At 56.2% G+C, this 57671-nt stretch carries 54 protein-coding genes (2 of these 54 cut by a window edge); 44 read left to right on the top strand and 10 right to left on the bottom strand.

Features of this window, described 5'->3' with window-relative positions; genetic code table 11:
- From dnaE to FHK95_RS00740, 11 genes are all read left to right on the top strand, one after another.
- Positions 1-920, top strand: partial view of a DNA polymerase III subunit alpha gene (gene dnaE / locus FHK95_RS00790; RefSeq protein ID WP_150302682.1) — the end only. The gene continues 2605 nt to the left of window position 1, outside the view; 920 of the gene's 3525 nt are visible here — the last part of the coding sequence; its start codon lies beyond the left edge, outside the window; the stop codon is at positions 918-920.
- A 103-nt stretch (positions 921-1023) separates the two neighbouring features.
- Complete coding sequence (accA, locus tag FHK95_RS00785) at positions 1024-1980, top strand: acetyl-CoA carboxylase carboxyl transferase subunit alpha (RefSeq protein WP_150302681.1); 957 nt, start codon at positions 1024-1026, stop codon at positions 1978-1980.
- 2 nt (positions 1981-1982) lie between these two features.
- Complete coding sequence (gene tilS / locus FHK95_RS00780; RefSeq protein WP_150302680.1) at positions 1983-3323, top strand: tRNA lysidine(34) synthetase TilS; 1341 nt, start codon at positions 1983-1985, stop codon at positions 3321-3323.
- A gap of 161 nt (positions 3324-3484) precedes the next feature.
- Complete coding sequence (locus FHK95_RS00775; RefSeq protein WP_150302679.1) at positions 3485-5122, top strand: CTP synthase; 1638 nt, start codon at positions 3485-3487, stop codon at positions 5120-5122.
- Between the two features lie 9 nt (positions 5123-5131).
- Positions 5132-5977, top strand: coding sequence for a 3-deoxy-8-phosphooctulonate synthase (gene kdsA, locus FHK95_RS00770; RefSeq protein WP_150302678.1), 846 nt, complete (start codon positions 5132-5134; stop codon positions 5975-5977).
- A gap of 57 nt (positions 5978-6034) precedes the next feature.
- Positions 6035-7324 carry a phosphopyruvate hydratase gene (gene eno / locus FHK95_RS00765; RefSeq protein ID WP_150302677.1) on the top strand — a complete coding sequence of 430 codons (1290 nt, stop codon included), beginning with the start codon at positions 6035-6037 and terminating at the stop codon, positions 7322-7324.
- 136 nt (positions 7325-7460) lie between these two features.
- Entirely contained in the window at positions 7461-7733 is a 273-nt protein-coding gene (gene ftsB, locus FHK95_RS00760) for a cell division protein FtsB (protein WP_223825022.1), read from the top strand.
- A gap of 3 nt (positions 7734-7736) precedes the next feature.
- Positions 7737-8441 (top strand): 2-C-methyl-D-erythritol 4-phosphate cytidylyltransferase, encoded by a 705-nt coding sequence (gene ispD / locus FHK95_RS00755; RefSeq protein ID WP_150302676.1) that lies wholly within the window; start codon positions 7737-7739, stop codon positions 8439-8441.
- A gap of 305 nt (positions 8442-8746) precedes the next feature.
- Positions 8747-9364: a translesion DNA synthesis-associated protein ImuA gene (imuA, locus tag FHK95_RS00750; protein WP_150302675.1), complete on the top strand. Its 618-nt coding sequence runs from the start codon at positions 8747-8749 to the stop codon at positions 9362-9364.
- A gap of 9 nt (positions 9365-9373) precedes the next feature.
- Entirely contained in the window at positions 9374-10789 is a 1416-nt protein-coding gene (locus tag FHK95_RS00745; RefSeq protein ID WP_150302674.1) for a Y-family DNA polymerase, read from the top strand.
- On the top strand, positions 10786-13860 hold the full coding sequence (locus FHK95_RS00740; protein ID WP_150302673.1) for an error-prone DNA polymerase: 3075 nt from the start codon (positions 10786-10788) through the stop codon (positions 13858-13860). The genes FHK95_RS00745 and FHK95_RS00740 overlap by 4 nt, the downstream gene beginning before the upstream one ends.
- A gap of 363 nt (positions 13861-14223) precedes the next feature.
- Here FHK95_RS00740 and FHK95_RS00735 read toward each other — a convergent pair whose 3' ends face one another.
- The 5 genes from FHK95_RS00735 to FHK95_RS00715 are packed head-to-tail and all read right to left on the bottom strand — an operon-like array spanning position 14224 to position 19760.
- On the bottom strand, positions 14224-15375 hold the full coding sequence (locus tag FHK95_RS00735; protein ID WP_150302672.1) for an acyl-CoA dehydrogenase family protein: 1152 nt from the start codon (positions 15373-15375) through the stop codon (positions 14224-14226).
- Positions 15376-15399: 24 nt separating this feature from the next.
- Positions 15400-16488: an enoyl-CoA hydratase/isomerase family protein gene (locus tag FHK95_RS00730; RefSeq protein WP_150302671.1), complete on the bottom strand. Its 1089-nt coding sequence runs from the start codon at positions 16486-16488 to the stop codon at positions 15400-15402.
- Positions 16481-17377, bottom strand: a complete 897-nt coding sequence (gene mmsB / locus FHK95_RS00725; protein WP_150302670.1) for a 3-hydroxyisobutyrate dehydrogenase — start codon at positions 17375-17377, stop codon at positions 16481-16483. The genes FHK95_RS00730 and mmsB overlap by 8 nt, the downstream gene beginning before the upstream one ends.
- Positions 17378-17428: 51 nt before the next feature.
- A complete protein-coding gene (locus FHK95_RS00720) occupies positions 17429-18202 on the bottom strand; it encodes an enoyl-CoA hydratase (protein WP_150302669.1) in 774 nt (257 codons plus the stop codon).
- Between the two features lie 49 nt (positions 18203-18251).
- A complete protein-coding gene (locus FHK95_RS00715) occupies positions 18252-19760 on the bottom strand; it encodes a CoA-acylating methylmalonate-semialdehyde dehydrogenase (RefSeq protein WP_150302668.1) in 1509 nt (502 codons plus the stop codon).
- Positions 19761-19889: 129 nt separating this feature from the next.
- Between FHK95_RS00715 and FHK95_RS00710 the strand changes: the two genes are divergently transcribed.
- From FHK95_RS00710 to FHK95_RS00630, 17 genes are all read left to right on the top strand, one after another.
- Positions 19890-20789 (top strand): LysR family transcriptional regulator, encoded by a 900-nt coding sequence (locus FHK95_RS00710; RefSeq protein WP_150302667.1) that lies wholly within the window; start codon positions 19890-19892, stop codon positions 20787-20789.
- Positions 20790-21286: 497 nt separating this feature from the next.
- Positions 21287-22093: an SDR family oxidoreductase gene (locus FHK95_RS00705; protein ID WP_150302666.1), complete on the top strand. Its 807-nt coding sequence runs from the start codon at positions 21287-21289 to the stop codon at positions 22091-22093.
- Positions 22094-22259: 166 nt separating this feature from the next.
- The gene (locus FHK95_RS00700; RefSeq protein WP_178114671.1) at positions 22260-23933 is read left to right on the top strand and encodes a DUF1302 domain-containing protein; all 1674 of its coding nucleotides are present in this window, start codon (positions 22260-22262) and stop codon (positions 23931-23933) included.
- 110 nt (positions 23934-24043) lie between these two features.
- The gene (locus tag FHK95_RS00695) at positions 24044-24496 is read left to right on the top strand and encodes a nuclear transport factor 2 family protein (RefSeq protein ID WP_150302665.1); all 453 of its coding nucleotides are present in this window, start codon (positions 24044-24046) and stop codon (positions 24494-24496) included.
- A gap of 66 nt (positions 24497-24562) precedes the next feature.
- On the top strand, positions 24563-25948 hold the full coding sequence (locus FHK95_RS00690; protein WP_150302664.1) for a DUF1329 domain-containing protein: 1386 nt from the start codon (positions 24563-24565) through the stop codon (positions 25946-25948).
- 55 nt (positions 25949-26003) lie between these two features.
- Complete coding sequence (locus tag FHK95_RS00685; protein WP_150302663.1) at positions 26004-26492, top strand: nuclear transport factor 2 family protein; 489 nt, start codon at positions 26004-26006, stop codon at positions 26490-26492.
- Between the two features lie 55 nt (positions 26493-26547).
- Positions 26548-27330, top strand: coding sequence for a glucose 1-dehydrogenase (locus FHK95_RS00680; RefSeq protein WP_150302662.1), 783 nt, complete (start codon positions 26548-26550; stop codon positions 27328-27330).
- Positions 27331-27332: 2 nt separating this feature from the next.
- On the top strand, positions 27333-27881 hold the full coding sequence (locus FHK95_RS00675) for a nuclear transport factor 2 family protein (protein ID WP_150302661.1): 549 nt from the start codon (positions 27333-27335) through the stop codon (positions 27879-27881).
- 4 nt (positions 27882-27885) lie between these two features.
- Positions 27886-28221: a Rieske (2Fe-2S) protein gene (locus FHK95_RS00670; RefSeq protein ID WP_206668517.1), complete on the top strand. Its 336-nt coding sequence runs from the start codon at positions 27886-27888 to the stop codon at positions 28219-28221.
- Between the two features lie 246 nt (positions 28222-28467).
- A complete protein-coding gene (locus FHK95_RS00665) occupies positions 28468-29808 on the top strand; it encodes an aromatic ring-hydroxylating oxygenase subunit alpha (protein WP_150302660.1) in 1341 nt (446 codons plus the stop codon).
- Positions 29809-29821: 13 nt separating this feature from the next.
- Positions 29822-30298 carry a nuclear transport factor 2 family protein gene (locus FHK95_RS00660; protein WP_178114670.1) on the top strand — a complete coding sequence of 159 codons (477 nt, stop codon included), beginning with the start codon at positions 29822-29824 and terminating at the stop codon, positions 30296-30298.
- A gap of 5 nt (positions 30299-30303) precedes the next feature.
- On the top strand, positions 30304-30870 hold the full coding sequence (locus tag FHK95_RS00655; protein WP_206668516.1) for a VOC family protein: 567 nt from the start codon (positions 30304-30306) through the stop codon (positions 30868-30870).
- A 14-nt stretch (positions 30871-30884) separates the two neighbouring features.
- Positions 30885-31592, top strand: coding sequence for an SDR family oxidoreductase (locus tag FHK95_RS00650; protein WP_150302658.1), 708 nt, complete (start codon positions 30885-30887; stop codon positions 31590-31592).
- Positions 31593-31663: 71 nt separating this feature from the next.
- Positions 31664-32410, top strand: a complete 747-nt coding sequence (locus tag FHK95_RS00645) for an SDR family oxidoreductase (protein WP_150302657.1) — start codon at positions 31664-31666, stop codon at positions 32408-32410.
- A 64-nt stretch (positions 32411-32474) separates the two neighbouring features.
- Entirely contained in the window at positions 32475-33893 is a 1419-nt protein-coding gene (locus FHK95_RS00640) for an aromatic ring-hydroxylating oxygenase subunit alpha (protein WP_150302656.1), read from the top strand.
- A 39-nt stretch (positions 33894-33932) separates the two neighbouring features.
- Complete coding sequence (locus tag FHK95_RS00635) at positions 33933-34271, top strand: EthD domain-containing protein (protein ID WP_150302655.1); 339 nt, start codon at positions 33933-33935, stop codon at positions 34269-34271.
- A gap of 327 nt (positions 34272-34598) precedes the next feature.
- The gene (locus FHK95_RS00630) at positions 34599-36260 is read left to right on the top strand and encodes a GMC family oxidoreductase (RefSeq protein ID WP_206668515.1); all 1662 of its coding nucleotides are present in this window, start codon (positions 34599-34601) and stop codon (positions 36258-36260) included.
- A gap of 93 nt (positions 36261-36353) precedes the next feature.
- Here the strand turns inward: FHK95_RS00630 and FHK95_RS00625 are convergent, their stop codons facing one another.
- The 3 genes from FHK95_RS00625 to FHK95_RS19995 form a co-directional block, all read right to left on the bottom strand.
- Positions 36354-37238, bottom strand: coding sequence for a phytanoyl-CoA dioxygenase family protein (locus tag FHK95_RS00625; protein ID WP_150302654.1), 885 nt, complete (start codon positions 37236-37238; stop codon positions 36354-36356).
- 20 nt (positions 37239-37258) lie between these two features.
- On the bottom strand, positions 37259-37711 hold the full coding sequence (locus FHK95_RS00620; protein WP_150302653.1) for a nuclear transport factor 2 family protein: 453 nt from the start codon (positions 37709-37711) through the stop codon (positions 37259-37261).
- Positions 37712-37919: 208 nt separating this feature from the next.
- The gene (locus FHK95_RS19995; RefSeq protein WP_178114669.1) at positions 37920-38063 is read right to left on the bottom strand and encodes a hypothetical protein; all 144 of its coding nucleotides are present in this window, start codon (positions 38061-38063) and stop codon (positions 37920-37922) included.
- 188 nt (positions 38064-38251) lie between these two features.
- On the opposite strand from FHK95_RS19995, the gene FHK95_RS00615 reads away from it, so the two are divergent.
- The 10 genes from FHK95_RS00615 to FHK95_RS00565 all read left to right on the top strand — a co-directional run bounded on the left by FHK95_RS00615 (position 38252) and on the right by FHK95_RS00565 (position 51323).
- Positions 38252-39625 carry a DUF1329 domain-containing protein gene (locus FHK95_RS00615; RefSeq protein ID WP_206668514.1) on the top strand — a complete coding sequence of 458 codons (1374 nt, stop codon included), beginning with the start codon at positions 38252-38254 and terminating at the stop codon, positions 39623-39625.
- Positions 39626-39870: 245 nt separating this feature from the next.
- On the top strand, positions 39871-40953 hold the full coding sequence (locus tag FHK95_RS00610; protein WP_150302652.1) for an NADP-dependent oxidoreductase: 1083 nt from the start codon (positions 39871-39873) through the stop codon (positions 40951-40953).
- 149 nt (positions 40954-41102) lie between these two features.
- The gene (locus tag FHK95_RS00605) at positions 41103-42122 is read left to right on the top strand and encodes an NADP-dependent oxidoreductase (RefSeq protein ID WP_150302651.1); all 1020 of its coding nucleotides are present in this window, start codon (positions 41103-41105) and stop codon (positions 42120-42122) included.
- Positions 42123-42719: 597 nt separating this feature from the next.
- On the top strand, positions 42720-43838 hold the full coding sequence (locus FHK95_RS00595) for a WD40/YVTN/BNR-like repeat-containing protein (protein ID WP_178114668.1): 1119 nt from the start codon (positions 42720-42722) through the stop codon (positions 43836-43838).
- Entirely contained in the window at positions 43825-46263 is a 2439-nt protein-coding gene (locus FHK95_RS00590; RefSeq protein WP_150302648.1) for an efflux RND transporter permease subunit, read from the top strand. Before FHK95_RS00595 ends, FHK95_RS00590 begins: the two co-directional genes overlap by 14 nt.
- 76 nt (positions 46264-46339) lie before the next feature.
- The gene (locus tag FHK95_RS00585) at positions 46340-47110 is read left to right on the top strand and encodes a ThuA domain-containing protein (RefSeq protein WP_150302647.1); all 771 of its coding nucleotides are present in this window, start codon (positions 46340-46342) and stop codon (positions 47108-47110) included.
- 33 nt (positions 47111-47143) lie between these two features.
- Complete coding sequence (locus FHK95_RS00580; RefSeq protein ID WP_150302646.1) at positions 47144-47902, top strand: SDR family NAD(P)-dependent oxidoreductase; 759 nt, start codon at positions 47144-47146, stop codon at positions 47900-47902.
- A gap of 29 nt (positions 47903-47931) precedes the next feature.
- Positions 47932-48543 (top strand): glutathione S-transferase family protein, encoded by a 612-nt coding sequence (locus FHK95_RS00575; protein WP_150302645.1) that lies wholly within the window; start codon positions 47932-47934, stop codon positions 48541-48543.
- A gap of 65 nt (positions 48544-48608) precedes the next feature.
- Positions 48609-49790, top strand: coding sequence for an aromatic ring-hydroxylating oxygenase subunit alpha (locus FHK95_RS00570; protein WP_206668513.1), 1182 nt, complete (start codon positions 48609-48611; stop codon positions 49788-49790).
- Between the two features lie 96 nt (positions 49791-49886).
- Positions 49887-51323, top strand: a complete 1437-nt coding sequence (locus tag FHK95_RS00565) for an FAD-binding protein (protein ID WP_150302644.1) — start codon at positions 49887-49889, stop codon at positions 51321-51323.
- 116 nt (positions 51324-51439) lie between these two features.
- Here FHK95_RS00565 and FHK95_RS00560 read toward each other — a convergent pair whose 3' ends face one another.
- Positions 51440-52033 (bottom strand): carboxymuconolactone decarboxylase family protein, encoded by a 594-nt coding sequence (locus FHK95_RS00560; RefSeq protein ID WP_150302643.1) that lies wholly within the window; start codon positions 52031-52033, stop codon positions 51440-51442.
- An 11-nt stretch (positions 52034-52044) separates the two neighbouring features.
- Positions 52045-52764: a TetR/AcrR family transcriptional regulator gene (locus FHK95_RS00555; RefSeq protein ID WP_150302642.1), complete on the bottom strand. Its 720-nt coding sequence runs from the start codon at positions 52762-52764 to the stop codon at positions 52045-52047.
- A 279-nt stretch (positions 52765-53043) separates the two neighbouring features.
- Between FHK95_RS00555 and FHK95_RS00550 the strand changes: the two genes are divergently transcribed.
- From FHK95_RS00550 to FHK95_RS00525, 6 genes are all read left to right on the top strand, one after another.
- The gene (locus FHK95_RS00550) at positions 53044-53499 is read left to right on the top strand and encodes a nuclear transport factor 2 family protein (RefSeq protein ID WP_150302641.1); all 456 of its coding nucleotides are present in this window, start codon (positions 53044-53046) and stop codon (positions 53497-53499) included.
- Positions 53500-53531: 32 nt separating this feature from the next.
- Positions 53532-54875 (top strand): aromatic ring-hydroxylating oxygenase subunit alpha, encoded by a 1344-nt coding sequence (locus tag FHK95_RS00545; protein ID WP_150302640.1) that lies wholly within the window; start codon positions 53532-53534, stop codon positions 54873-54875.
- Between the two features lie 167 nt (positions 54876-55042).
- Positions 55043-55567 carry a nuclear transport factor 2 family protein gene (locus FHK95_RS00540; protein ID WP_150302639.1) on the top strand — a complete coding sequence of 175 codons (525 nt, stop codon included), beginning with the start codon at positions 55043-55045 and terminating at the stop codon, positions 55565-55567.
- 2 nt (positions 55568-55569) lie between these two features.
- A complete protein-coding gene (locus tag FHK95_RS00535) occupies positions 55570-56100 on the top strand; it encodes a nuclear transport factor 2 family protein (protein ID WP_150302638.1) in 531 nt (176 codons plus the stop codon).
- A gap of 63 nt (positions 56101-56163) precedes the next feature.
- Positions 56164-57486, top strand: a complete 1323-nt coding sequence (locus FHK95_RS00530; RefSeq protein WP_178114667.1) for an aromatic ring-hydroxylating oxygenase subunit alpha — start codon at positions 56164-56166, stop codon at positions 57484-57486.
- A 129-nt stretch (positions 57487-57615) separates the two neighbouring features.
- Positions 57616-57671 carry the start of a VOC family protein gene (locus FHK95_RS00525; protein ID WP_150302636.1) on the top strand. The gene runs 418 nt beyond the window's last position, so only the first 56 of its 474 coding nucleotides appear in the window; its start codon is at positions 57616-57618; its stop codon lies beyond the right edge, outside the window.

The following is a 57671-nucleotide window of genomic DNA, read 5'->3' as shown; positions in this document are numbered from 1 at the left end:
GGGTGGATCTCAAGCGGATCAACAAGCGGGTGATGGACGCACTGGTCCGTAGCGGCGCACTGGATTCGATGGGTCCATTCTTTGATACCGAACAGGCGGTCTATCTCAAGCAGGTGGATCGTAACCGTGCGGCGTTGGCCGAAGCCATGGAAGAGGCGATGGCGGCAGCCGAACAGACTGCAAAGAGCGCAAGCAGTGGACACGACGACCTGTTTGGCGAGTTACTCGGACCTTCCGCCGATCGTGATGTGTTCGAGCATTATCGCAAAGTGCGCGAGTGGAGCTTCAAGGAGCGTCTGCGCGGGGAAAAGGAAACCCTCGGCCTGTATCTGACGGGTCACCCGATCGACGAGTACGAGAAAGAAGTGCGGCGGTTTGCCCGCCAGCGAATTATTGACCTTAAACCCTCTCGCGAGAGTCAGACTATTGCAGGCCTGGTATTTGATCTGCGGGTGATGAAGAGCAAGCGCGGTGACAAGGTCGGTTTTGTGACGCTGGATGACCGTTCCGCCCGCATTGAGGTTTCGCTATTTGCGGAGGCGTTCCAGGCCGCCCAGTCACTGTTGCAGAAGGATGCCTTGCTGGTGGTGGAAGGCGAGGTCGCCCAGGATGATTTCTCCGGTGGACTGCGCATGCGTGCCAAGCGCGTCATGAGTCTGGAGGATGCGCGCACCAACCTGCTAGACAGCGTCCGTATCAGGATGGATACGCAGCGGCACGGCCCCGATTGCCTGTCACATCTGGCCGGACTGCTACAGAAACACAAAGGGGGTTGTGCGGTCACCATCGATTTTCAGCGTTGCGACGCTACTGCGCTGCTCAAATTGGGAGATAACTGGAAAGTTGAACCCGCAGACGAGCTGGTCCAGAGTCTGCGTGACCAGTTGGGAAAAGACAGCGTCTCTTTGCACTACAGATAACCGCGACCTCGGCCGCCGGCCTGCTCGACGCAGGTCAGGCATTCCCGTAAGGTAACGCAAAAAATTGAATGCCCAGCATGGGCCACGCGGATGATGTACGCCTATGAGCAAAAGTCAGAATTACCTTGAATTTGAACACCCCATTGCCGATCTGCAGGCCAAGATTGAAGAGCTGAGATTGGTCGGTACTGATAATTCGCTGAATATCACCGATGAGATCACCCGGCTTCAGGACAAGAGCAAGTCGCTCACCGAGAGCATCTTCTCCAATCTGTCCAGCTGGCAGGTCGCGCAAATGGCGCGGCATCCGCAGCGTCCCTACACGCTGGATTATATTCAGCACATCTTTACCGATTTCGAAGAAATGCACGGCGACCGGCATTTCGCGGATGACGCGGCGATTGTCGGCGGTATGGCACGTCTGGATGACCGCCCGGTTATGGTTATCGGTCACCAGAAAGGCCGCGCGGTAAAAGAGAAGGTCCGCCGCAACTTCGGTATGCCCAAGCCAGAGGGCTATCGCAAGGCCTGCCGCCTGATGCAGTTGGCAGAACGCTTCAAGATGCCCATTCTGACGTTCATCGACACCCCCGGCGCCTATCCGGGCATCGATGCTGAAGAGCGCGGCCAAAGTGAGGCGATCGCCTGGAACCTGCAGATCATGTCGCGCCTGAAGACGCCTATCATATCGACGGTGATTGGCGAAGGCGGATCGGGTGGGGCGCTGGCAATTGGCGTCTGTGACCGGTTGATGATGCTGCAGTATTCGACGTATTCGGTGATTTCGCCCGAGGGTTGTGCGTCGATTCTGTGGAAGAAGTCCGAGAAGGCTGCTGAAGCCGCCGAAGCCATGGGCATCACCGCTGCGCGCCTGAAGGAGCTGGGTCTGGTGGATAATCTGATCCCTGAGCCGTTGGGTGGGGCACATCGCCAGCCGGAGGAAATGGCAGCGCGGATCAAGGCGCAGTTGCTCGCTGAGCTGGCGGCGCTGGATAATTATTCGCCCGAGGCGTTACTCGACAGCCGTTATGATCGCCTGATGGCTTTCGGCATCAAGTAATCATGTTCACCCCGCAGGCGCTGCATGAGCAATTGGCGCACTGCGCGCAAGCTCCGGTCTGGTGGCTGGGGCTGTCTGGCGGTCTGGACTCGATGGTGTTGCTCGAGGCGCTGACGCAGCTGGGCAAGATTCACTCTCTACCCCCCGTGGTCGCCATTCATGTGCACCACGGCCTACATCCGCTTGCCGATAAATGGGTTGAGCATTGCGAGCAGCAATGCGCCCTGCGCAATATTTCACTGCACATCAAACACGTCCAGCTCGAGCCGGGTGCCAGCATCGAAGCCGCTGCGCGCAACGCGCGCTATGAGGCTTTCGCCTCGCTCATCGGGCCGGAGGATGTGTTGTTGCTGGCGCATCATCTGGATGATCAGCTGGAGACACTCTTGTTTCGTCTCGTGCGAGGCACTGGCTTGCGCGGGTTGACCGGCATGCCGCCCCGCCGCCAGCTGGGAAGCGGTCAGTTATTCCGGCCGCTGCTTGGCTGGCCCCGCAGCGAGCTCGAGGTCTGGGCTCAGCAGCAGGCACTGCGCTGGATTGACGATCCGGCAAATACCGACGCACGGTTCGCTCGTACTACTCTGCGACATCAAATATTGCCGGTATTGCGTCAGCATTGGCCGATGGTGGATGCCAGTCTGATGCGCCTGGTTGAGCATGTGGCCGAGGCCAACAGTCTGCTCGATGAGCGGGCGGCCGAGGACCTTGAGCGCGCGCAGCTATGCGCTGCAGATCCCTGGTTACAGCCCTGGTCGGCGTTACAGCTTGATGTACTGCTATCGCTGTCTCCAGCCCGGCAGAACAACCTGCTGCGCTACTGGTTGCAGCTGCATGGCAAGCGCACGCCCGACCATCGGCAGTCTGCCGCGGTGCTCGATCAGCTCGGCGCGGCAGACGACAGCCAGCCCGTGGTGCAGATTGACGATTATCAGCTGCGTCGCTCCGCCGGACACCTGTGGCAGCAACCGATCACCGGTGTTGCTGCCGGCGTGTCGCAGCCGTTGGCGGCGTTCGGCGATACGCTGCTGGCCGGTGGTAACGGTGTGTTGTGCATGCGGCAGGCCCAGGGCGGCATCAGCTATCGTCCGGGTAACTGGCATATTGGTTACCGCCAGGGTGGTGAACGTCTCAAGCTGACCGGGCGACCCCATCGGTCGCTCAAGCAACTGTTTCAGGAAGCGGGTATCCCTGCGTGGTTGCGTCCTGCGGTGCCGTTATTGTTTTGTGACGGTGAGCTGGTGTCGGTGGCCGGGCGCTGGAATGCCGAGGCGTTCAGCGTCAACGACGATCAATCTGGCTGGCGACTCGAATGGCAGCCAGCCGCGCAGGTGTCGCTACCCTGAGGTCCCGCGTGGCGAAGCTGTGGGGCCTGCCAGAGTCGGTGCTTTCGGATTGAGCAAACCGGGGGCGTCTGGTATCCTGACTTCCCATCTTGACGAGACTTTGGTCTCCCTTCGATTCCCTGCGGTCGCGACCGCCTAACAGTTCAATCTACGGGTTTTTCATGACGCGCTACATCTTCGTCACGGGTGGTGTTGTATCTTCATTGGGTAAGGGCATCGCCTCGGCATCATTGGCGGCGATCCTTGAAGCGCGGGGACTGAAGGTCACCATGCTCAAGCTCGATCCCTATATCAATGTGGATCCGGGCACCATGAGTCCCTTCCAGCACGGTGAAGTCTTTGTCACCCATGACGGCGCCGAGACCGATCTCGATCTGGGCCATTATGAGCGCTTCATTAACGCGACCATGACCCGCGCCAATAACTTCACCGCTGGCCGCGTGTATGAACACGTTCTGCGCAAGGAGCGGCGCGGTGACTATCTCGGCGCGACCATCCAGGTGATTCCGCACATCACCGACGAAATCAAGGATCGCATCATCAAGGGCGCCGGCGATGCCGACGTGGCCATGGTGGAGATTGGCGGTACCGTCGGCGATATCGAATCCCAGCCGTTCCTCGAGGCGATCCGTCAGCTGCGCATTGAAGTGGGTGCCAAGCGCGCCATGCTCATGCATCTGACGCTGGTGCCGTATATCGCGACTGCCGGTGAGACCAAGACCAAGCCGACCCAGCACTCGGTCAAGGAGCTGCGCTCCATTGGCTTGCAGCCTGACGTGCTGATCTGCCGCTCCGATCACCCGATTGATCTGTCCTCGCGCCGCAAGATCGCGCTGTTCACCAACGTGGAAGAACGCGCGGTGATCGGCCTGGAAGACCTCGACAGTATCTACCGTATTCCATCCGCCCTGCATGCGCAGGGACTGGACGATATTGTGGTCGAACGCTTTGGCCTGGAATGTCGCCAGGCTGACCTGTCCGAATGGGATCGCGTGGTCGATGCCAAGCTGTATCCGGACAAGGAAGTGACCATCGCCATGGTCGGCAAGTACATGGAGCTGCTGGAAGCTTACAAGTCGCTGATCGAAGCCATCAGTCATGCCGGCATCCAGAGTCGAACCAAGGTCAACCTGCGCTATATCGATTCAGAAGACATCGAACTGAAGGGCACTGAGCTGCTTGCGGATGTGGATGCCATTCTGGTGCCGGGCGGCTTCGGCCAGCGCGGCGTGGAGGGCAAGATTGCCACCGTGCGCTATGCCCGCGAGAACAAGATCCCCTATCTGGGCATCTGTCTCGGCATGCAGGTGGCAGTGATCGAGTATGCACGGCACATACTTGGCTGGAATGACGCCAACTCCACCGAATTCGACAAGACCAGCACCCATCCGGTGGTGGGCCTGATTACCGAGTGGCAGACCGCCACTGGCGACAAGCAATTACGCGATGAAGCCTCTGATCTGGGCGGCACCATGCGCCTCGGCGGGCAGGAATGCGCACTGGAACCCGGCTCGCTTGCCCATGAATGCTACGGCAAGGACGTCATTGTCGAGCGTCATCGCCACCGCTACGAGGTCAACAATAATCTGTTGCCCGAACTGCAGGCAGGTGGTCTCAAGGTTACCGGCCGCTCGGTTGATGGCGCGCTGGTTGAGGTCATCGAAGTGGGCGACCACCCGTGGTTTGTAGCGTGCCAGTTCCACCCGGAATTCACTTCTACGCCACGTTATGGCCACCCCTTGTTCAGTGGTTTCGTTAATGCGGCGCTGGCCCAAAAGGCGGACAAGGCCAAGGCCTGAGGACTACCGATGACCCAGAAGACAGTGCAGGTCGGCACCATCGACATCGCCAACGACAAGCCCTTTGTGCTGTTCGGTGGCATGAACGTACTCGAGTCCCGCGATCTGGCGATGCGTATTTGCGAGACGTATGTGGAAGTAACCAGCAAACTGGGTATTCCCTACGTATTCAAGGCCAGTTTCGACAAGGCCAATCGCTCCTCGATCAACTCCTTCCGTGGCCCCGGCATGGAAGAGGGACTGAAGATCTTCGAGGAGATCAAGCGCACCTTCAATGTGCCGGTGATTACTGACGTTCACGAGGTGCATCAGGCCGCGCCGGTGGCCGAGGTCTGCGACATCATCCAGTTGCCGGCCTTCCTGTCGCGCCAGACGGATCTGGTGGTTGCCATGGCTAAAACCAAGGCCGTGATCAATATCAAGAAGGCGCAGTTCCTGGCGCCGCAGGAAATGCAGCACATCCTCACCAAGTGTGAAGAAGCCGGTAATGATCGGTTGATACTGTGCGAGCGCGGGTCCAGCTTTGGCTACAACAATCTGGTCGTGGACATGCTCGGTTTCGGCATCATGAAACAGATGGGCTACCCGGTGTTCTTCGATGTAACCCACGCATTGCAGATGCCCGGCGGGCGCAGTGATTCTGCCGGTGGACGCCGCGCTCAGGTAACCGATCTGGCCAAGGCGGGCATGAGCCAGGGGCTGGCCGGCCTGTTTCTGGAAGCGCATCCGGATCCCGATAATGCCAAGTGCGATGGTCCCTGTGCCCTGCGCCTGGACAAGCTTGAACCTTTTCTTTCGCAACTCAAACAGCTTGATGATCTGGTCAAAAGCTTCGCGGTTCTCGAGACCGCTTGAACTTGTCGCGCAGTAGCTGATCTATTCTCGGACGATTAAATGGAGCACGTAGCAAACATGGCGAAAATCATTGATATCAAGGGTCGTGAAGTGCTGGATTCGCGCGGCAATCCGACCGTTGAAGCAGATGTCATTCTCGACGGAAACATCATCGGTAGCGCCTGTGCGCCGTCCGGGGCCTCGACAGGTTCCCGTGAAGCGCTGGAACTGCGAGACGGCGACAAGTGCCGTTATATGGGCAAGGGTGTGCTCAAGGCTGTCGCCAATATCAATGGCCCTATCCGTGAATTGCTGGTCGGCCGCGACGTAGTGGATCAAGCCGGTCTGGACCGCGCCATGATTGACCTTGATGGAACCGAGAACAAGGCCAACCTGGGTGCCAATGCCATTCTCGCGGTCTCCCTGGCTGCGGCCAAGGCAGCGGCACAGTCTAAAGGCGTGCCTTTGTACGCGCATATCGCCGATCTGAACGGCACGCCCGGTCAGTACAGCATGCCGGTGCCGATGATGAACATCATCAATGGCGGCGAGCATGCCGATAACAACGTCGACATTCAGGAATTCATGGTGCAGCCGGTGGGTGCGAAATCCTTCGCTGATGCCCTGCGGATGGGCGCCGAAATTTTCCATCATCTCAAGGCTGTTTTGAAAGGCCGCGGCCTGAGCACGTCGGTGGGTGATGAGGGCGGCTTTGCGCCAGACCTGGCATCCAATGAAGATGCGCTGAGCGCGATTGCCGAAGCCGTAGCGAATGCCGGCTATACGCTGGGTGACGACGTTACCCTGGCGTTGGATTGCGCCTCCAGCGAATTCTACAAGGACGGCAAATACGATCTGGCAGGTGAAGGTCAGGTGTTTGATGCCGCCGGTTTCGCCGATTATCTGGCGGGTCTTACCGAGCGTCACCCAATCATTTCCATTGAAGACGGCATGGATGAATCCGACTGGGACGGCTGGAAAGTCCTGACTGACAAGATCGGGTCCAAGGTTCAGCTGGTGGGTGACGACCTGTTTGTTACCAACACCAAGATCCTCAAGGAAGGCATCGACAAGCGCATCGGTAATTCGATTCTGATCAAGTTCAACCAGATCGGATCGCTGACCGAAACGCTGGAAGCCATCCAGATGGCCAAAGCGGCTGGTTATACCGCGGTCATCTCACACCGCAGCGGTGAAACCGAGGATCACACCATTGCTGATCTGGCGGTGGGTACTGCCGCTGGTCAGATCAAGACCGGTTCGCTGTGCCGTTCCGATCGCGTCTCCAAGTACAACCAGTTGCTGCGTATCGAAGAGCAACTGGACGGCGCTGCGCCGTACAGGGGCCGTGCCGAGTTTCGTGGCTGATTGCTGATCCTTGACGACACCTGACGGGCGCTGGCATTGTTCAGCGCCTCGTCGTTTCTGGCTCGTGTTCCTGGTTCAGAGACTGGTAGGCTGGCAACGGGCGCAGAATAAGTAACGCCATGGGAGGCGACAATACGTGAAGTGGCTCTGGGTAATTGCACTGGTAATGCTGGCTGGCCTGCAATATCGTTTGTGGGTAGGCGAGGGTAGCCTGGCGCATGTCACCCAGCTCAGCCAGCAGATCGCCGAGCAGAAACGTGAGAACGAGCAGTTGCTGGAGCGTAATCGCGTACTGACTGCCGAGGTGATCGAGCTCAAGCAGGGTCTGGAAACCATCGAGGAACGCGCCAGGAAAGAACTCGGCATGATCCGCGATGGCGAGACGCTGTATCAATTGAGTTCCGAGTGACGAATGAGTGATCTGCCGTTCTGGGTCGTCATCCCCGCCGCCGGTATCGGCTCGCGCATGCAGGCGGACCGTCCCAAGCAATACCTCCCCCTGGCTGGTCGCAGCCTCATAGAGCATACCCTTGATTGCTTTCTGAACCAGCCCGGTCTGCAGGGGCTGGTCGTCAGCCTGGCTGAAGATGATCCCTACTGGCCTGAACTACCCTGTGCACAAGACATGCGGATTCGTATCGCCCCAGGCGGGCGAGAGCGCGCCGATTCGGTCTTGAATGGCCTGGACGTGTTGGCTGCTCTGGGCGCAAAGCCTGATGATTGGGTACTGGTACATGATGCGGCCCGTCCCAATCTGGCCGTGACCGATTTGCACAGACTATTGGCAACGCTGGCGGACGATCCGGTAGGCGGTCTGTTGGCTGTGCCAGTGCGCGATACCCTCAAGCAGGCTGGCGCCGATCGCCGGGTGACGGCCACGCCGGATCGCTCGCTGTTCTGGCAAGCCTATACGCCACAGATGTTTCGCCTGGATGCACTGCGCACCGCCTTGTCCGGTGCGCTGGCTGCTGGGGCGACTATCACCGATGAGGCCTCTGCAATGGAGTGGGCCGGTCAGGCGCCGCTGCTGGTCGAGGGGCGTGCTGACAACATCAAGGTCACCCGCCCCGAAGATCTGGATTGGCTTGCCGCCACTAAGCTATCTGATAACGATTGACTCCTGCCTTCAGTTTGCCCGGGGGCCTCTAGCGCCCCGGGCTGCGTTCGAGCTCTACAATGTGCATATTTGAGAACCAGAAACGTCGCGCAGGCGCACGACACCCCCAGGTGGCCGCGTTCAGCGTGAGCCATAGTGAATAGATTCTGGGCCGCTCATCCACTTGCCCGAATTCAGATTGACCCGTAGACTCCCCCTGAATATGCTGTATGCATATACAGTAAAAAGGTGGTCTGTATGCTTCGCTTGATTCCTCATTTCACTCTTGATCTGCTGCGCGCTGATGCCATGCGTGGGGCGTACTGATGGGTGCTATCGTAGCGCTGGATGCTCTGCTGGATCAACGCCGGATCTGGAAAGGCCGGCACATCAGCACCCTCCGTAGCGGTCATCCCACCGGGAATGCGCAGCTGGATGCAATGTTGCCCTCTGGCGGCTGGCCCCTGGCTGCGCTGAGTGAAATTCTGATTCAGGCGGAGGGCACAGGTGAGCTGCGACTGTTATGGCCGATGCTGGCGCGTCTGACCCAGGCGGGAGAAAAGGTGGTACTTGTAGCGCCGCCCCATGTGCCCTTTGCGCCGGCCTGGCACGCAGCAGGGATCGATTTGCGCCACCTGATAATCGTTAACACCCAGGGAACAGAAGCGCTTTGGGCGGCCGAGCAGTGCCTGCGTTCTGGATGCTGTGGTGCCGTGCTGTGTTGGCCGCAGCGGGCGAACGATCGCGCCATGCGACGGTTACAGGTGGCCGCCGAATCCGGCCAAACCCTGGCCTTTGCCTATCGCCCGGCCGAGGAGGCAGTGAATCCTTCCCCCGCCGCGCTGCGCCTGTTAGTCGAGTCGGCGACCAACCAGTTGCGCGTGCTCAAATGCCGGGGCGGTATCGCGCCCGTTACGCCGGTTCCTTTCGCCGCGTGGCATTGAGAATTCATTATGCGCTGGGCTTGTATTCTCTTTCCGCAATTGGCATTGGACGCTGTCCTCCGGGCCCGCGCTGATGCGGATGCGCCACTGGTATTGCTGAGTGGCTCGGCCCAGCGTCGCGTGTTGCAGACTATGAATTCCGCGGCCCGCGAGCTTGGCTTGCGGTCTGGCCAATCCCTGACCGCCGCCCACGCTATAACCCACGCCTTCGCCACGGCGGAATACGATTCGGCCGACATCGAACGCTGGCATCAATTTCTGGCTGCCTGGGCGTATCGCTTCAGTTCGCATGTCAGCGTGCATTATCCGCGTGCCTTGCTGGTTGAAGTGCAATCCAGTTACAGCCTGTTTGGCCCCTGGCCGCGCTTTGAGGCGCTGCTGCGCCAGGAGCTGACCGCGCTGGGCTTTCAGCACCGGATCGTGGTGGCGCCCAATGCCGCGGCGGCGCGAGCCCTGGTGAATAGTCATGATGGATTAGCCGTTAATGATGAGCAGCTGCAAAAGGTTCTTGCCCAGATGCCGGTCGATCGTCTGGGGTTGGAGCGCAGCGCTGCCACCGCGTTTTCGCGAATGGGTATCAGGCTCTTCGGGCACATCCTGACATTGCCCCGCGACAGCATTGCGCGGCGTTTCAGCAAGGAAGTGCTCATGCATGTCGATACCCTGCTGGGTGCTCGGCATCTGGCACTGGATTGTTATGCCCCGCCAGATTTCTTCGACAGCCGTATCGAATTGAATTTCGAAGTCGAGTCCCATCAGGCACTGCTGTTTCCCCTGCGCCGCCTGATTGCTGACCTAGCCGCCTATCTGGCGGGTCGAGACAGTGGGGTGCAGCGATTTACCCTGCACATGGAGCATCGGGGCCGGAATGACACGCTGCTGCCCATCGGTCTGCTGAGTATCGAGCGTGAGCCGTCCATGCTGTTTGAACTGACCCGCGGCCGGCTTGAACAGCTGCAGTTGCCTGAACCGGTGCTGGCGCTGCGGCTGATTGCCCGGGATTTACCTGTTTTTGTACCGGAGTATCGCGAGCTCTTTACCGAGCGCCCGCAGCAATCGCTGCCCTGGGAACAGCTGCGCGAACGCCTGCGGGCCCGGCTTGGGGATAACGCGGTTACGGGGCTGCAGCAGCAAGCCGATCATCGGCCAGAGCGGGCATGGCAGACCGGCAACCAGGCCGGGCAGGCTGCTGCTACCCGGATTCAAGGGCTGCGTCCCGGCTGGTTATTGAATGAGCCGGTTGCAATGCAATTTTCCGGGTTCCAGATCCTGGCAGGCCCTGAACGCATCGAGTCGGGTTGGTGGGATGGCGGCGATGTCCGCCGGGATTATTACCTGCTGGAAACCCAATCCGGTCAGCTGGCCTGGGGCTATCGACGGGTGGGGGACACCGGGCCATTAGTGCTGCATGGGTGGTTCGCATGAGCGACTATGCCGAGTTGCATTGCCTGTCCAATTTCAGTTTTCAGCGCGGCGCTTCCAGCGCGCTGGAATTGTTTGAACGGGCGAAGGTGCACGGCTATCGCGGATTGGCGATTACTGATGAATGCACCCTGGCGGGCATTGTTCGCGCCTGGCAGGCCTCCCGGCAAACCGGCGTACCCCTGATAATCGGCAGTGAAATGCGCGTCGATGCAGGACTAAAACTGGTGCTGCTGGTGGAGGATATTCAGGGTTATCAGAACCTGTGCCGACTCATTACCCTTGCCCGCCGGCGTGCGCCAAAAGGTGAATACAAGGTGCAGCGGGAGGATTTCGATGAGTCACTTACCGGCCTGCTGGCGCTATGGATTCCCGGGCAGCAACCTGACCTTGAAACGGGGCACTGGCTCAAACAGCGCTTTGCCGATCGTTTGTGGCTAGCGGTTGAATTGCATCGCGGCCCGGATGATACGCAGCGGCTGAATCAATTGCTGGCTCTTGCGCAGTCTCTGGAGATTCCCCCGGTGGCGGCCGGCGATGTGCATATGCACGCCCGCGGGCGTCGCGCTCTGCAGGACACCATGACCGCCATCCGGCATCACTGCACGGTAGCCGAAGCCGGGCAGCATCTGTTTGCCAATGGCGAGCGGCATTTGCGATCGACCTTGCTGCTGCCGGAGCTTTATCCAGCGTCATTGTTAGCCGAAACCCTGCTTATTGCCGAGCGCTGCACCTTCGACCTCGGCCAGTTGCGTTATCAATACCCCCGTGAGCTGGTCCCGGAGGGCCAGACCGCCGCCTCCTGGTTACGCAAACTGACAGAGGAGGGCATGCGCTGGCGTTGGCCCAAGGGTGCGGCCGATAAAGTGCTTCAACAAATCGAGGCGGAGCTCGCCCTGATCACGGACATGCACTACGAGAGTTATTTCCTGACGGTGCACGACATCGTCCGTTTCGCCCGCAGTCGCCATATTCTCTGTCAGGGCCGCGGCTCGGCGGCCAATTCGGCCGTCTGTTTCGCGCTGGGTATCACCGAAATCGATCCAGCTCGCATGAATATGCTGTTTGAGCGGTTCATATCGAAGGAACGCAACGAGCCGCCGGATATCGACGTGGATTTCGAGCACGATCGGCGCGAAGAAGTCATCCAGTATGTATTCAACCGTTATGGGCGACGCCGCGCTGCGCTCACTGCGGTAGCTTCCAGTTATCGCGGCGCGGGGGCAATCCGGGATGTGGCCAAGGCGCTGGGCTTACCGCCCGATCAGATAAGCGCCCTGGCTGAGTGTTGCGGCAAGTGGAGCAGTAAGGTGCCCTCCGAAGAGCGGCTCCGTGAGGCGGGCTTCGATCCGGCTAATCCCGTGTTGCACCGGGTATTGACACTGGCGGCCGAGCTTGTCGGCTTTCCGCGGCATCTTTCCCAGCACCCTGGCGGTTTCGTAATTTCCGAACAGCCTCTGGAAACCCTGGTGCCGGTTGAGAACGCGGCCATGGATGACCGCACCATCATTCAATGGGACAAGGATGATCTGGATGCGGTCGGCCTGCTCAAGGTGGATATCCTGGCCTTGGGCATGCTCAGCGCACTGCGCCGGACCTTTGATCTGCTGCGTTTGCATCGCGGACGGGATCTGACGCTGGCGACTATTCCTGCTGAGGATACAGCTACCTACGAGATGATTAGTCGGGCCGATACCGTCGGGGTATTCCAGATCGAATCGCGGGCCCAGATGGCCATGCTGCCGCGACTCAAACCCAGGACCTTTTACGATCTGGTCATCGAAGTGGCGATTGTCCGCCCTGGCCCGATCGTCGGCGATATGGTGCATCCCTATCTGCGCCGGCGAAACGGTGAAGAGCCGGTGACCTATCCATCCGAGGCGTTGTGTCAGGTATTCGAACGCACCCTGGGCGTGCCGTTATTTCAGGAACAGGTGATGGAGCTGGCCATCGTGGCGGCGGGGTATACGCCTGGCGAGGCAGATCAGCTGCGCCGTTCCATGGCCGCCTGGAAACGCCTGGGTGGTCTAGAACCGCATCAGAAACGCCTGACTGAAGGCATGCTTGCACGCGGCTATACACAGGAGTTCGCCTCGCGCATTTTTGAGCAGATCAAGGGGTTCGGCAGCTACGGCTTCCCTGAATCCCATGCGGCCAGTTTTGCCCTGTTGACCTATGCCAGCTGCTGGCTGAAATGTCATGCACCGGCGGCCTTTATCTGCGCACTGATCAACAGCTGGCCCATGGGTTTTTATAGCCCGGATCAACTGCTGCAGGATGCGCGGCGACATAGCATCGAGACCTTTCCCGTGGATGCCCGAAACAGCGAGTGGGATTGCACGCTGGAGCCGGGGCGCGGAGGCGAACTAGCCATACGGCTGGGGCTGCGCATGGTGCGCGGTTTTCGCGAAGAGGATGCTCAGCGCATCATGTGCGTTCGCGCTGATAGAGCCTTCTCGGATACGACTGATCTGATCCAACGCTGCCGTCTGGATAATCGCGCCCGGGAATTGCTGGCCGATGCGGGTGCACTGCGCGGGCTGGCTGGTCACAGGCATAAGGCGCGCTGGGCAGTAGCCGGCGTGGAGCCGCAATTACCGCTGTTTGCTGGACAGCCCGCTACGGAAGAGGCTGGCGTTGCGCTGCCGTTGCCGCAGGTAGGCGAAGACATTCATGCTGATTACGCTACCACCGGCACAACCCTGGGGCCGCATCCGTTGAGTCTGCTGCGCAGGCAACTGAAAGCCAGGCGCTGCCGTAGTTCAAAGGAGTTGAAACAGCTTGAGCATGGACGACCGGTAGTGGTGGCAGGCCTGGTAACCGGCAGGCAGAAGCCCGGTACGGCCAGCGGCGTGATCTTCGTTACCCTGGAAGACGAGTACGGCATGATCAATGTGGTGGTCTGGCACGATCTGGGCGAACGCCAACGCAGGGAGCTGGTTGGTTCACGGTTGATGCAGGTAAAAGGCCGGCTGGAAACCGAGAAGGGGGTGATTCATGTCATTGCTCATCACCTGTCGGATCTCACTCCAATGCTCGATGGCCTGGATGTGCGCAGCCGGGATTTTCACTAACCTCAGTCCTGAATTCTAGAACCAGTTTCCTGGGTTCAATGTACAGGAGACGCTGCATGTAAATGCCTTCGCGCTATGGGGATTGATCGTTTCACTGCGATGCATCGCGCCGACGCTCAGCGCAACCAGAAGAACCAGCGGGATGATGACAATTGAAAACGAACTCATCAGATCAGATTTCATGAGCGGGCCCTACATTGTTGTTTTTGTATTTGCCTTTCGCGTATCAGGTGCGAGGCATATTGATATGTGAAGACATTAGTACAGCTAGCGTAATAAATCCATGCTCGAATCAAACAATTTTGTCTTTTTTTTATGCTGCTTCGCTATTCCAGCTGCCCGGACGTCCGGGCAGCGCCGAGTTCAAAGACTGTAGTGCCGCAGTTCCCGCGCGATCAGCAGGCGCTGAATCTCGCTGGTCCCTTCATAAATCTGCGTAATACGAGCATCGCGATACAGCCGTTCGACCGGGTAATCTTCCAGATAGCCGTACCCACCATGAATCTGGATCGCCTTGGAACACACTTCCTCAGCCATTTCGCTGGCAAACAACTTGGCCTGGGAGGCTTCGGACAGGCAGGGCTCACCGGCGGTGCGCAGCCGCGCGGCATGCAGGATCATCAACCGCGCCGCATTCAGCTTCATGTGCATGTCTGCGAGCATATTGGCGATGCTTTGATGTTCGGTCAGCGCTACGCCGAACTGGGTGCGATCACGCGCGTACACCAGTGCCGCTTCAAAAGCCGCACGTGCGATACCCAGGGCTTGTGCCGCAATACCTATGCGGCCACCCTCCAGGTTGGACAAGGCAATGGCCAGCCCCTTGCCGCGCAGGCCGAGCAGGTTGGCTTCGGGAATACGGCAGTTATCCAGGCTCACGGCGCAGGTATCCGAACCGCGGATGCCCAGCTTGTGTTCCATGCGTTCGATCTTGAAGCCCGGGTTGTCTGTGGGCACCAGAAACGCCGACAGGCCTTTCTTGCCGAGTTCAGGGTCAGTCACCGCGAACACAACTGCCATCCCGGCACGCTTGGCGTTGGTGACGAACTGTTTGGCGCCGTTGATAACCCATTCGCCATTGTCCAGTACCGCTCTGGTACGCAGGTTGTGCGCTTCAGAGCCAGCATGGGGTTCGGTCAGGCAAAAACAGCCGATGGTCTGTCCTGCAGCCAATGACGGCAGCCAGGCCTGACGCTGTTCATCGGTGCCAAACTTCAGCAAGGGCCCGCACCCGACCGAGTTGTGCACACTCATCAGTGCCCCGGTCGCGCCGCAGCCGGCTGAAATCTCTTCCACAGCCAGGGCATAGGCGACGTAATCGGTGTAGCTACCGCCCCATTCCTCTGGCACCACCATGCCCAGCAGCCCCAGTTCACCCATCTGACGCACCACAGCGTCGTCGATCCAGCCGGCCTTGTCCCATTCGGCGGCACGCGGTGCCAACTCGCTCTGGGAGAATTGCCGCGCCATGTCACGGACCATGCGCTGGTCTTCGTTCAATTCAATATCATGCATATTCGATTCCTTTGTTCTGCCGTCTCAGGCTTGCCGACGCAGGCTGGCGGAGCTTGGCTCAAATCCTTCAAAGAAGCTGGCGACCCGATCGCTGTTTAGCTCGGCCAGCGTAGGCGGGTTCCAACGGGGGGACTTGTCCTTATCGATGATCAGTGCACGCACGCCTTCGACAATGTCGCCCTTGGCAAACCATTGGCGGTCCAGATGCAGCTCCAGCTCGAAGCACTGTTCCAGAGTGAGCTCACGGCCGCGTCGAATCATTTCCAGAGTGACGCTCATGGCCAAGGGGGAGCGGCTTTCAATCACGGACAGGGTTTTCTGCGCCCAGTCCATATAGGCGTCGCACTCCTCAGCTGCCAGGGATCCCTGGATATCCAGCAGGGAATCGTGAGCGAAGTGGCGGTTGATAGCTGGCTGGATGGCCTTGATTTCTGAGCCTGGCAGTGAAGTGGAGGCAAATTGCTTCAGCACGGCAGTGAGATCATCGCCAGGCGCATCGGACCAGGTTTGGGTATTCAGCATCCGGTCCAGCTCTGATAGCAGCTCTGTCCCCAGGCAGAAATCTGCCAGACCTGTGTAGAGCGCATCGGCGGCGCGCACCTGAGTGCCGGTCACGCCCAGATAGGCACCCGTCTCGCCGCGCAAACGGGACAGGAAATAACTGCCGCCCACGTCCGGAAAATAACCGATGCCGGTTTCCGGCATGCCCATACGGGTGCGCTCGGTGATCACCCGGTGGGATGCGCCTTGTACCAGGCCCATGCCGCCACCCAGAACAAAACCATCCATCAGCGCGAGAATCGGCTTGGGGTAAGCATGGATGGCTTGATCAAGCGCGTACTCTTCTTCAAAGAAGATAGTATGCAGATCGTCACCCGCCTTGAAGCTGTCATACAGAGCGCGGATGTCGCCGCCAGCGCAAAAGGCTTTCTCGCCATTGGCGCGTAGCACCACCGCGCGAATCTCAGGATCCTGACGCCATTGATCCAATTGCTGCTGCAACAACCGGATCATCTCAAGCGTCAGTGCATTCAGTCCCGCAGGACGGTTGAGAATCAGATGGCCGATCTGGTTGCGTACCTCGACCAGTACTGCAGCCTGTTCTTCATTCATGGGTATCTCCGGCATACAGCTTGATGATGGCGGAGAAATCCAGACCGCCGTTGCCCTGACTGCTGAATGTCTGGTACAGCTGCTGGGCCAGACCGCCGAGGATCACCGGCTGGCGCGCCTGCTTGGCGGCCTCGGTAGCCAGGCCAAGATCCTTGAGCATCAGATCACTGCCGAAACCGCCGGTATAGCCGCGCGATGCCGGCGCGGTATCCAGTACGCCGGGATAGGGGTTGTAGGTGTCCGAACTCCAGCAGCGGCCACTGGATGTATTGATGATGCCGGCCAGTACCTTGGGATCCATGCCCAAGGATACGCCCAGATTCATGGCTTCGGCGGTGCCGATCATGGAGATAGCCAGCAGCATGTTATTGGCGACCTTGGCGACCTGACCATTACCAGCCGGGCCACAATGGACGATGTTCTTGCCCATGGCCTGCAAGACCGGCAGGGCTGCATCAAAATCACTTTGCTCGCCACCCACCATGAAGGTCAGGGTGCCAGCCGCTGCACCGCCAGTGCCACCGGACACCGGCGCGTCGATCATGCGGTTGCCGTTCTTGGCGGCAGCAGTAGCGACTTCTCGGGCGCTCATGGGATCGATGGTTGAGCTATCGATCAGCTTTACCGTCGGCGCCACATTGGCCAGCAAGCCTTCTTCACCCAGATAGACGGACTTAACGTGCTGGGCTGCAGGAAGCATGGTGATGATGAGTTCAATATCGGCCTGGGCCAACGCGGCGATGCTGGGCGCGGCGCTGGCGCCGGCGTCGACCAGACTGGTGACAGCAGCCTGGGACAGATCGAACACGGTCAGTTGATGGCCGGCCTTGATGAGATTGTGGGCCATCGGCCCACCCATGTTGCCTAGACCAAGAAATCCGATTTTCATGTGAGCTACCTCAGTGTTGTTGTCGGCACGCCAGCGGAGTCAGGCGTTTCCTCAATTATTCTTGAAGTTCGGTGTACGCTTTTCGACGAAGGCCTGCATGCCTTCGGTCTGGTCGGCGGTGGCGAAAATGGAGTGGAATACCCGGCGCTCGAAGCGCACGCCTTCACTGAGGCTGGTTTCGAATACGCGGTTGACGCATTCCTTGGTCATCATCACGCTGGGCAGGGATTTTGCCGCGATGACCTGAGCCGTCTTGAGTGTCTCCTCCAGCAGTTGATCCACCGGAATTACACGCGCCACCAGACCCGCACGCTCGGCCTCTGCAGCATCCATCTGGCGCCCGGTCATGCACATTTCCATGGCCTTGGCCTTGCCCAGGGCGCGGGTCAGGCGCTGGGTTCCGCCAATGCCGGGTAATACGCCCAGGTTGATTTCCGGCTGGCCAAAGCGCGCATTGTCTGCGGCGTAGATGAAGTCGCAGATCATTGCCAGTTCACAGCCGCCGCCAAGGGCGTACCCGGCCACCGCGGCGATCAAGGGTTTGCGCCGATTGGCGATGCGATCGGCGGGCGAGAAAAAGTCGTCCAGATACACCTGGGGATACTGCAGATCAACCATTTGCTTGATGTCGGCACCTGCGGCGAACGCCTTGCTGGACCCGGTCAGCACCATGCAGCCGATCTGCGGATCTTTCTCGAACTGATCCAGCGCCTGGTTCAGCTCCTCCAGTACCTGGGTGTTCAGCGCATTCAGCGCCTGGGGGCGATTCAGGGTAATCAGGCCGACCCGGTCGCGCACTTCAACCAGCAACGTTTCAAAGCTCATATCACTACTCCAACCAGACGGGCCGGCCTTTGAGGCCGGCCCGTAAAGATTATTTCAGGGTGATGGTGGTGTTAACGGCAGCTGCCTGCTCGTCATCATCGAACCAGCGTGCGGTAACGGTCTTGGTCTGGGTGTAGAACATGATGACCTGCTTGCCATAGGGACCCAGATCGCCCAGCTTGGAGCCGCGCGAACCGCTGAAGGAGAACAGTGGTACCGGGACCGGGATCGGCACGTTGATGCCCACCTGACCGACGTCGATCTCTTCCTGAAAACGCCGTGCGATGCCGCCAGAGCGGGTAAAGATGGCGGTGCCGTTGCCATTGGGATTGGCATTGATGATCTCGATTGCCTCGTCCAGGCTGTCGGCCTGCATGACGTTGAGCACCGGCCCGAAAATTTCCTGATCATAGACGCTCATGCCTGGCTTGACGCCCGCCAGAATGGTCGGCCCTACGAAGTTGCCATCCTCGTAACCGGGAACACTGGGATTGCGCCCATCCAGTACCAGTTCGGCACCCTCATCGACGCCTTTCTGGATCAGACCGTTAACCCGCTCCAGTGCAGCCGTGGAAATGACCGGACCCACATCGGTACCCGGCTCGACGCCGGCGCTGACCTTGAGCGTCTGGGCCTTGCGTGCCAGTTCCGGTAGCCAGTTGCGGGCTTCACCGACCAGGATGATGACCGGCAGAGCCATGCAGCGCTGACCGGCAGCGCCGAAAGCGGCCCCGACCAGATTGTTCAAGGTCTGTTCCTTGTTGGCGTCGGGCATGACGATGGCGTGGTTTTTTGCGCCCATCATGCACTGCACACGCTTGCCGGCCTGGCTGGAGCGGTTATAGACATGGGTGCCGACATGGGTCGAGCCGACAAAGGATACGGCCTTGATGTCGGGGTGATCACAAACCGCGTTTACCGCATCCACGCCGCCATGAATCACGTTCAGCACACCTGCCGGAATGCCGGCCTCCATGGCCAATTCAGCCAGACGCATGGTGACCATGGGGTCCTGCTCTGAAGGCTTGAGCACAAAGGTGTTGCCGGTGGCGATGGCCATCGGGAACATCCACAGCGGGATCATCGCCGGGAAGTTGAACGGAGTGATGCCAGCGCAAACGCCCAGCGGCTGCAGCAGGGTGTAGGTATCCACACCGCCCGCCACGTTATTGGCCAGCTCGCCGAGCTGCAGATTGCCCACGGCAGAGGCGTGCTCAACGACTTCCAGTCCGCGGAACACGTCGCCCTCGGCATCGGCCAGAGTCTTGCCCTGCTCGGCAGTGAGAATCGCGGCCAGCTCTTTCATGTTCTCGCGAATCAGCTGCTGATACTTGAGGAAAATACGCGCACGGGCGCCAATGGGCGTCTTGCGCCAGGTCTTGAAGGCTTCCTTGGCATTGGCAATGGCTGCGTTGATTTCATCGGGGGTGGCAAAAGGCACACGGGCCAGGACTTCCTGGGTGGCGGGGTTGATCACTTCGCGCCATTGATCGGTTTTCGATTCAACGAACTCGCCATTGATCAGCAGCTTTACGGTAGGAATATTCTTGGTGGTCATGGTGTATCTGCCTCGAGCCGTTACAGCCCTTGTCGTTTGATAGGTCGTACTGGATAGTAGCAGTGCGTTTTTACATTAAACAATTGGCTCATCCGCAACACGGGTCTGCATATATGCACAGGAGTACTCATGGACTGGGATAACCTGCGGTTTTTTCTCGAATTAAGTAGAGCCGGGCGGCTGACGACCGCGGCCCGTCGTCTCGGTGTAGACCACACCACTGTGTCCCGCCGCGTTCAGGCGCTGGAGAAAAGCCTCGGTGTGGCGCTATTCATCCGGGACACCACCGGTTATTCGCTGACCGAGGCGGGCCGCAGTCTGCTGCCTCAGGTTGAGCAGATGGAAGGGGCGAGCGTGAAGATAGAGCAAGCCCTGCCGAATCCCGGCGAGAGCCTGTCGGGGCAGGTACGTATCGGCGCTACCGAAGGTTACGGAACACTGATTCTAGGCCGTCAGCTCAGTGAATTGAGTCAGCGCCATCCGCATCTTCACCTTGATCTGCTGGCGCTACCCCGCGCGGTTCGCTTATCGCGGCACGAGGCGGACATCGTCATCACCCTGGAGCGGCCCGAACGGGGACCGTTCATTATTACCAAGCTGACCGATTACGTCCTGCGGCTGTATGTTGGTAAAGACTATCTCCAAAAGCACGGTCCCATCCGCAACCGCGACGACCTGAGCAAGCATCGGTTCGTCAGCTATATAGATGACCTGGTGTTCAGCAAGGAACTGCTGTTTCTTGACGAAATTGCAGGGTCAGGCGCCGTGGGGCTGCGCAGCACCAGCCTGTTGGCGCAGCAAGAATCGATCGCGGCTGGCGCGGGGCTGGGTATCCTCCCCGCCTTCTCCGCTGATGCGGACACACGCCTGCAGGTAGTGATGCCCGAGCAGATCCGTTTTATCCGCACCTTCTGGATGCTGATGCCCATTGAGTTGAAGGATATTGCGCGGATGCGGGTGACCTGGGATTTCTTGCGGGAGATGGCGGAGCGGGAGCGGGGGAGATTGATGGGAGGCTCACAAAAATAGTGTTGCCCTTAGAAGCAGAGCAGATAAGACAAACGGGCGTAGCCGCTCTAGCACCGTGGTTGTGGTTCGTTAGTTATTGAGGTTCCTCGCTGCTAGTGATTTTCTCCGCTGAAAAGCTTGTGATTTCGTAAAACAGCATGTAGCTTAATAAAAAACGAGTCTGTTGGTTTTTTAAGTGACAGGCCGATTTCTTACAAAAACAAAATTGGAGAGGTGATCAATATGCCTCCTGTGCAGCTGCTTCCTCCGGCTTCAGCGCTTGTCTGTGCTTCACCCGTGGCCAATGCTCATGGTGAAACGGTGTCAATTGATACCTTCACCGGGAAACCTGCACCGTGGATGAGTGAGCCAGTAGCCCGTGTTGATGACAGCATCCTGAATCATACTGCGGGCAGAGTCCCTTCCACGGCATATAGCCCTATCCAGGCTGGTGTTTATCCAACTCCCTTCGCACCCGAATCCTTGTCTGCCAGCGGCAGTCCCCTGGAGTAATAATCATGAGTACAGATGCTGTTTTGAAAGGGAAGGTCGCCATCGTGTTGGGGGCCGCAGGGCGAGAAAACATGGGGCAGGTGATAGCTCGGTATATGGCTGATGCGGGCGCTAAGGTGGTGGTGGCTGGCCGTCATGCCGACGAGCTAGAGCGCATCGCCGGCTCGATCGGGGGCTCTTCGGCCATATGTGACATCACCGATGGACAACAGTTGGCCGCGCTCTTCGATACCACCATCAGGCATTATGGAAAGGTGGATATTGCCATCAACGCCACCGGTTGGGGTTTGCTGAAACCCTTCCTGGAGACGACTGAAGAGGAGCTTGAGCGCATGCAGGATCTGCAGTTCAAGGGCCCTTTTATGTTCCTGCAGCAGGCAGTTAAATCCATGCCGTCGGGCGGGTCCATCATACAGCTGAGCTCTGCGACCGCATCCATCATGTTCGAGAACCATGCGGCTTATATGGGCACAAAGGCGGGGATCGATCACGTAGTGCGTTGCGTCGCCAATGAGTATGGTGTTCAAGGTATTCGTGCTAACAGTATTTCGCCGGGCTTGACCGATACGCCGATGACGGCGCAGGCAAAAGCTGTCCCGGGGTTGTTTGATGCCTTTGTTAAAGGCTACCCGCTTGGCCGCATAGGTACGTCCGAAGATATTGCAGCCGCAGCTGTCTGGTTGGCCAGCGACGCCTGTTTCATGACGGGTCAGAATCTTCAGGTCAATGGCGGTTTAACGTTACGGGCAAACCCAATGCAGGCCGATATCAATGCTGCGGTGGAGCAGGCTGCCCAAAACCCACCCCAATAGGATTGCCGCAGGACGCGCAGGAAAAAGCAACAGCTAGAAGATTTGATCAAACAGTTGGCAAATGCTGAAACGAAGGATGAATTCCATTTCGAACAAATAAAACGATCTGTTCGGTTTTATTGTGTCGGGCCCGGAAGGACTCATTGATAACCCTTGGAGCATGCAAATGAGCGTAAACAAGAATAACAACCGCTGTAACAAAATTGCCCTGTCACGTCTGGCCGCCGGGGTGCTTGCCGCCGGACTCGCATCAACCAGCGGGCAGGTAATGGCGTTCAGTATCGACACGGAAAACCCGGACCTACGAGTGCGCTGGGATAACACAGTTAAATACAATATTGGCTGGCGTATGGAAGGGCGGGATGACCGTCTGGGCGATAACTGGGTCTCGCAGGCGACCAACCATGGTTGGGACAAGGGCGATGTCGTGACCAACCGGGTCGATATTCTCAGTGAGTTCGACATGGTTTATAAGATGAATCATGGCTTCCGGGTCTCTGCCGCTGCCTGGAATGACTTTGCCTTTGATGACGTTGAAGGTAACCCAGCGTACCAGGCGGCCGGTCTGGGCACGGCCTATCCAAACAATCGCTTCACCAGTGACGTGGAGCGCTACTACAAGCGCTCCGGTGAACTACTGGATGCCTTCGTCTTTACTCGGCTTGATGTGGGCACGGTCCCGATTAACGTGCGTGCGGGTCGTCACAACGTGTACTGGGGCGAGTCGATGTTCAGCTTCGGCAACAGCATCGCCTATGGGCAAGGTCCACTTGATCTACGCAAGGCGACCTCTACACCGGGTATCGAAGCAAAGGAGCTGTTCCTGCCACAGAATCAGCTCTCGGCATCGGCGCAGCTGACGGATAATGTTTCGGTGTCCGCCAACTATTATCTCGAGTGGGATGCGCACCGCTATCCCGAAGGTGGGACCTACCTCGGTGGCGCGGACCTCAGTTTTCTTGGCGGAACCAATTATCTCGGCCTGCCTGTCGTGGGTGATCTGGATAGTGGCCCGAGAGAAAAACCCGATGACCGCGGCAGCTGGGGTATCAATACGCATATTCGGTCAGAACTCCTGAATGGAACTGTTGGCTTGTACTATCGGAACTTCGATGACCGCAATCCGGCCATGGTGATGGCGCCGGACTTCTCTTATATGCACAACGCGTATGCCGAAGACGTCAAGTTGTACGGCATCAGCTATGCGCGGCTGTTAGGCGCTATCTCGGTAGGCGCCGAGCTATCCCGCCGGGAAGGCACATCGCTGACGTCTAATGGTATTGGTCTCGCCACAGGTGATACCTGGCATGGTTTGCTCAACATGGTGGCTTTCATAGGGCAAACGCCGGTGTTCGATTCCGCCGTCTTGGTCGCCGAGCTGGCTTATAGCCGGTTGGATAGCGTCGACAGCTCGACTCGTCAGTTTTTCAACCATAAGAGCAGCAAGTACGCGGGATGTGACGCCGGTCGGAAGGGCGGTTGCGCAACCGATGATTCGCTGGGTTTCCAGGTTTCGTTTACCCCAACCTGGTATCAGGTATATCCGGGCATAGACATGACCGCGCCGATCAACTACGGACAAGGCATTACCGGCAATTCGCCGACCCCGCTGGGGACTGCGGAAAACGCCGGCGCCTGGAGCGTTGGGGTGGGTCTGGATATTCATGCCAAGTATGAAGTGGATCTGGCCTACAACGATTACTTTGGTGACTACACCAAGGGCGCTAATCCACTCGCCGGTGTCCCGGGCGTAGAGGATGTGGTCTGGGAGAACAACAGCGGCAGCGGGATCATGCACGACCGCGGCTGGTTGTCCCTGACCTTCAAGACCGCATTCTGATCCAGCTTATTGGATCAGCATAACCATTAGCGAAACGCCGCTCGGACTGACAATGCCAACAGTTTAGCTGGCGCTGTCAGTCCGATGAGGTCAAGTACGGGAGCACTCATATGTTGAGCCTTGAAGCCAGAATTCAGCGCGTTGAAGACCATTTGGCGCTGCAAGAGCTTATTCATTCGTATTGCATTCATATCGATGAAGCAAAAGATGTGGACGCCATCGTTGATTGTTTCGTAATCGATGCAGTTTTGGATTTGTCTGGCTTGGGTCTGCCGGTGGTGACGGGGCATCAGGACATTCGCGAGTTTTTTATCAGCGTGTTGGCTGGAACCGAATGCAACGCCCATTTCAGCAGCAATTTCCGGATCAATCGGCTGGAGCAGGACGAGGCGGACTGCCAGAGTTATGTGCATGCGGTGGGCACGGCCAAGGATGGCAGCGACATTCTGGTGTATGCCAAGCACCAGTATCGCTGCGTCAGAACTGCCAAGGGTTGGAAAATAAAACATTTTTCCGAGCCCTATTTGTTACCCCCTACCAAGGTGATTCCCGACTTCGAGTAAGTATTGCCTGGCAGGATTTTTCTAGAAACCCATGAGACTACAAAAACAATTACAGGCGAGTGACTTATGAAATTGAAAATGACATGCGTAGCGGTATTGGGTGCCATCGGACTGAGTCAGGGCGCGATGGCAGCATTGAATGCCGATGAGATTGCCCGGTTGGGCGACGATCTGACCGTCTGGGGTGCGATTCAGGCAGGTAATGAAGCGGGAACTATTCCGGCATATACCGGCCCTGTTGAGCCGCCAGCGAACTACGATCCTTCCAAACCAGGTAAGCGTCCTGATCCTTTCGCAGACGAAAAGCCAATGTTCAGCATAAGTGCTGACAATATGGATGAATACGCTGATCAGCTATCGGCGGGAACACAAGAGATGCTGCGGCAATACCCCAGCTTTCGCCTGGATGTTTATCCCACCCATCGGACAGCGAGTTATCCGGACTACGTTCTGGAAAACACGTTGAAGAATGCCAAAACCTGCGAGTTGGCTGACAATCTTCTGCAGTTATCGGGCGAATGTTATGGGGGCGTACCCTTTCCGATTCCAAAGAGCGGTTCGGAAGTAATGTGGAACCGGACACTGAAATACGATCAGTATGCCTACGAATCTCCAGCCCAGACCTCGACTCTGGTGGACTCGAAGGGACGTGTGATCGAAACGGGCGCTTTCGAATACTGGCAAACCTTCCCTCATTACGAACCTGGCCGCACAACGCCACTCGACAGTGAAGAAATGCTGGAATACGGCAGGATAGACTGGACTGGCCCTGCGCGTAAGGCTGGTGAAAAACTGGTGATTCACGATAACGTGGATATGCTTAACGTAGGCCGCCGCGCCTGGTCGTATTTGCCTGGCCAGCGCAGGGTCAAGCTCTCACCGGATGTTGCTTACGATACGCCTAGCCCCGCGGGCGGTGGTGTCGGCACTGTCGATGAAACACAGGTGTTTTACGGCTCCCAGGATCGTTATAACTTCGAACTCATGGGCCGCAAAGAGATGTTCATTCCCTATAACACCTTCAAGTTGCACGACAATGAGCAGTGCTCGTCGAGCCAGGTCTTCACCCCGAACCACATGAATCCCGATTGTGTTCGCTGGGAGCTGCACAGGGTTTGGGTGGTGGAAGCTACCTTGAAGGAAGGTAAACGGCATATTTACCCACGCCGAACCTTCTATTGGGACGAGGATATCCCTGCGGTGGGTATGGCCGATAACTATGATGATGCGGGAAATATCTATCGGGTCACCCGTACACATTACTATCCATTCTATGAAACCGACGGCCATAACACACACGAGTTTGCCGTCCATGATCTCGCCAGCGGCAGCTATGTGCGTCAGGCTTACACCCCTGCTGATGGCAACATGATGGTTGTCACGCCCGCAGACAAGGCGCATCCAGCGCGCTTCTATCAGCCCTCCAGTCTTTCCCGCGGCGGCGTTCGCTAGCGGCGCAGTGGGGTCGGTTGTCACCGACCCCACCGGATTCTTAGAGGAGGGCGGGATGAGTCAGGATGAGGTAATTCAACAGATTGTTGCCGAACATCAGATTCTGAAAGCAGTAAAGAGCTATATGCGTGCTCAAGACCGTTTGTTGCCGCAATTGCATCTTTCAGCATTTCATTCTGACGCCTGGGTCGATTGCGGTCTGTTTGCTGGGCCAGCCGACGAGTTCGTCAAGTTTGCACAAGACTTTCTAGCCGATTGTGATGCCACGCAGCATTTGATCGGTCAGGCAGATATTCAGGTAACAGGCGATAGCGCGTCCGGAGAAATATATTTTCTTGCGCATCACCGCATCACTGAAGACGGGCAGAAAAAAGACCTGTTCGTTGCCGGTCGTTATCAGGACGAATATGAACGTCGTGATGGGATCTGGGCGATAACCAAGCGCAAGGAAATCGTCGACTGGGCGAGAACTGATCCGGCGGCTGATGCTTTTCTTGCACAGCAACCGGCTTTAAATATAGCCCGCCGCGGCCCTGAAGGATAACAAGGCAATAACCTTGAGCGCCTTTAAAAACTTCGCCACCCACGAGGCTTGACCTATGAGACTGAACGAGAAAGTAGCACTGATCACCGGCGCCGCCTCTGGTATTGGAGAGGGAATCGCTCGGCTCTTCGCCGCAGAGGGAGCCAAAGTCGTGGTGACCGATATCAACGACGAGGCTGGGCGGCATTTGGCTCAAAGCCTTGGCGGCGATTGTCATTATCATCATCTCGATGTTTCAAAGAAGAGTGACTGGCAGGATGTGGTGGGCTGGACAGAATCGAATCTCGGTCCGGTGGATATCATGGTCCACAGTGCTGGAATTTCATTCCCTGCAGATATCGAGACAGTGGATGAAGAGGCCTGGCACCAGCACATGAACGTACATGGTTTGGGTACGATGCTGGGTTGCAAGGTTATTGTTGAGAGTATGAAAAAGGCGGGGAAGGGCTCCATTATCAATATATCGAGCGTGGAAAGCATTCGCCCCGGACCACTTTTTGTCGCGTATGGCGCAGCCAAGGCAGCAATGGATTCGGTCACCAAGACCGTTGCTCTGCATTGTGGTGAAAAAGGCTACAACATCCGCGTTAACTCGGTACATCCGGCTGCCACACGCACGCCGTTGGTGCAGCAGTATCTGGATGGCGCAGAGGACCCAGTGGCACTTGAAAAGATATACGCCGGCATGCAGCCACTTGGGCGTATTGCTGAAGTAAGCGAGATTGCTTCGGCTGTACTGTTTCTTGCTTCTGATGAAGCAAGTTTTATGACAGGCCATCAAATGTATGTAGACGGTGGGGTTTTGAGCAAGCCTTACCCAGCTGGGGAGGGGGCCTGAACATGGATATGTCCGACACCCTGCTGAGTGAGTTGGCGTTGCTTATCGACAAACAAAAACTGCATGAACTCAATGTTCGTTATTGCATTGGAGTGGATCGTAAAGATCATGCTTTGCTATCCAGAGTGTGGGCCGAGTCTGCGACCATTGATTTTGGTTTATTCAGGGGAAGCGCCAGCGAATTCTGTCAATTGATTGTTCTGGACGATCCAACCGTCAGCATCGCCCATCATTTTGCGTCCAACGAACTGTTTGAACTTCAGGGCGATAATGCCACCGGGCAGAGCTACGTTATTGGCAGCACGGTCAAGCCACACGAAGATGGGTCCCAGGAAAATCAACTGGTGGGTGGTCGTTACCTTGATACCTACATACGCGAAGATGGCAACTGGGTGATTGCCCGTCGCCATTTCGTTGTTGACTGGGTCCATGCGCAAGTCAGTCTCGCAGACTACCAGACGGGAATCGCGGCGGTTGCCACCAATGGCAAGCCCTCGACAGACGACATCTCATACAGTTTCCTAGACGCTACCTTTTTTGAACGGGAGTAAAGTTATGGACAAAGCATTTCACCGCGTTATGTCTACCGAGGAGCTGGCTCCAGGGCAGTCCAAGGCAGTACAGCTGGAAGGCGTGAGCGTTCTGGTTTGCAATGTCAAAGGTGAGTTCCTCGCGGTAGAGAACCGCTGCACTCACCAGGCCTCGGAGCTGGAAGGCGGGAGGATTCGTAACGGCATGATCTCCTGTCCTTTGCACGGGGTGATGTTCGACTTGCGCACCGGCTGTGGGCGAGGCCCCCTGGGCAAGGTACCGCTGCGCACCTTTGTGGTACAGGTAGTAGGAGACGAGGTGCATGTGGGCCTCAACGAGCCGGCTGAAGCGGACAGCTGAGTTTTTACTTGTTAAAAAACAATCAGGACGGCTTTGAATCCGGACGTTTACATCTGTGTTACTGCACAAGCTGGCTGTTACTAGCGGCCATCAGTTCAGTTGGGTGTTTGCATTAGATCATTTGAACGGTAGCAGGGGTAATGAAGTCGGCTGATGTCTGTTCATATTCCGTCGTAAAAAACGCGGCTTGCGGATACCGATGTGTAAGTTGAATTACATACCAAAAATAAAACTATGGAGTACACCATGGAGCTGATAAAGGTTCACCCCCTCACTATGGATGGTCGTGATGCCAGCCTGCTACGCGGGGATCCAATGACCGGTGACCGGTACTATTCACGCGAGTTTGCTCAGCGTGAATGGGACCATATGTGGACTAAGATTTGGCACGTTGCCGGCCGCGTAGCGGAGTTGGAGGAGGCGGGCGACTACCTAGTCCATGATTTCATGCATGAATCCGTCATCGTGATTCGGCAGGAAGACGATAGCTTTAAGGCGTTTTATAACAGTTGTGGTCATCGTGGTCAGCGCCTGGTCTGGGATAACTCACATGCGGGTGCGGGTTTCCATTGCCCCTATCATGGCTGGCTGTGGGGTAGAGACGGGGTCTTGAAGTCAGCACAAGATCCCGATGACTTTCCCGGCGGGAATCCATGTGGGAAGTTGAAACTGAATGAACTGAGGTGTGACACCTGGGGCGGCTTCATCTGGTACACCATGGACGATGATGCACCACCCCTCCTGGAATACCTCGAGCCCATGCCCGAGCTGTACAAGAACTACCCGATGGAGACCGGGGTTCGGGTTTTCTGGATGAAAATCAACCTGGATACCAACTGGAAGTTTGCCACTGATAACTTCAGTGAGTCCTATCACACGCGTACAGCACACCCCCAGGTGCCTCCGTTCATTGATCAGGATGTTGATAGTGCCCGCCATGAGATGTTTCCTCGTGGACATGGCCGAACGGTGCAGCCCATGCGGCCGTCTCTTACTGATCGCCTGCCAGAGGGTGCCCCTCAGCCTTTCGATGACCTGCTACGGCAATGGGACATTGACCCTGATAGCTACCCCGATTTTGAAACCAAGGCTATGCAGGGATGGCTAGACCTCAAGGCGGCCAAGCGCAGGCTCTGGAAGGAAAAAGGGTACAAGCATTACGAGCACATGAATGATGAGGAGCTTACTGATAGTCCACATACGGTGATATTCCCGAACGTCACTATTTCGTTCCTGCCGGATCAATTGATCTTTTTCCGGACCGAGCCCCACCCTGATGATCCCAACAAATGCACATTCGACCTGTGGTGCATGGTCTACCCGGTGGAGGGTCAAACCGAGGTCGAATCGATCATGGCTGGCATGCAACCTCTGGAAGAGGCAGAGCTGCACGTTCGTGACTTCGATAATGGCGCGGGTGTGCCGGAGATCGTGGACCAGATTGTCTATCAGGACATGTTATTGGCGGACGGTCAGCAGCGTGGGATCAGGTCGCGGGGGTACAAGGATACCGTTTTGTGCAACCAGGAGACGCGCGTTCGCTTCTTCCATGAAGTCCTGAATGATTATCTCGAAGGCAGAGTCTGAAAAGGAACGCGAAATGACTGATCTACAATCCATGCAGGCCCAGTTGACCCGTTTGAACGATCTGGAAGAGATCCGCACGTTACGTCACCGCTACGCCTATCTCGCCAATATCGTTGATAGTGTCCCCGGTGACGCGGAGCAGTTTGCCGCCTTGTTTACCCCTACCGGAACATTGGATCTGGGTATGGGATTGGCAACAGGCCACGCCGAGATAGTCGCAATGATGACCTCCGCTACCATGCAGTGGACCTGTGCCATGCACTATATGTTGAACCCTGTTATCGACCTGAAGGGGGACCGGGCGGACGGGAAAGTCTCGGGTCTTTTTGCCTTTACCACGACCGATAATCCGTCACCGATATGGCTGTCGAATATTTACTCGGACGAGTATGTGAGAACGGCGCAAGGCTGGAAGTTTCAGTCGGTGACGATAAAGACAACCTTTGTAGACCCCCAGTTTTTGGAAGCTTACGTCGGCATGATCGAATAATCCCAATGGCGCAGATGAAGGAGCAAACCAGGTCAGTGGTGCCGAGGCATCACCCGGTCAGGCAGATAGCCTACTTTGTCGACGATGCCGCCGGGAGCGCGCAGGACCATCACCTGTTGTTCGGCTCAGGGCCTTACTTCGTAGTCGAGAATATCGAACTGGCAGTATGTCTGCACCGAGGCCAGCCGAGCACGCTCGACCATACCTCTGCCTACGGGCAATGGGGGGGCGTGATGGTCGAGTTTTGTCAGCAGAACAATCCTGGACCCTCCGTTTTCCATGATCATCGCTCCAGTGGAAAAGGCGACATCCATCATGTGGCGATCATGGTCGAAAATCTGCGGACGGCCATCAGTGAGTATGAGGCCGCGGGCTATGAAACGGCACTCTACGCTGAGCTGGTATCAGGGCAGGCCTACGCGATGATCGATTGCACGCAGGCTCTGGGCCACTTCATCGAAATATATGAACCAAGCGAAGCACTTGTCGGCTTCTATTCCCTGGTCCGATCCGCTTCAGAAGGCTGGGACGGCAACGCGGTGATCCGCTCTCTGTCCATGGTTGATAATTAATGAGGAGTATCTGAATGAATAATGTCGTAATTACCGGTGCCAACCGAGGTATCGGGTTTGCCTTGGTCAGAGACTATCTAGTAGCTGGGGACCGGGTATATGCGTTTTGTCGGTCTCCAGGCAGCGCATCAGATCTCGCCGCACTTGCAGAGACGTCTGAGGGGCGGCTGACCGTGCATCAGATGGATATGACTGACGGCGCCTCAGTTGCCAAGAATGTCCAGGCGGCCGTCAAGGATTCGCCGGTTCATGTGTTGTTGAACGTGGCGGGGGTGTTGGGCGGCGAGACTGGACCGTTAACCAGTAAAACCTTTACCGAGGATGATTTTGCCGACTGGCATACCGCATTTGAGGTCATGACTATCGGACCGTTTCGCCTGATTCAGGCGCTATTGCCTAACTTGTTGGCGGCGAAGGGCAAGGCGATGACGGTAAGCAGTCAGCTTGCCGCCTCAACCTGGCCGTACGGCGGCATGTACGCATACGGTGCGACGAAAGCTGGGGTGAACAGAGTGATGCGTAGTCTGGCTATCGACCTGCGCGATCAGGGCGTTTGTGTTGCGACCATCCATCCCGGTTACGTACAGACCGACATGGGCGGCCCCACTGCGGACATCACTCCACAGGAGAGCGCTGCCGGCATCAGATCGGTGGTTGCCAATCTGACGTTGGAAAATAGTGGCGACTTTTTCAAGTGGAACGGAGAACTGCATCCCTGGTGATGCTCCACGGGTCTGGCCACATCTACTTATGTATTCCGACTTTTTGACAACAAGAATAAGAGATAAGAAAAATGAAGAGAGTGAATAATAAAGTCGTGCTGATTACCGGTGGCGCATCAGGTCTCGGAGCGGCGGATGCCAGGTTGCTTGCTGCACATGGCGCACGCGTGATCATCACCGACATCAATCATCAGCAAGGCGAGGCACTGGCGGCGGAAATCCCTGGCTCGCTTTACCTCGCCCATGATGTGGCAGACGAGGCGCATTGGATCAGCGTGCTTGCGGAGGTAAAGAAACGCTTCGGCCAACTCGACGTACTGGTCAATAACGCCGGCTTCGTCAACTTCTCGACGGTTGAAGAGCAGTCGCTCGAGCAGTTCAGGCTACATCTGCAGGTCATGACTGAAGGCACCTTCCTAGGCTGCAAACACGCTATTCCGTTAATGCGTGAAACGGGTGGGTCGATTATCAATATTTCCTCGGTAGCGGCCGTTAAGGGAATCGCCGAGGTATTTGCCTACACCGCTGCCAAGGGAGCGATAGCATCCATGGGGCGCAGTATCGCCATTCACTGTCAGAACCAGGGTTACCGCATCCGCTGCAACACCATTCTGCCGGGCGCGCACGACACGCCCATGACGGTGAAGGCGCTTACCGAGCTGGCGGGCGCAGACACAGAGGCGCTCACTCAATTGCATGATGTCGGCCAGGGTAAGCCTGAAGATGTGGCCAATCTGGTGCTGTTCCTTGCCAGTGATGAGTCTCGACAGATCAATGGTGCGCAGCTGGTGATTGATAACGGCGAAACCATCAAATAGCTGCGTAAGCCTCCGGCATTGGTGGGCGACGACCAACCGGCTTAGTCAGAGTGAGAGCTAACTTATGAATACCCATAATACAAACATACTGAACGGTTTGCCTGGTGATGACATGGGGCTTGCGCCCGGCGAGGCGCGCTGCCCAGGGCGCACCGTGCAAGAGATCATTGCTAGCGATTTGAACCAGGCTCCCGCTATCCTCAAGGAGGAGCGCTATCGTTACGCCGGGAGTGATGACATCGCTTTCTCCCGCTACACCTCCCCGGATTTCTTTGCTAAGGAGATGGAACTTGTCTGGACCAAGGTGTGGCAATGGGCATGCCGCTTGGAGCATATTCCTCAAGTAGGTGATTACTACGTCTATGAAATCGGTCCCTATTCAATTCTGGTAGTCCATACTCCCAAGGGAATCAAGGCTTACCACAACTCGTGTCTGCACCGCGGCACCAAGCTCAAACCAGAGGAGGGCATGGGCTCCAGTAACCAGTTACGCTGCCCGTTCCACGGTTGGACCTGGTCCCTTGATGGCGAAATACAAAGTATTCCCTGTGCCTGGGATTTTCCGCACGTCAAGCCGGAAAATCTCAAATTGCCAGAGGTGCGTGTAGGGCAGTGGGGCGGTTTTATATTCGTTAATCTGGATGATGACGCAGAGGATCTGGAGAGCTTCCTGGCGGAAATTCCTGAGCATTTCAGTGGTTGGGACATGGAAAACCGATTCACCGAGTTTCACGTGGCGAAGGAATTGCCCTGCAACTGGAAGGCGGCCACTGAAGCATTCCTTGAGGCTTACCATGTTATGGAAACCCACCCTCAACTGCTTCCTGGCACCGGGGATGCCAATATCCAATATGATATCTACAGCGATCATGTAACGCGCTTCTATGGTGCAAGCGGGGTCAGTAGCCCGCATCTGGAAACTCCGCTAAGCGAGCAGGAGCTGGTTGATGCAATGCTGGTGGGCGATCGCTCGCTTGTCACGGATGAGCTGGAAGTAAAAGAAGGCGAAACGGCACGAGTCGTCATGGCGCGATTCTTACGCAAGACGTTGGGCGAGAAGTACAAGGTCAATCTGGAAGACGTGTCCGACGCCGAGATGATCGATACCATCGAATATCATCTGTTCCCCAACATGATCCTCTTCCCGGGTTTGTCCTTGCCCATGGTGTACCGCTTCAGGCCGCTGGGCTGCGATCCGGATCGCAGTCTGTTCGAGATCCTCTTTTTGCGCCCGTTGGCTCCCGGTGCAGAGCGTCCCGAGGCTCCAGAGGTTTCCTATATCAAAGAGGAGGAGTCATACGGGCTCGCCGATGGCATCGATGCAGGCATGGCATATGTCTATGATCAGGACACGTCCAATATGCGGGCTCAGCAACAGGGCTTCAAGGCAGCAAAGAAAAAGGGCGAAACCCTGGGTAATTACCAGGAGGCAAGAATCCGCCACTTCCACAATGTGCTCGACAAGTACATCCAGCAGGACTGACTGGGCGGAGGCCAGGGCTGCAAGGCCCTGGCAATAACCATGGCGAAAGTATTTACCCTGTTGCAGCGCAAAGAGGGTTGGAGCCGGTCGCGGTTCAGCGATTACTGGAGCAGCACGCATAAGGAGCACGCTCTCGATCTGGCGCATGCCGGCTTCTTCACCGGCTATGTGCAGAACCATCTTTTAAGCGACTTGCCAGCACTGGCATGCCCGGCCGCTGATGGTATTCCGGAGATCTGGATACCATCGCCGCAATCGTTGACTGACTTGGCTGCTTCGGAGGTGTATCAACAGGGTGCGGCGAAAGACGAGCCTAACTTCACTTCGGGTGAAACTGCATCTTATATAAGCGTTTGTGGGGGCCGGAGCGTGCACTGACGGTCCTGACTTCTCGCTCATACCCTATACGACACCTAGTGTTCCTTCAGGTGATGTCGCCGACACAACGGGAGCGGTCGGTCGGTGTCCTGGAACAATGTGCACAAGGACAGTCTGCAGATGTTTACAGCGCTAACTCTGCTTCGGATGAAAATGTCCGATGCATTGTCTACAGCGGTTTTTGGAATGAGGTTCTGGACGCTCAAAACAACCTGTCTGCCATGGCGGCGACCTTGAAGGCGCTGCCGGATGTGCGGCTCTTGAGCGCTGGCGTGTATGAATCGAGGACGATAGTGAATCCGCTAATTAACTTCCAATAATTCCGATATGGCCACCGCCACCGGCTATAAACCTGAGAGCATAATAATAATGAACGCGACCTTTGACTATATTATTGTCGGTGCCGGCTCGGCCGGTTGTGTGCTTGCCAATCGCTTATCCCTTGATCCATCTATTCGCGTATTACTGCTTGAAGCGGGCGGCAGCAATAATGATGCACTGGTCAATATGCCCAAGGGCATTGCAAAGCTGGTTGGTAGTGCGTCCCATACTTGGCAATACAGCGTTACCCAGCCACGCACGCAGGACAGTGCCACTTCGGAGGTCTGGATTCGAGGCAAGGGCCTAGGTGGATCCTCTGCTATCAACGGCATGATCTGGTCGCGCGGGCAGCCCGAGGACTATCAGCGCTGGGAGCAGATGGGCTGCGAGGGTTGGGGCTGGGCGGATATGAAAACCGCGTTCAAAGCACTTGAAGAGCATCAAGGTCCTCTGAGGGCTGACCCTGGGGAAAGCCGGCCGGTAACCATCACGCCTGGCGGAAATTATCGTTACCCCCTGACAGAAGACATGATCAGAGCCGGTGAGGCTCTTGGTCTGCAGCGCACGGATGATCTGAATGCCGTATCTTCAGAGCGCGTGGGCTATTACAGCCATAATATTCGTGACGGAAAGCGGGTCAGTAGTGCCCATGCTTTTATATCTCCAGCCAGAGCGCGCAAGAATCTCAAGGTACTGACTCATGCGCTGGTCGAGCGCATCCTGTTTACCGGCAAACGCGCCACGGCTGTTGATGTTCGTCTGGCTGACGGCTATCACCGTTTCGAATGTGACAGAGAGATTATTTTGTCGGCAGGTGCGCTGGAAAGCCCCAGGCTGTTGCAGTTGTCCGGTGTTGGTCCGCCGGATGTATTGAGAGACGCCGGTGTACCGGTGATTCAGGAAAGCCCCGCAGTGGGACGCCATCTTCGTGAGCACCTGTCATTCGCTATGCCGTTTAGAATCAACAGTAATGCGGGCAACCATAGGGCATTTTATGGGCTTGGCCTGTTCAAGAGCCTATTGCGTTATCAATTTCAACATCAGGGGCCTTTGGCGACCGGCCCCTTTGAGGTTGGCGCTTTCGTGCGAGTAGGGAAGCAACCGGGGCCCCCAAATCTTCAACTGTATATGGGCGGGTACACTTTTGCGCTGAGTGATGACAACCATCCAGTACCTTTGTCTCGAGTTGATCGCCAGCCTGGGTTGTCTATTTATGGGCAGTTGTTGCAGCTGACCAGTGAAGGTCATATCCGCGTCACAAGTGATGATCCGTCAGCCCCGGCCGAGCTTGTGCCCAATTGGCTATCGACGCCGGAAGATTGTCAGATGGCTATTGATACGGTCCGTTACATAAGGCGCTACGCAGCACAATCTCCGCTTGCCGAACATGTCGTCAGTGAGTTGTTGCCAGGTGCGGAATGCAAAACTGATGAGCAGGTACTCGATGCTTTTCGCCGGCTGTCTACCTCAGGATTGCATGCCACCGGCACCTGCCGGATGGGACCTGACGCCAACGCCGTAGTTGATGATAGGCTTCGGGTTCGCGGTGTCGAAGGGCTCAGAGTTGCTGACTGCTCAGTTATTCCTGTGCTGATCTCGGGCAATACCAACGCACCGGCCATGGCACTAGGTTGGCGCGCCGCCGATATGATCATGGAGGAACAGTAGAGAACGCGGTGTCCATCCAGTCAGAATTAGGTACCTATTGAGAGAAACACACACAGGGCCAGTGGCCCTGTGTGATCTGCCAAATCCTTGGATTCAGCTTTTGCTTGTGCTCAGCTTGGTCAGACCGGCTTTGTAGATCGGCTCACCAATGGCCAGTTTGCTAAACCGGGTCTGAAGAGTGGCTCCCTCCTCGCCGACATTATTCGTTACTGGTGAATCTCCTTCGATGTCAGGCCGTTTCACACGCACGACATCGTCTCCTACGAGTCTCAAGGACAAGCTGCGACGCGTTGAGCCAGGAGCCGTACCGCCGCCGCCGTGAAGAGTGCTGGTGTGAAAAATCAAAACGTCACCCCTTTTTACCGGGCAGGTGATGATGTCCCACTTTTCCCGTTCTGCTTCGATATTAGGCAGTCGTGGCATATCCTTCTCGTCGTAAAGAGGAAGGGTGTCGTCGTCTGCCGAGAAGGACGAGCCATTGAATAGAGGTTGTCGATGCGAGCCGCGGATGACTTCCAGTGCGTGAGCCTCGTCGACGTCTTGCATAGGAATCCAAAGCACGGCGATCTTCTCACCGTCGATTGGCAAGTATGGTGTGTCCTGATGCCAGGGAGTGCGGCGGACCGGTCGATTGTCGCCCTCCTTATAGAACAGCTGGTCCACGAAATACCAGACGTCTTTGGATCCGAACAGCCCAGCCGCGATGTCTGGAATCGGGGTTTCTCGGAACATGGCCTGGAAGGTGGGCTTCTGGCTCGAATCCTCTTCGCACTGCATGAATCTGCCGCCGCCCTCAGGATAGAGATCCTGCGCTAAAGGGCCTGGGTTTTCAAAATTCCACGTGTAGGCTTCCTCGATGACTTTCATTGCTTGCTCATCAAAAGCGCCGCGTATCACCATGGCGCCATCTCGTCGAAATTGCTCATGGAACTCGTCGATTCGGTCCAAGGTGGTTTGAATTTCAGTTACATTTCCCATCAGAGGTGTCCTCACGCGAATCAATTTTTCTTGTGAACTGCCGTTACTGAATCAGGCATGGGAAGTTGGGGTGCCTCGTAGAAGCGCGCGATTTTCCAGGTGTCATTCACCTTACGCAGGCTCAGGTCATAGTACACATAGACCTGCACGTCGATGCCGGTAACGGAGCGTCCCATTCCTACGATATAGGCGTATATATCTGCGGTATCTCCCGAGAGCTTTTTGACCTGAAAGTTCGATAGTAGATGCATGTGATGCGACATATCCTTGAATACATTCGCATAGAACCCTCGGATCTCTTCATGGCCGTGGAAGCGGGGGAGGCCCAGCCCGGTTAAATCCAGAACGGCATCTTCCGTGAAGTTTTCGGTCATGAAATCGAGATCCGAGAGCTTGTCCACAGCTTCACAGTAGCGCAGCACCGCTTCTTCCAGTGCTGCTTTCTCGATAAGGTACTCAGTCGTTACTTTCATCGCGATTGACCTTTGTTTTATTGTATTTAATGGTGGAATTCATAGCGCAATGGCCCTGAGAAACGCGGGTGGTTGCCCTATCCCAGGAAGGATCCTGGCCGTGCGAATCCTCTGGAATCATTATAAACAGTACAGAATGTTTTTTTATGGCGCAAGCCATACATGCTGGATGCCACAAGGACTTTATCTGATCCCAATGTGGCCTTCCTTATGAAGAATCGCCAGCGCCTGACGCGCGATCCGCTAGCCGTCGGGCGTCAGGCGAGTACCGACCATCGAGGGCGTTGGCATAGAGATTGAGAATGCGCTGGATGGCGGCCTGCTCCAGAGTTTCCTGTGTGCTTGTGCTCATGGTTCTCTCGTTACGGTTTTGGAGGGATTGGATGGAAAGCTTCCGGCCAGGTTGTTTTATTTGACCCGGAAACTGGCTCAACTTTCTTGGGGAGGGGGGCTTGTGAATCAGAAGAATCAGTAGTAATTTACAAACGATCTGGTTGGTTTTTTATTTTAGGGTCTGCTAAAAGATCCGCTAAAGGGAACATGATAATTATGAAAACAAGATATTTACCCTTAGCTTTGAGTGTGATGCTGTGCGGTCCGACTATGGCCGCGGTTTCCGAGGAGGAAGCCGCCCAGCTGGGAAATAATCTCACCCCGTGGGGGGCGGAGCAGGCGGGCAATGCCGACGGTACCATTCCAGCCTACTCCGGGGGGATCCAGCCACCGAGTAGCTATGACCCTAGCCGGCCCGGGATACGCCCCGATCCCTTCGCTGATGAGCAGGTCCTTTTTACCATCGATGCGAGCAACTACCAGGAGCATCAGGAGCGGTTGACATCGGCTGCGGTGGCCCTGTTCGAGAAGTACCCTGAATTCAAAATCAATGTTTACCCAAGCCATCGCACAGCGCGCTACCCGCAGCATTACCTGGATGCAGCCAAGAAGAACGCCACCAGCTGCACGCTTGTGGCGGACGGACTGCAGCTGGAAGGCTGTTGGGCCGGCACGCCATTTCCTGTGCCGAAGAGCGGCAGCGAGGTGATGTGGAATCGCTACATGAAGTATGAAGGTCATGCCTTCATGAGCCAGGATCTGAAGACAACGATCGTTGACGGTTCGGGGTCGGTGATTGATACGGCGGGGCAAACCCAATGGAACCAGTATCCCTTATGGGAACCCAGCCGTACCGGACCACTCGACGGCGACGAAATCAATGAGATGCTGCGCGCCGATTATGACTCGCCGGCGCGCAAATCAGGTGAGAAGCTGATACTGCATGATTCCCTGGATATGCTGACCAATGCGCGCCGTGCATGGAGTTATTTGCCCGGGCAGCGCAGGGTCAAGCTTTCTCCCGATGTGGCGTATGACACGCCCTCGCCAGCTGGGGCAGGTATCGGAACGGTGGATGATTCGTCAGTGTTCTTCGGTGCTTTTGACCGATACGATTTCGAATTGATGGGCAAGAAGGAAGTCTACCTGCCATACAACATGTTCAAGATGTACGACACGGAGCAGTGTGGTCGAGACCAGGTATTCACCAAGAATTTCGCCAACCCTGACTGCGTCCGCTGGGAGCTGCACCGTGTGTGGGTAGTCGAAGCGACATTGAAAGAAGGGAAGCGCCATATTTATCCGCGGCGCACATTTTATTGGGATGAAGATTTCCTGGGAGTCGGGATGAGCGCTTCGTATGACAGTACCGGCTCTGTCTACCGCGTGGTGCATTCGGAAAGCTTTCCCAAATATGAGAGCTATGGGCACATTAGCGGCCAGTTCATCACCCATGACCTTGCCAGCGGCGCTTATGCCCGCCAAGCGTATTCCACGGGCCGTTCCGGGTGGCATGACATAGAACCCAAACCAATGAGTTTCTTCTCACCGCAAGCCATGAGTGCTGGCGGCGTCAGATAGCCCCTGTTCGCGCGCTCGAGGAAACAGAGTGCGCGAACAATGCTGTGTCGTCGTATGCGGTCTCCCCGCCCGGTCTTTCCGGATGGATTGGCAGACGGCTTGGGTCACCATCGCTAGCCGTTTTGAGCGGCCGCTGACAAACCTTAATCTATTACGTGCGTGCAAAGTCGGTCCCTCCTCGGTTCGCCAGAACCGCGCACAACCAAAGTCGCTCACAAATAAAAAGAATAGAAGGACCAGTCATCATGCCGTTGCTCAACCGCCAGCTCTGTCTGGAGTCTCGCCCAGAAGGAGTGCCCACCGAGAATAATATCCGGATGCGCAGTTCTCGTCTGCGCAGGCCAAGCCAGGGCCAGGTTCTGCTGCAGAACCTGTATTTATCTATGGATCCGGCGATTCGGGGCTGGATGAGTGATAAACCCAGCTATATGCCGCCTATCGCTCTGGGGGAACCAGTGCGTGGCTCAACTCTGGGTAGGGTGGTGGAAAGCTGTCACCCGGACTTCCAGATCGGAGACATTGCCGTCGGGCTTGCGGCCAATGCGTGGGAGGATTTCAGTCTGACCGATGGCGAACAGCTGGATCGCATTCAGCCCGATCCTCGTTTCCCGCTCAGTCATTATCTGAGTGTGTTCAGTGCGGTGGGTCTGACGCCGTACTTTGGTGTGCTGGATATTGGCAAGCCGAAGCCTGGAGCAACGATGTTGATCAGTGCCGCCGCAGGGGCGGTGGGCTCTCTCGCTGGCCAGATTGCACGAATCAAGGGTTGCCGTACCGTGGGTCTGGTCGGCAGCGATGAAAAGTGCAGCTGGATTGTGGAAGAGCTGGGTTACGACCGCGCAATCAATTACAAACGCTGCGAAGACCTGACCAGTGCGATTGCCGAGGCCTGTCCGGACGGGGTTGATATCTACTTCGACAACGTCGGAGGGGAGATTCTTGATGCGGCGTTGCTGAACATGAACAACTTCGGTCGGGTCGTGTTCTGTGGCGCTATCGCCCAATACAACACCGAGGACCGCGTAGCTGGGCCGTACAACTATTGGCAGGTCCTCGCCCGCAGCCTCACTGTGCGGGGCTTTCTTTCTCCTGAGTTCAAGGATCGTTTTGGCGAAGGCATTGAGCAAATGAGTGATTGGATTGCCGACGGTCGTCTGGTATTTGCCGAGGATATCGTCGACGGATTGGAAAACACCGTGGAGGCTTTTTCTCGCCTGTTCACCGGTGCAAACAAGGGGAAGCTGTTGGTCAAGGTGCGGGACGCCTCCGAGCCTGCACCGACAATGGATGAGATTCGTACCGCCGCGCAAGCGCCTGAGCATTTCTGAACAGACCGTCACTGACATATCCGCATGGAGGTAAGGGCACCACAGAGACCATTCTCGCCACATCAATGAAATAGCGGGTAAAGATACTTGAAGGGCGGGAAGATTTGGGGAAGCAGTTCCATTCATTATAAGAACAAGAGAGATTTGCCATGCCTCAACCCACTACCCAGCGGCGACTGATCCTCGAGCGTCGTCCTCAGGGAATTGCAACCAATGAAGATGTGGTCCTTCGCGAACAGCCGGTTGGCGACCTCGCTGAAGGACAAATCATGGTGCGCAACCACTTCTTCTCCGTCGATCCTGCGATCCGGGACTGGATGTCGGAACGGCCCAGCTATCTGCCGCCCATCCGTATCGGCGACCCGGTACGAAGCACTGTGATCGGCGAGGTGGTGGCGAGCCGCGTCTCCAGCCTGCGGCCAGGACAACTTGTTGTAGGGCTTGGCGGCTGGGAAGAATACTCAATCGCCGAAGCCGCTTATTTCTCTCCGGTCGAACTGCAACCTGGTGATCAGGAGCAGTTCTACCTCAGCATCTATGGTGCGGTTGGGCTCACGCCATACTTCGGCTTGATCGAAGTGGGTAAGCCACAACCGGGTGAAACCGTGCTGGTGAGTGCCGCGGCCGGGGCGGTGGGCTCACTGGTGGGGCAGATCGCCAAGATCAAGGGTTGCCGCGCGGTAGGCATCGCCGGTAGCGATGAAAAATGCCGTTGGATTGTCGATGAGCTGGGTTTCGATGCAGCGATCAACTATCGCACTGGAACCGACATGGTCGCCTCGATTGGTCGGGCCTGTCCCCAGGGCGTGGACGTGTACTTTGACAACGTCGGCGGCGACATTCTGGACGCTACGCTGCTTAACCTGAACAAGGACGCCCGGATTGTTTTCTGTGGCGCTATCGCAAGCTACAACAGCACCGAACCGGTGCCCGGCCCGTACAATTTCTGGCAGATCCTGGCTCGCAGCGCGACCATCGAGGGATTCCTGATTTCCGACTATCTGGAACAGTTTCCCGATGGTATTGCGCAAATACGCGAGTGGGTCGAGGCAGGGCGACTGCAGTTTAAAGAGCAGATCGTCGACGGCCTGGAAAATACGCTGGACGCTTTTAATCTGCTGTTCGAAGGGCGAAACGAAGGAAAGCTGATTGTCAGAGTGACGTCCTGATGCGGTAACACCGAAGCACATATCGAAAACAAAATGCCTTCGACAGCGTGGAATTGGATGCGTCGGCCGCTATGGTTTGGGCGTTACTGGCTGACTTCGCTGACATACAGCGTTGCTGGCCAGGTCCCGCGGGTCTGGCTTCTTATCAGGCCGATGGCTGGATAGAGCTGCTGGAGGATGACCGCTGCCGGCTCAATTATCGCGGCGAATTTACCGCGTGGCCAGACCGGGATCAGGAGGCAGAGGCCTTCTTGTGTGGCGCCTATGCGCTTATGTTTAGCGGGCTTAACCAAACCTGAGGAGGGATGCAGGGAGCGGGTTGACGCGGGATTGTTGCTCCGAGGCTTCCATTGAGTTCGAGACTAGCCTGATTCGATGATCAGGGCTTGCACGGATACCTAAGAGCTAGTACTTTGTTAAAAACCGTCAGGTTGGTTTTTAATTATCGCACAACAAAAATAAACAGGGTCCCTAATGATGAGTCGCGAGCTGCTATCCACGCTTTCCTCGGGTCTGCAATGCCCGGCCACCCGAGCCGGTACTCTCTCACTCCGCTCCCTTCAGAAAGTGGGGGTGGCTGTCTGGTTGCGATGCTGCTTGTTGCTGACACTTTTTCTTATAAGCCTCACAAGCTTTGCGTTCGAAAGCCCCCTGTCGGTATCGGCAGTTGAAAGTGTCAAGGCAGCCAAGAGTCCGCTAACCGCCGTTACCAAGGCCGGTGATGAGCGGCTGGTAGCGGTAGGTCAGCGTGGACATATTCTGCTATCTGACGATTCTGGTAATACCTGGCGCCAGGCCAATGTTCCAGTCAGTAGTGATCTTGTCGCCGTGTCCTTCGCCAGCGCCGAGCGCGGCTGGGCGGTAGGGCACGGCGGCGTCATATTGAAAACGGAAGACGGCGGTCTTAATTGGGCTTTACAGCTCGATGGTCACCAGGCATCGAAACTCGTTCTTGATTACTACACGCGGCTCGCTCAAACCGATCCTGATGCTGAGATGTTTGTGGCGCGTGAGGAGCTATTGATCGAGTTCGGCGGTACGCAATCGTTGATGGATGTGTATTTTGAAAGCGAGCAGGTGGGTTACGTCGTGGGCATTTTTAATCGCCTGCTGAAAACAGTAGACGGCGGCGAGACCTGGGTGCCTTGGGCGCACCGGATAGATAACCCGTACGAGTTACACCTCTATTCCATGAGCGCGGGTAAGGACGGGCTTTACATTGCCGGCGAACAAGGGATGGCCTGGCGTCTGGATGACGAGCAGCAGCAGTTTGCATCGGTTCAAACGCCTTACGACGGAACTCTTTTTGGTGCTGCGGTTGGCATTGACGAAGTGGTCGTCTTCGGCATGCGGGGCAGCGCGTTCAGGAGCACAGACCAGGGTGAAAACTGGACTCGCCTCGAGATTATGTCTGAAGCGGGCATCACCGATGGGATCATCTTTTCCAATGGCGCGATCGCACTGGTCAATCTAGCCGGAGAGCTGCTGGTCAGTCGCGATGGAGGAAGCAGTTTTACCCCTCAAGCCATTATCAAGAGCATGCCTTTCTATGGTCTGGCGCAGATTTCCAGCACCCATCTCACGCTTGTCGGCGCGGAAGGCGTGCAGAACCTCGCAGTAATGGCGCCAGAGAAGTCCTCAGGGGAATCCAGTGTGTCTTTGCTTGAATCAGACGACTTAGCCATTAACGTGGAGCTTCGCCATGTCACCCAATAACAACAATACCGACGCCGGGACACAGGTTGAGGATTTCGATCCAAACTCCGGTGGGATAATTGAACGGCTGGTTTTTAACCATCGCGTTTTGTTGATGCTGTTCTGCTTGATTCTCACAATATTTTTTGGGTATCACCTCAAGGATCTCAAGGTTAGTGCGAGCTATGAAAAGACGCTGCCCCAGAGCCATGAGTATGTTCAGAACTATCTCGAAAACCGCGAGGAATTACGTGGTTTCGGCGACTCGATCAGGGTCGTGGTAGAAGCGAAGGAGGGCGGGATCTTCAATGCCAGTTATCTGGAGACCCTGGCCAATATCAATGACGATATATTTATTATCCCGGGTGTGGATCGGCCGTGGATGAAGTCTATTTTTACCCCGGTCGTTCGCTGGACGGAGGTCACAGAGGAAGGCTTCACCGGCGGTCCCGTATTGCCAAATGACTATGACGGCGGACCAGAAAGTATTCGCAACCTGCGTATCAATATCGGCCGGGCTGATGTCGTCGGGAGCCTGGTTGCCAATGATTACCGCTCCAGCATGATCATTGTGCCGCTGATGGGGCAGGATTCTGAAGGTAATCCGATCGACTATAAGGTGCTGGCCGACTCCATCGAGGACATCCGTCAAAAGTATCTCAACAGCCCTGAGCATGACGTCAATATCTATGTGATTGGCTTCGCGAAACTCACCGGTGATCTGATTGATGGGCTCAAGCTCGTCATGATGTTCTTCCTGATCGCTGCAGTTATCGCGGTGATAATCATCTACAGCTATACCCGCTGCCTGCGCAGTTCACTGCTGGTACTTTCATGCTCCGTCGTAGCGGTTGTCTGGCAACTGGGGGCAGTAACACTGCTTGGTTATGAGCTGGATCCCTTCTCGATGTTGGTGCCATTTCTGGTAGTAGCCATCGGCGTTAGCCATGGCGCGCAGAAGATGAATGGCATCATGCAGGATATCGGGCGAGGCACCCATAAACAGGTTGCCGCCAGATTTACTTTCCGCCGGCTGTTTCTACCAGGTCTGACCGCTTTGCTGGCGGATGTGGTTGGCTTTGCCGTGTTGATGATTATCGACATTCCGGTGATCCGCGACCTGGCGATGACCGCCAGTATTGGTGTCGGCGTCCTGATTTTCACCAACCTTATCCTCATACCCGTGCTGCTGTCGTATGTCGGTGTAAGCCAGAAGGCGGCGCAGCGCAGCTTGGCGATTGAGCAGCGCCGCCCCGGCGCGCTCTGGCGCGGCTTGGCTTTGTTCACTCAACGCAGCTGGGCTACTGGCGCGGTAGTCGTAGCAGCTGTTCTGCTGTCCTGGGGCGTGTACATGTCATCGAAGCTGGAAGTTGGCGACCTGGATGCCGGCGCTCCTGAATTGCGTCCCGACTCACGCTACAACATGGACAATGCCTACATTACGTCCCACTACGGCATCTCCAGCGACGTGTTCGCAGTCATGGTCAAGACTCCCGATGACGGGTGTCGCAGCTTCGAAACGCTGACGGAAGTGGATCGTCTGTCGTGGAGGCTCGCTCAGGTTCCAGGCGTTCAGCGTACTGCTTCGCTGGCTGATACCGTGCGTAATTACACGGCGGGCATGTTCGAAGGTAATCCCAAGTGGGCTACCGTTAGCGACAACCAGGGGCTCATCGACGCCCAGATCGGCAACGCTGTTTCCTGGAATTCAGAGTTTCTGAATACGCGTTGCAACATGACTCCAGTGCTGGCTTATCTGTCTGACCATAAAGCCGATACGCTCGATCGGGTGGTGGCGGCTGCAAGTGAGTTTGCTGAAGAAAATAGTACCGAGGACTATCAGTTCCTGCTGGCGGCGGGTAACTCCGGCGTTGACGCAGCAACTAACATCGTCGTCAGAGAAGCCAACCGCAAGATGCTGTTTTACGTGTATGCCGCCGTTGCCCTGTTGTGCCTGATTACGTTCAGAAGCTGGCGGGCGGTGATCGTTGCGCTGGTGCCGCTGATTCTTACATCCATGCTGGCCGAAACGCTGATGGTGTTCCTCGGTATTGGCGTGAAGGTGGCGACCTTGCCAGTGGTGGCGCTAGGGGTGGGGATTGGCGTTGACTATGCAATCTACTTGTTGAGTACTCAGCTTGCCTTCCAGCGTATGGGGTATTCGGTGGCCGACGCTTACCGCAAAGCTCTCTCTACGACGGGCAAGGTAGTCGCGCTGGTCGCAGTTACTCTGGCGGCGGGTGTTGTCACCTGGGCATGGTCTCCGATCAAGTTCCAGGCGGACATGGGGATTCTCCTGACCTTCATGTTCTCGCTGAACATGATCAGTGCGCTGATCCTTGTACCGGCTCTATCACACTTCCTGTTGCAGGGTGCAACGTCGGCCCCCGTGCGCGTTGACGAAGCTGCGGCAGACGACAGTGATCTGGCAGCTAATCCTGTTTAACACATTAGATATCTGCGACCGAAAGATCCTGCTCCGTGAGGAGCAGGTATCACCAGCAGAAAGAAGATAGGACGCTATGAATAACACTAATCATCCAGACAGCATCAACTGTGTCTTCGTCGCAGCGGGAAAGTATCACGATATAGACTTTGCGCGCCTGGAACTGCTGAAGTTGCTTGCTGAGAACGAAAGGATACGGGTCCGGGTATTTGAAGATTATTCAAATATTGAAGCGATAACGAAAGCAGACTTTCTGGTTACCTATACATGCGAAGTTATTCCCAGTCTTGATCAACAACAGGCATTGCGCCATTGGCTTGAGCAAGGCGGTCGTTGGTATGCGCTGCACGGCACCAATTCTATCTTACGCTTCCTGGACAACGGCCTGGTCGATACCCCTGACTGGGCAAGCCACTTCATGGAAACCCTGGGGAGCCAGTTCGCCTCGCATCCGCCCATTGGCCCGTTCACCGTGCGGGTGGCCAAGCCGGATGATCCTCTAGTAGCGGGGATTGAAGACTTCGAAGTAGTGGATGAGCAGTACCTGGTCGACCAGTGCGCCGATATTGATGTTCTGCTTGATATTGAATTTGAAGGCGAAACGCCTGGCTTCGTGCGCGATCAATGGCTTCCCGAGCGGCATCCTGTTTTGTACCGCAGGCCCCTGGGAAAGGGTGGTGTTCTGTACCTGACACTGGGCCATTGCCGCGGGCATTACGACCTCAGGCCATTGATGGACTATTGGCCCGAGGTGGATAAATGCTCATGGAAGTCCCCTGTTTTTTATGAACTGCTTCGTCGAGGACTGGCCTGGGCCAGTGAACCGGCGCTTGAGCGTCAATGCTGATTGTTAAAACAGCGTAATCATTAGGAGAATGTCATGGAACTAGGTCTACGCGGAAAGAAAGTCATCATCAATGGTGGGAGCCGTGGGCTCGGGCGTGCCGCTCTGGAAATGTATGCAGCTGAAGGTTGTGATATTGCCTTCTTCTCCAGGGACGCCGCTCGTGTCGCCGAGACGGTAAAAGTGCTTGAGTCGCACGGAGTCAAGGTATTCGGTGACGCATTCGACATGAACGATAGCGAAGCCTACAAAAAATGGCTGATCTCAGCGGCAGAGCGATTGGGCGGGTGCGATATCTTCATCCATAACGCGAGTTCTTCCGGAGCTCAGGGTACTACCGATTGGGACATGACCTTCCGGCTGGACATGATGGGCGCGGTAATCGGCTGTGAGACCCTGGAAGAGCATCTGAGTGCTAGCGGTGAGGGGTCGGTGATATTGATGTCCAGTACCGCAGCGGTCGAGACTTTCATGATCCCGCAGGCATTCAACGCCATCAAGGCAGCCATTATCACCTACGGCAAGCAACTGTCGCAGGCCTGGGGAGAGAAGAAAATCCGGGTGAACATGGTTTCTCCCGGGCCGATCGAATATCCAGGGGGTAACTGGTCAGCGATCAAGGAGGCTATGCCCGAGGTGTATGACCAGACGTTGTCGCAAATGGTACTTGGTCGATTTGGCGAGCCAAAGGATGTGGCTGGGACAGTGGTTTTCCTTTCCAGTCCAGCAGCCTCTTACATCACTGGGACAAACGTAGTGATCGACGGCGGCTATACCAAACGCGTGCAATTCTGACCACATGCGGTTGAGACAGGAGTGCATTCATGAAGCTCTATAACTCTATAGGTCCTAATCCTCGCTTGATTCGGCTGTTTGCAGCGGAAAAGGGTGCACCCCTGTCTCGTGTTGAGGTGGATATTGTTGCCGGTGAAAACCGGCAACCTGCCTATCTGGCGATCAATCCCACAGGGACGACGCCAGTGATTGAACTGGACGACGGGTCGCGGATTGCCGAAACCACCGCGATCTGTGAATACCTGGAAGAACTTTTTTCTTCACCTGCATTGATTGGAGCGAACGAGAAGGCGCGCGCGCATACCCGTATGTGGTGGCGCAGAGCTGATCAGATAATCGTTCAGCCTCTCACGGCAGGTTTCCGCGGAGCCGAGGGGTTCGAGCTTTTCAAGAACCGGGTCCCATGTTACCCGGATGCGGCGGAGGACTTTAAACGGGCTGCTCAAGAGGGCTGGAGGTGGTTTGAAGCGCATGGCGAACATGACCAATTCATATGCGGCTCACGCTGCACTGTGGTCGATCTTCTGTTGTTATGTTTTGCGGAATTTGGTGAGCAGGTCGGGCAGCCCATACCCGAAGACTGTGAGCGTCTTGGCGGCTGGTTGGCAATGATGAGGGAACGGTATGCTGGCATCGAATAGTGTCTTTATTGCCACATCTGCTAACGGCCCTTGAAAATAAAAAGCGCGTGAAGAGGAAAGAACCAATGAGCAGTCCAGAGAAACAGCAGGAATACAACCTGATCGCCGCTCGCTTATTGGAGCATGTGGCGAATCGCACTACCGATATGGCCGATCAGCAGATGGCGGTTCCCAGCAGCAGCTACTCAGATCCGGTGCGCTGGAATCAGGAAATAGAATCCGTTTTCAAGCGCTTGCCAATACTTGTTGGGCTATCCGGTGAGCTTCCAGAGCCCGGCTCGTACAAGACCAAGAACCTGCTTGATGTACCCCTGCTGCTTACACGCCTCAAGGATGGCTCGGTACGTGTCATGCTCAACGCCTGCGCGCACCGTGGCATGCAGGTGGCAGAGGGTGAAGGTAAGTGCGACAAGTTCGTGTGCCCCTACCATGCCTGGCTTTATGGAAACGATGGAGCTCTGAAGCGGGTCTATGGCGAAGAGACCTACGGCGAAGTCGACAAGGCTGCGATGAGCCTCACCCAGTTACCTGTGTATGAAAGGGGCGGGCTTATTTTTGCGGTGCTGACTCCAGGTCTGGAGGTGGATTTTGAAGATTTTCTTGGTGGCATGATCGAAGATATCGAGAATCTCGGGTTTGCCGATTGGCATTATTGCGGCCAGCGGGTGATCCATGGCGCGAATTGGAAGGTCGCCTATGATGGCTACCTTGAAGGCTATCATTTCGCCGCAGCACACCCCAAAACCATCAATCAGCGTACCTACTCCAATATCATGGATTTCCGCGGTTATGGCCCCCACCTGTTGATTGCCTTTCCCCAGCGCAGCATCGAAAAGCTGAAAGACGTTCCAGAGACCGAACGCTACAAGCACGAGAACGATGGCTATGACTTTGTGCGGACCATCTTTCCCAACACGTCGATATTTGTTGCCCCTGAGATAACCCAGGTCGCGCAGCTTATCCCCGGTCCGACAGTGGGCGAGAACACCACCATCTTGCATTACATCCATCGACATAAGCCGGAAACCGCCGAAGCGACGCAGAAGCTTGAAGAGATGATGGACTGGCTGCAGGAAGTGGTTCAGACGGAGGACTATGACCTGGGGCTCAAAGTGCAGGGCGGTATGGCATCCGGTGCATTCAAGAACGTCACCTTTGGTAGGAATGAGCGCGGCAATCAGTATTTCCATCGTTGGCTGGATTACTACATGAGTGATGACCCGCAGCGGCAAACGCCGAAACTCTGATCAAGGGCGGTCAGGACGAGCTAATAAATCACTGGCCATCGCTGCGCGCTGAAATAGCCTTCTGACGAGGGCCCTGTCAAAAAGAGCGAGAATCAAATGAATTGGGATATCGAAGCGGATGTCGTGGTAGTTGGATATGGTATTGCGGGCGCCTGTGCGGCTATCGAAGCGAAGCAAGCTGGTGCTGAGGTGCTGGTACTGGAGCGTGCCAGCGGTGGAGGTGGGTCAAGTGCGATGTCATCAGGCATCTTCTACCTGGGCGGGGGTACCCCGGTACAAAAAACCTTTGGCTATGACGATACCGCCGAGGAAATGTACAAGTTCATGATGGCCTCAACAGAAGCCGAGGACCCCGAAGCAATCCGAATCTTCTGTGACAATAGCCTGGAGCACTTTAACTGGCTGGAGTCGCTGGGCGTCCCCTTTGAGCGAAGTGAACACAAGGAGAAGGCTGTATTTCTCAATACCAGCGAATGTCTTTTCAGTACGGGTAACGAGAAAGTCTGGCCGTACAAGCTGATAGCGCGCCCGGCTCCTCGCGGACACAAGGTTGCGGGGATCGGTGAGAATGCCGGTGCCGAAGCCATGAAAGCCATCCTCAAGCGCTGTGATGATCTCGGTATCGACGCCAGATACGACTGCCAGGTGCAATCGGTGATCCGTGATGAGCAAGGTCGAGTGATAGGGGTAGAAGCCAGGCAGAATGGAGAGGTGCTTCGGATCGGTGCCCGCCGCGGGTTGATCATGGCGACAGGTGGTTTCGCCATGAACCGCGAGATGGTTAGTGCAAACGTACCTTTGATGAGTGAGGCGGCTGAGCCTCTGGGTATTCCCTCCACGGACGGCTCGGGCATCATTATGGGGCAGCAGGTTGGTGCCGCGACTGCCGCCATGGACGGGGTGATAGCAACTGCCTCCATCTATCCCCCCGGGAAATTGATCAAAGGCATTCTGGTCAACAAGCTAGGCAAGCGCTTTGTCGCCGAAGATTCCTATCACGGTCGTACCGCGTCCATGGTCATGGAGCAGCCGGATCAGACTGCTTACCTGATCGTCGATGCTGAGGTTTTTGCCTATCCCGAGATTACCTCGGCCCAACACCGACTTGTCGACGGCTGGGACACCATTGAAGAAATGGAGGCTGGCCTGGAAATGCCGGTCGGAGCGCTGCAAGCAACCATGGCTCGGTATAATCAGTACGCAGCAGAGGAAGCAGATCCTGATCTTTTCAAGGCAGCGGAGTGGCTCAAGCCCCTCGATCAAGGGCCCTATGCGGCGTTTGATATCTCCTTCAACAAATCCATCTATCTTTATATGACTCTCGGCGGTCTGAAGACCAACGCCCAGTCTCAGGTTCTTGATCCGTCTGGCTATCCCATTCCCGGATTTTATTCGGCTGGCGCCTGTGCGGTGCACATTCCCCGGACGGGGAAAAGTTACGCAAGTGGTATGAGTCTGGGGCCCGGCTCATTCTTTGGTAGAGTTGCTGGCCGCGAAGCTGCGCAGGCAGCAGGGCAAGGAGCCAATCCGTGAAGTTCAGTTCCCGCCATTGATCCAGCGATCCTGAATATCCGAGCGGGTCGGCATGTGATGCGCCGGATGGAATGGCGGGCTTGGCAGTTCGGAGTTGGAACTGCCAAGTTCGCATATCAACGTACTACAACCGGCGCTCCACTCCAGGGTGTGATGGGGCTGCCGGTTTTCTCCTGATAGGCTTCCGGCAACTCTTCCACCATATCCCACACAGCGCCGAGCCGGCCGAACCCTACACAGAACGCGACCCACACGCCCAGTTCGACAAGCTGAGGTTCGCTGTAATGCTGTCGCAGTTTTTCAAATAGCGCATCGTCGATGCGAAGATGGTTAGTGGCGAACAGATCTGCATATTGCAGCGCAGTCTTTTCTGCTTCGCTGAGGTCCTTTGCCTCAGGTGGGTTTTCCAGCGAGCAGACCAGGTCTTCATCGACACCAGCATCGACCGCATCGCTATAGCGGATAGCCAGACAGCTGCGACATTGGTTGTGGAAGGCAAGCCGCAGGCGCACCAGCTCCTTGAGCCGAGGTCCTAGCGTCCAATCTTTGCTAACGCCCAGGCCAAGGGAAATTACCCCCTGCGCGATGGCGGGGCGGTGGGCAAAGATACGCATGGTTCCCTGTTCCAGCGGTGTTGCTTGCTCCGCACGAAAACGCTGACGCAACTCTGGATGCCACTCAGAGACTGGAAGTTTGGTTATTCTGGACATGGCTACCTCCTTTACTTGGCGTTATTGGTCACGTTTTCGGATTGGCTTGCGGCGTTCGGCTGCAATCCCATATAACGGCAGGCCATGCGCATGGTTTCCTCCTGATAGCGGGGGCTGGCCACGCTGAAGAAGGGGTCATCAGGCTCCTGGGGCATGATGGACCAGATGGCCGAGCCGCGAATGACGTAATGCAGATAGCGCACTGCCGTCGCCAGGTCAGTATGGTCAAACTCACTGATGTGGCGTTCATACAGGCTCTGCATCAGTTGGCAAAAGCTTTCTTCTGCCTTGGCCAATGTCTGGTAAAAACGTATGTCGGCGCCACGGCGCTGCTCTACCAGCCGCAGAAAGCCGGCATCCTCCTGGGAAGAGCTGAACACAATGTCGATATGAAAGCGGATCACTTCAATGGCCTGTGCGGTCTGCCAGTGGGGTTGTTCGACCATCTCCCAAATATGCGCTTCGCGGGCGGTGCGGTAATGCTCGTAAAGCGCTCGGAAAATCGAATGCTTGTCGGGAAACAGATTGTAGATTGACCCTACTGACACGCCAGATTGTCGCGAAATCTGCGCGATAGTAGTCGCTTCGAAACCCTGCCCTATGAACAGATCACGCGCCGTGGTCAGCACCTTCTGCAGGGTATCCCGGCTGCGCTGCTGGCTGGGCGGGCTGATCCAGTCCGTGTCGTTCTTCCACAAGGCTGTCGAAAAACCAACTGTATTTTTTAGCATTCATTTTCCGGTCAGGGGCTTGGGCCGCCCCACATGGGTGATGAAGTGGTGGCCAGTGTCACAAAGAGCTCTCCATGACACAACGCCTGTGGCAGGTTGTTCGTGGGTCGAGCCGCGTCCGGCGCCTCCGGACCAATCGCGTTGACAGCTACCGCATTAAGCAGTAGTTTTGGACTTGTTTAGAATAGCATTCTAATTACTCTCTGTAGAGTGCGTCGATTTGAAAAAAAGGTGACCGGAGCTGCCCGTAGCCCGCGTTCCCGTAGCAAGGGGTCCCCCATGAAAACAAAAATGAAAGTACCAGTCGAAGACCGCATTGCCCTCCAGGATTTGATGACCGAATACTGCTATGCAGTGGACAAGCTGACCGATCTCGCTGATTTGCTTAACCTGTTCACTGATGATGCGGTACTGGATTTCTCTGATATTGGCTTGCAGGCGATGCCCGGTAAGGAGCGGTTCCGCCCGTTCTACGAGAATGTGTTCGCGGATATGACTCACCATACCCACTACATAAGCAATTTCCGTCTGGAGTCCTACACCGGCGAAACCGCGGTGATGACGGCTTATGCAGAAGGGTTGGGGCGTTCCAGGGATGGCAATACCGTGCAGGTTCATGTGCGCTACCGCATGAACTTCCTCAAGATCGCTGATGACTGGAAAATCAGCGCCTATTACATCCTGAAAGGCATGCCGATGCCTGAATCTCTCGCCGAAATTCATCACGATCACTGAGTGCCCTGTTTGCCCTCAAGGGAGTACATAGCATGACCAGCAAATTGAACGATACTGCCCAGACCGCCAGCTACCCGACCCATCCGGATGCCATGCCGCTGAAGGTGCGAGGAGACAAAATTACCGGAGACCGTTACTGGTGCAAAGATTTTGCCAGGCGAGAGTGGGAGCACATGTGGAAGAAGGTATGGCATGTGGGCGGCCGTACTGCCCAACTGGAGCTGCCGGGGGATTACATAGTCCATCGCTTTCGACACGAGTCGATCCTGATCGTCAAACAGAAGGACGAGTCCATTCGCGCCTTCTTCAACGTGTGTCAGCACCGTGGTAATCAGTTGGTGGCAAATGAAGAGGGTGGCATGGATGCCTTTACATGCCCCTATCACGGCTGGCGCTGGGGCATTGACGGAGAACTTCAATGGGTACAGGACGAAGAAACCTTCTCGCAGGGCAGCCCGTGCGGCAAGTTGCGCCTCAAGGAACTCCGCTGCGAAATCTGGGGCGGGTTCATCTTCTGGAGCTTCGACCAGGATGCCAAGCCGCTTCTGGACTTTCTGGATCCCATCCCTGCATTGCTCGGAAACCGTGGTCTGGATGACTATGTGCGTGTGGTATGGCGCAGCCTGAGAGTCAACACAAACTGGAAGTTCGCTTCGGATAATTTCAACGAGGCCTACCACGTTGCGGTGGTGCATCCTCAGTTTGCTCCGATGATCGACGACCACTACGACAATACCCTCAATGAGATGTACCCCAACGGGCATAATCGCATGATCCAGAAGCTGCAGCCCTCGAGCCGGCTTCCAGTAGAAGACAGGACCCAGGAGCTGTGGGTTGAGGTATTGAAGGAGTGGGGGATTGACGCAGAGGAGTATCGCGGCCGTGACCATGAAGCACGCCTGGCGCTACAACAGGCGCGTCGGAAGATGGGACCGCAGCGCGGTTATACCCACTACAGCAACATGACCGATGACGAGCTCACCGATCAGATGCACCATACCTGTTTCCCCAACCTGACGCTGACCGGTACCGCCGAAGGGTTGCATGTGTTCCGTACTGAACCCGACGCGGATGACCCTAATTGGTCAACCTTTGATTACTGGTATCTGGTGCCCAGGATAGAAGGGCAGACAGAGGTGCCCACGTTGTATGGCATGCGCCCGGTAGAAGAGGCCGAGCATGAAACGGATAACTATGCTGAATATGAAGCAGCGATAGATCAGGGCGACTTTCTTACTCAGGACCTTGATCTGGCAGAGACAATGCAGCGTGGGTTGCACTCCATGGGCTTCGAAGATTGCTACCTATCCGATCAGGAAGTTCGGGTACGGCGTTTCCATGAAGTAATCAACGATTATCTGGAAGGGCGCCGCTGATAGCGGCGAACGGAGAGCGGCTCAGTCTGCTCTCCGTGAGCTGCATCAACGTATATAAAAAACAGCTTGTATTGTTTTGTCTTGCAGGATTATGGTGAGATCAATCCAGGCTGGCCGATTCAGCCCCAACTACTAATAAATCAAAATAAACAGGGTATGGAGCCAATATGCAGCAATCCGATCTGGAGCTACTGAAGCAGGTAGAAACCAAGCAGGCGCTTGGCTTGCTTAACACACAATTCGCCCGTGCATTCGACCGTATGGATCGATCTCTGATGGTCTCCCTCTGGGCGCAGGATGCTGAAGTGGACTGGGGAAAACATCAAGGCGCAGCGCAGTCGTTTGTGGAAGCGGTTACCTCGCCCGATGAGAGCCTGGAGCGCACCTTCTCGTCCATTTCCAATGAGTATTATGAGGTCGACGGGGACAGCGCTCGTGGCGAGGTCTATGTCATCAACATCACCACCCTCGTCAAAGATGGCAAAAAGGAAGATCGCCTCATCGGTGGCCGTTTCCTCGATCATTATCGCAAGGAGCAGGGCACATGGAAGATTGCCAAGCGCAGCTTCGTGCATGACTGGAATATGAACCTGCCTACCACCGCCGTCCTGGACGAAGGCTTGTTTGCCCAGTTCCGTCTACGCGGTGAGCGCAGCCAGAATGACCCTGTTTACGCATTGTTCGGAGGTTAGTCATGGAGCTCTCCGAGAGGATACGTGCCATCGTTGATCGCCAGGCGATCAACGACCAGATGACTCGCTATATACAGGCAGTGGACCGCTGCGATCTGGCGCTGCTCAAGTCGGTGTTCCATGCCGACGGTGTCGTCGATTTCGGTGTCTTTGCCGGCAATGCCTGGGAGTTCTGCGAACAGAATATACCCTTCATCAAGGAAAACCTGGTGATGGGTTGGCATCGTTTTACCAATGTGGGTCTGGAACTGGAGGGAGATCGGGCCAAGGCAGAGAGCTACATGCTTGGCAATGCTGCCGTGCGCCTGCCGGACGGCAGTCTGATCAACTGTCCGGATAACATGCGCTATCTCGATGTATGGGAGAAGCGCGCTGGAATCTGGCGAATCTATTCCAGGGATCTGGTGCTCGACTGGAACGCCTCGTGGGCGTTCAGCCAACGATCAGACGGCGAGTTTGAGCAATACCAGCTTCAAGGACGGCGTGATGAGAGTGACCCGGTCTATCAGCTTGATCTGATCCGACCGCTTTAATAAGAAAACACTAATCCCGTTTTTCAACCTGCTATGGCTGAATTCGGGAAGGAGTCTATAGATATGAACGCGTCTTTGTCGTTGGCTGAACGTACCCGTCAAGCACTGGTTGATGCAAAAGAAGTCCTGCGCGGCGACCCGATCTCCGGTGATCGATATTACAGCAAGGAGTTCATGCAGCAGGAATGGGACCACATGTGGACGCGCACCTGGCAGGTGGGCGCTGTAGAAGCGCAATTCCCCGATGCGGGGTGCGTGGTCACACATGAAATTGGTCGTGAATCAATTTTGATGGTGCGTGACGATGAGGGCCGTATCCGGGCGTTCTATAACGTATGTCAGCATCGCGGCAACCGCATGGTCGAGTGTGAAGAGACCAAGGTGCGCCGCCTGGTGTGTGGGTACCACAGCTGGTGTTATGGCCTCAACGGCAATCTGCTGATTGCCAAGGACTCGGAAGACTTTCCCCAGGGAAGCCCGGTCGGCAAGCTCAGTCTCAAGGAGCTTCGCTGTGAAACCTTTGGTGGCCTGGTCTGGTTCAATATGGATCGAGAGGCTAAGCCCTTGCGTGAGTCGCTGGGTGTTGTGGCGGATCAGCTTGAAGCCTATGAAATGGACAAGATGGTCCGTGTCATGCACCTCACTTGCGAAGTGAACTGCAACTGGAAGGTGATTCAGGACAACTTCAATGAGGCCTATCACGTGCAGTCGTTGCACAAGGAGTTGGCAGCCCACATTGATGACCATTACCAGAACACCACCTTCCAGATATTCAATAACGGCCATAGCCGCATGTTGATGAAGGGCTCCTTGCCAGCCGGCGGCGGGAAGACCAAAAAGGTTCAGGCGCCGCTGGACGACATCATGCGCGGGTGGGGGTTGGATCCTCAGGACTTTGAAGGGCGGGTTAATGAGGTCAGGCCTGCGCTGCAGAAGCAGAAACGGGCACTGGGCGACGAGCGTGGTTATGCCCAGTACGCAAACCTGACGGATGACCAGCTATCGGATTATTACCACTACACCTTGTTCCCCAATATGTCTTTCACCATGGCAGCCGAGAGCTATCAGATACTGCGCCCGCAGCCTCACCCGACAGACCCCGAAAAGTGTCTGTTTGATCATTGGTACTTCGTGCGCCCGGCCAAGGGCGAGAAGGAGGCTGTCACTCCGCTGGGCATGTGGCCGATGGAGGCTGCCGCTCATGAGGTATTCACGCATGGGGAAAAATCCATGGGGTTCGTTGCAGACCAGGACCTGAGTGTGGCCATTGCCCAGCAACAGGGATTGCATTCCCGTGGCTACGAGGATGCCTATCTGGCGGGGCAGGAGTCACGAGTGCGTCGCTATCACGAGGTCATTAACGACTATATCGCCGGCAGGGTCTGAGCGATCGTTCAACTGACAGGGGAGGGCGCGGCAGTGCGCCTTTCCTGCAAGGTTGAAATTCTTCTCCCCTCTTTGTGGTCATGTGGATAAGTGCGGCAGGCAGCTTACGCCGCCAGGAGCATCATTCTTATGATTAACGCTGTACACCACGTCGCTATATCGACTGCCAATCTGGACAGGCTGGC

The organism is Pseudomonas saliphila (assembly GCF_008638345.1).
In the GTDB taxonomy this organism is placed as follows: Bacteria; Pseudomonadota; Gammaproteobacteria; order Pseudomonadales; family Pseudomonadaceae; genus Halopseudomonas; species Halopseudomonas saliphila.
This window is presented reverse-complemented; position numbering and strand designations above follow the sequence as displayed.

Bases quoted from the DNA above. Each gene is read 5' to 3' on its own strand.
- FHK95_RS00705 (WP_150302666.1), top strand. From the start codon at position 21,287: ATGAGTACAGATGCTGTTTTGAAAGGGAAGGTCGCCATCGTGTTGGGG.
- FHK95_RS00715 (WP_150302668.1), bottom strand. From the start codon at position 19,760: ATGACCACCAAGAATATTCCTACCGTAAAGCTGCTGATCAATGGCGAG.
- FHK95_RS00730 (WP_150302671.1), bottom strand. From the start codon at position 16,488: ATGAATGAAGAACAGGCTGCAGTACTGGTCGAGGTACGCAACCAGATC.
- imuA (WP_150302675.1), top strand. From the start codon at position 8,747: ATGGGTGCTATCGTAGCGCTGGATGCTCTGCTGGATCAACGCCGGATC.
- FHK95_RS00630 (WP_206668515.1), top strand. From the start codon at position 34,599: ATGGCCACCGCCACCGGCTATAAACCTGAGAGCATAATAATAATGAAC.
- FHK95_RS00685 (WP_150302663.1), top strand. From the start codon at position 26,004: ATGAGTCAGGATGAGGTAATTCAACAGATTGTTGCCGAACATCAGATT.
- FHK95_RS00550 (WP_150302641.1), top strand. From the start codon at position 53,044: ATGAAAACAAAAATGAAAGTACCAGTCGAAGACCGCATTGCCCTCCAG.
- FHK95_RS00775 (WP_150302679.1), top strand. From the start codon at position 3,485: ATGACGCGCTACATCTTCGTCACGGGTGGTGTTGTATCTTCATTGGGT.
- FHK95_RS00695 (WP_150302665.1), top strand. From the start codon at position 24,044: ATGTTGAGCCTTGAAGCCAGAATTCAGCGCGTTGAAGACCATTTGGCG.
- FHK95_RS00735 (WP_150302672.1), bottom strand. From the start codon at position 15,375: ATGCATGATATTGAATTGAACGAAGACCAGCGCATGGTCCGTGACATG.
- eno (WP_150302677.1), top strand. From the start codon at position 6,035: ATGGCGAAAATCATTGATATCAAGGGTCGTGAAGTGCTGGATTCGCGC.
- FHK95_RS00665 (WP_150302660.1), top strand. From the start codon at position 28,468: ATGGAGCTGATAAAGGTTCACCCCCTCACTATGGATGGTCGTGATGCC.
- FHK95_RS00540 (WP_150302639.1), top strand. From the start codon at position 55,043: ATGCAGCAATCCGATCTGGAGCTACTGAAGCAGGTAGAAACCAAGCAG.
- FHK95_RS00565 (WP_150302644.1), top strand. From the start codon at position 49,887: ATGAATTGGGATATCGAAGCGGATGTCGTGGTAGTTGGATATGGTATT.
- FHK95_RS00605 (WP_150302651.1), top strand. From the start codon at position 41,103: ATGCCTCAACCCACTACCCAGCGGCGACTGATCCTCGAGCGTCGTCCT.
- FHK95_RS00570 (WP_206668513.1), top strand. From the start codon at position 48,609: ATGAGCAGTCCAGAGAAACAGCAGGAATACAACCTGATCGCCGCTCGC.
- tilS (WP_150302680.1), top strand. From the start codon at position 1,983: ATGTTCACCCCGCAGGCGCTGCATGAGCAATTGGCGCACTGCGCGCAA.
- FHK95_RS00690 (WP_150302664.1), top strand. From the start codon at position 24,563: ATGAAATTGAAAATGACATGCGTAGCGGTATTGGGTGCCATCGGACTG.
- FHK95_RS00625 (WP_150302654.1), bottom strand. From the start codon at position 37,238: ATGGGAAATGTAACTGAAATTCAAACCACCTTGGACCGAATCGACGAG.
- FHK95_RS00700 (WP_178114671.1), top strand. From the start codon at position 22,260: ATGAGCGTAAACAAGAATAACAACCGCTGTAACAAAATTGCCCTGTCA.
- FHK95_RS00740 (WP_150302673.1), top strand. From the start codon at position 10,786: ATGAGCGACTATGCCGAGTTGCATTGCCTGTCCAATTTCAGTTTTCAG.
- FHK95_RS00710 (WP_150302667.1), top strand. From the start codon at position 19,890: ATGGACTGGGATAACCTGCGGTTTTTTCTCGAATTAAGTAGAGCCGGG.
- FHK95_RS00645 (WP_150302657.1), top strand. From the start codon at position 31,664: ATGAAGAGAGTGAATAATAAAGTCGTGCTGATTACCGGTGGCGCATCA.
- FHK95_RS00655 (WP_206668516.1), top strand. From the start codon at position 30,304: ATGGCGCAGATGAAGGAGCAAACCAGGTCAGTGGTGCCGAGGCATCAC.
- FHK95_RS00555 (WP_150302642.1), bottom strand. From the start codon at position 52,764: ATGCTAAAAAATACAGTTGGTTTTTCGACAGCCTTGTGGAAGAACGAC.
- FHK95_RS00650 (WP_150302658.1), top strand. From the start codon at position 30,885: ATGAATAATGTCGTAATTACCGGTGCCAACCGAGGTATCGGGTTTGCC.
- FHK95_RS00580 (WP_150302646.1), top strand. From the start codon at position 47,144: ATGGAACTAGGTCTACGCGGAAAGAAAGTCATCATCAATGGTGGGAGC.
- FHK95_RS00675 (WP_150302661.1), top strand. From the start codon at position 27,333: ATGGATATGTCCGACACCCTGCTGAGTGAGTTGGCGTTGCTTATCGAC.
- FHK95_RS00615 (WP_206668514.1), top strand. From the start codon at position 38,252: ATGATAATTATGAAAACAAGATATTTACCCTTAGCTTTGAGTGTGATG.
- FHK95_RS00530 (WP_178114667.1), top strand. From the start codon at position 56,164: ATGAACGCGTCTTTGTCGTTGGCTGAACGTACCCGTCAAGCACTGGTT.
- FHK95_RS00535 (WP_150302638.1), top strand. From the start codon at position 55,570: ATGGAGCTCTCCGAGAGGATACGTGCCATCGTTGATCGCCAGGCGATC.
- FHK95_RS00720 (WP_150302669.1), bottom strand. From the start codon at position 18,202: ATGAGCTTTGAAACGTTGCTGGTTGAAGTGCGCGACCGGGTCGGCCTG.
- FHK95_RS00620 (WP_150302653.1), bottom strand. From the start codon at position 37,711: ATGAAAGTAACGACTGAGTACCTTATCGAGAAAGCAGCACTGGAAGAA.
- FHK95_RS00560 (WP_150302643.1), bottom strand. From the start codon at position 52,033: ATGTCCAGAATAACCAAACTTCCAGTCTCTGAGTGGCATCCAGAGTTG.
- accA (WP_150302681.1), top strand. From the start codon at position 1,024: ATGAGCAAAAGTCAGAATTACCTTGAATTTGAACACCCCATTGCCGAT.
- FHK95_RS00575 (WP_150302645.1), top strand. From the start codon at position 47,932: ATGAAGCTCTATAACTCTATAGGTCCTAATCCTCGCTTGATTCGGCTG.
- FHK95_RS00635 (WP_150302655.1), top strand. From the start codon at position 33,933: ATGGCGAAAGTATTTACCCTGTTGCAGCGCAAAGAGGGTTGGAGCCGG.
- FHK95_RS00680 (WP_150302662.1), top strand. From the start codon at position 26,548: ATGAGACTGAACGAGAAAGTAGCACTGATCACCGGCGCCGCCTCTGGT.
- FHK95_RS00610 (WP_150302652.1), top strand. From the start codon at position 39,871: ATGCCGTTGCTCAACCGCCAGCTCTGTCTGGAGTCTCGCCCAGAAGGA.
- FHK95_RS00640 (WP_150302656.1), top strand. From the start codon at position 32,475: ATGAATACCCATAATACAAACATACTGAACGGTTTGCCTGGTGATGAC.
- FHK95_RS00545 (WP_150302640.1), top strand. From the start codon at position 53,532: ATGACCAGCAAATTGAACGATACTGCCCAGACCGCCAGCTACCCGACC.
- FHK95_RS00660 (WP_178114670.1), top strand. From the start codon at position 29,822: ATGACTGATCTACAATCCATGCAGGCCCAGTTGACCCGTTTGAACGAT.
- FHK95_RS00745 (WP_150302674.1), top strand. From the start codon at position 9,374: ATGCGCTGGGCTTGTATTCTCTTTCCGCAATTGGCATTGGACGCTGTC.
- mmsB (WP_150302670.1), bottom strand. From the start codon at position 17,377: ATGAAAATCGGATTTCTTGGTCTAGGCAACATGGGTGGGCCGATGGCC.
- FHK95_RS00590 (WP_150302648.1), top strand. From the start codon at position 43,825: ATGTCACCCAATAACAACAATACCGACGCCGGGACACAGGTTGAGGAT.
- ispD (WP_150302676.1), top strand. From the start codon at position 7,737: ATGAGTGATCTGCCGTTCTGGGTCGTCATCCCCGCCGCCGGTATCGGC.
- kdsA (WP_150302678.1), top strand. From the start codon at position 5,132: ATGACCCAGAAGACAGTGCAGGTCGGCACCATCGACATCGCCAACGAC.
- FHK95_RS00585 (WP_150302647.1), top strand. From the start codon at position 46,340: ATGAATAACACTAATCATCCAGACAGCATCAACTGTGTCTTCGTCGCA.
- FHK95_RS19995 (WP_178114669.1), bottom strand. From the start codon at position 38,063: ATGAGCACAAGCACACAGGAAACTCTGGAGCAGGCCGCCATCCAGCGC.
- FHK95_RS00670 (WP_206668517.1), top strand. From the start codon at position 27,886: ATGGACAAAGCATTTCACCGCGTTATGTCTACCGAGGAGCTGGCTCCA.